Source organism: Microbacterium sp. TW_SC_2, assembly GCF_055361165.1.
The window spans coordinates 2152696-2208682 of the sequence record NZ_CM143952.1 but is presented as its reverse complement, the minus strand read 5'-3'; the positions used below and the strand labels follow the sequence as shown (position 1 = coordinate 2208682).

The window sequence follows — 55987 nt, the reverse complement described above, 5'->3', positions numbered from 1 at the left end:
CGATTCCACCTTCCTGAGAACAGTCTGGGAAGAATCGGCACGGTTCACCACCAGGTTCCTTTCCGCCCCCGCGGAACATCGCCTTCCGCGCACGGCCCTCCGCTTCCTGACATCATGGGGAGACGCCGAGACAGTGCAGTCAGCACGGAGTGGGAGGGATCATGTCGCGCCAGCGCCAGGACCAGCTCCTCTCGCATCTGCTGCGGCAGCGCGGCTGGGCGACCGCGGGTGCGCTGGCCGACATCGTCGGGGTGACGCCCCGCAGCATCCGCAGCTATGTCGCGGCGCTCAACGCCCGCACGAACGGTGGCGACGCCGTCGAATCCGGTCCCGCCGGCTATCGTGCCGGTCCCGGCGCGCGAGAGGCGCTGCGCTCCCGCCAGGCCGGGGAGTCCGCTCCGCGGGACCGGTTGCACGGACTCGTCCGCACCCTGCTCGATCTGCCGGACGGCATCGACGTGTTCGACACCGCCGCCCAGCTGCACGTCAGCGAGGCCACGCTCGAAGCGGACCTGGCACGCGTGCGCGGGCTGCTCGACGGCACCGATCTGACGCTCGACCGCGACCGCGAGATCGTGCGCCTCCGCGGCACCGAGGCCGCGCAGCGCCGACTGCTCAGCCGACTCGCCCACGACGAGATGGATGCCGCCTCCTTCCACCCCGAGACGTTCCGGCGTGCGCTCTCCGGGAGCGCCGTCGCCCCGCACGCGGTCGCGCCCTTCAAGTCGGCTCTGGTGCGCGAGCTCGGCGCGCTCGGCTACTTCGTGAACGAGCTCGCGATCTCCGACGTGCTGCTGCACATCGCGATCGCGGCCGACCGGGTCGCCTCCGGTCACACGCTCGAATCGGCACCGGTGGGCGCGCGTCCTGAGATCCCCCGGGTCGGTGCCGTGATCGCGCGGCTCGCCGGCGAGCACTTCGACGTCAGCCTGGGCGAGGGCGACAGCGGGCACCTGGCGTCCCTCGTGCTCACCCGCATCGTCGCACCGGGCGAAGACGCGAGCGGAGACGTCGCGCGCAGCAGCGTCGATCCCCTGGTCGATGCGGCTGTACGCGGAGAGGTGCAGCGCGCCGCCGAGGAGTATCAGGTGGATCTCGTCGACGAGGCCTTCATCCTGCGTCTGGCCCTGCACGTGCAGAACCTGCTGCGACGGGCCGAGGAGAGTGCGCTCACCCGCAACCCCCTGACCCGCTCGCTCAAGACCTCGTATCCGATGATCTTCGAGGTCGCGGTGTCGATCGCCAGCGGTCTGCACGACCGACTGGGCGCCCCCATCCACGACGATGAGATCGCGTACATCGCGATGCACGTGGGCGGCCGGTTGGAACGGAGCCGCAAGGCGGAGTCGATCCTGACCGCCACGATCGTGTGCCCCGGCTACTACGAGCTGCACGAGCTGCTGCGCTCCAGCGTCGATCGGTCCCTGGGGTCGGCCATCGAGGTCACGAGCGTCGTGACCAACGTCGACCCCGACTGGTCCTCGTTCGACACCGATCTCGTCCTGAGCACGATCGAGCCGGGCGTGGCGGGGGATCGGTTCGTGCGCATCCAGCCGTTCCTCACCGACGCCGACGTCGACCGCGTCCAGTCGGCGGCCGGTCGCCTGCGTCGTGCGCGGCGGCTCACCCGGCTGCGCGGCGAGCTCGCCCGCTACTTCCACGCCGATGCCTTCATCTTCCCGCTGCCCGACGCCGGCGAGGAGGCGATCATCCGCCTGCTCGGCGAGCGACTGGTGCGGGTGGGGCTCATCGGGCAGGACTACATCGAGAACACGATCGCCCGCGAAGAGATGTCGTCGACCGCCTTCACCGACGCACTCGCGGTACCGCATGCGCTGCAGATGACGGCGACTCGGACGGCGATCGCGATCGGCGTCGCGGACGGCTCGGCGGCGTGGGGTGACGGCCGGGTGCAGGTGGTGGCGCTCGCCGCATTCAGCGAGGGCGACCGAGCCGCGTTCCAGACGGTCTTCGAGCAGCTCGTGGAGGTCTTCAGCGAGCGCGACAGCGTGCAGCGGATCGTGCGGAGGGCATCGAGCTTCGAGGCATTCCTCGACGAGCTCGTGGCGGTCATCGACGGCTGACGCCCTGCGACGGCCGCGCCCGGCCGGTCACCGCGGGGGGTCGAGGACCTCCGCGATCGCGTCGAGCACAGCGGCGGCCCCGGCGGCGTCCGCGGTCTCCAGCACCACCGCGTCCCCGCGTTCCAGGCCGAGGTCCATCACCGCGAGCACGCTGCTGAGATCGACCGCGACACCGGTGGCCGTCCGCAGGGTGACGGCGTGCGGATGGGCCTGCACGACCCGCACCAGTTCGGCGACCGGGCGGGCATGGGCACCGTCGTGCACGCTGATGATCACGTCTCTGCGGGGCATGCTCCGATGCTAGCCGCGCGACGACGGCGAGGGCCAGCGGCCACCGAGATCGCGGTTCAGGAGCGTTCGGCCAGCAGCGCGCGCACCCCCGCCTCGAGCTCCGCGACGGCGGTGCGTGCACCCTGCGCGTCCTCGCCCGTCGCGTCGATGTAGACCTTGAGCTTCGGCTCCGTGCCGCTGGGGCGCACGATCACTCGCGATCCGTCGGCCAGGCGGTACCGCAGCACGTCACCCGAGGGCACCTCCGGAGCCGCGTGCAGCAGATCCTCGACGGTCGAGATCGCGACGTCGCCGATGTGCGTCGGCGCCGTGGCCCGCAACGACGCCATCACGGTGCCGATGATGCTCAGGTCTTCGACGCGCACCGACACCTGGCCGCTCGCGAAGTGGCCGTAGGTGTCGCCGAGCTCGGTGAGCAGGGTCGCCAGGCTCTCGCCGCGCTCCCGTGCCTCGGCGGCGAGACCGAGGATCGCGATCGCGGCGGAGATGCCGTCCTTGTCGCGGACGGTCTCGGGGTTGACGAGGTAGCCGAGCGCCTCTTCGAAGCCGAAGACGATGCCGGGGGCGCGGGAGATCCACTTGAACCCGGTGAGAGTCTCGTGGAAGTCGAGCCCGTGGTGCGCGGCGACCGCGGCGAGGCCGGGGGAGGAGACCAGCGAGCAGGCCAGCGAGGCGCCGGGCGTGCCGGCGGCGGCCCGTGCGGCACGCGCACCCAGGAGCAGGCCCACCTCGTTGCCGGTCAGCCGACGCCAGCCGTCGGGAGCGGTGTCGTCGGGGATCGCGACGGCCAGCCGATCGGCATCCGGGTCGTTCGCCAGGATGAAGTCGGCGCGCGCGCGACGGGCCCGGGCGATCGACAGGTCCATCGCCCCCGGCTCCTCGGGATTCGGGAACGACACGGTGCGGAAGGTCGGGTCCGGCGTGAGCTGCTGATCGACCACGGCCGGCTGCGGGTAGCCCGCGACACGGAGGATGCGCGAGAGGGTCTCCCAGCCCACACCGTGCATCGCCGTGTACACCCAGCGCAGACCGGAGGCGCCGGCAGGAGCGGGCGCCACGGCGGCGGTCCGCTCGATGTAGGCATCGACCACGTCCTCGCCCGCGATCTCATAGGCGGTCGAGCGGGGGAGCGCATCGACGCCGCCCTGCGCGATCCGTGCGATGTGCGCCGCGATCTCGGCATCCGCGGGCGCGACGATCTGGGAGCCCTGATCGGCGCCGCCGAGGTAGACCTTGTAGCCGTTGTCGTTCGGCGGGTTGTGGCTGGCCGTCACCATCACGCCCGCGTCGGCGCCGAGGTGACGCACCGCGAACGCGAGCACGGGGGTCGGCAGCAGGCGGGGGAGCAGGATCGCGCGCAGTCCGGCCCCGGCGAACAGCTCGGCCGAGTCGGTCGCGAACACCCGGGAGTTCCGGCGTCCGTCGTAGCCGATGACCACGGTGGGGGTCGCGTCGCCCGCGCGCTCGCGCAGGTACGCGGCGAAGCCCGCGGCCGCCTGTGCGACGAGGACGCGGTTCATCCGGTTGCTGCCGGCGCCCAGCTCGCCGCGAAGTCCGGCGGTACCGAAGGCCAGGCGGGTGCGGAAGCGGTCGTGCAGGTCGGCTGCGGCCTCGGCGTCGCCGCCGCCCGCACGGGTGATCAGGCCCGCGAGTTCGTCGCGGGTCTGGTGGTCGGGGTCCTGACGAAGCCAGGCGCGCGCCTGCGCGAGCAGTTCGGCGTTCACAGCGCCTCGATCACGCGGGCGAGCAGGGCCGAGATCACGGGCTCGGCCTCGCGGCCGGCCTCGATCACCTCGGCATGACTGAGCGGGGTCTTCTGGATGCCCGCCGCCAGGTTCGTGATCAGGGAGAAGCCGAGGATCTCCATCCCGGCCTCCCGCGCAGCGATCGCCTCGAGCGCGGTCGACATGCCGACGATGTGGCCACCGATGTGCTTGGCCATCTGCACCTCGGCGGGGGTCTCGTAGTGGGGTCCGCGGAACTGGGTGTAGACGCCCTCGTCCAGACCCGGATCGATCGAGCGGGCGATGTCACGCAGGCGCTGCGAGTACAGGTCGGTGAGGTCGATGAAGGTCGCGCCCTCGAGGGGCGAGTCGGCGGTGAGGTTGATGTGGTCGCTGATCAGCACCGGCTGCCCGGGGGTCCAGGTCTCGCGGATCCCTCCGGCGCCGTTCGTGAGCACCATGATCGAGGCGCCGGTCGCGGCGGCGGTGCGCACGCTGTGCACGACCCGGCGCACGCCGTGGGACTCGTAGTAGTGCGTGCGTGCACCGATCACGAGCACGTTCTTGCCGTCGGGGGTGCGGATGCTGCGCAGGGTGCCGACGTGACCCTCCAGAGCGGGCCGCGAGAATCCGGTGACCTCGGTCGCGGGAACGGTCGCCACCGTCTCGCCGATGATGTCGGCGGCCTTGCCCCAGCCGCTGCCGAGCGTGAGGGCGATGTCGTGATGCTCGACCCCGGTCAGTCGCGCGATGTCGGCGGCGGCCTGCGCGGCCACCTCGAAGGGATTCGCGGCCGGGTCGTCGAGGGGGTTGCTGAGTGTTTCGGGCATGGATCCACTCTAGGAAGGTGGAGGGGCGGGTGCCAGGATTGCGCGAGAATGGATTCCATGTCTTCCACCACTTTCGAGCGCACTCAGCGCGTCGCCGTCCTCGGCGGCGGTCCCGGCGGTTACGAGGCGGCACTGGCCGCCGCACAGCTCGGGGCCGAGGTGACGCTCATCGAACGCGTCGGCGTCGGCGGATCGGCCGTGCTGACCGATGTCGTGCCGTCGAAGAGCCTGATCGCGACGGCGGATGCCGCGGTCGCGATCTCCGAGGCGAGCGACCTCGGCGTGAACTTCTACGCGAAGGGCGAGAACGGCAAGCCCCTCAAGCCCGAGGTCGCGATCAACCTCGCCGCCGTCAACAAGCGACTCGTCGCGCTGGCCGGCCAGCAGTCCGAGGACATGCGCGCCACCCTCATGCAGGCGGGCGTGCGGATCCTCTCCGGCCACGGACGACTCGAGGGCCCCACGGCGATCGTCGTGTCCACGGGACAGGGCGGCACGGACTTCGACCGGATCGAGGCCGACACGATCATCGTGGCCGTCGGCGCCTCGCCGCGCGAGCTGGATTCGGCCAAGCCCGACGGGAAGCGCATCCTGACGTGGACGCAGCTGTACGACATGAAGGCCCTTCCGGAGCACCTCATCGTGGTGGGATCGGGTGTGACGGGCGCGGAGTTCGCCTCCGCGTACATGAACCTCGGTGCGAAGGTCACGCTCGTCTCGAGCCGCGACCAGGTGCTCCCGGGGGAGGACAAGGATGCGGCGAGCGTCGTCGAGAAGGTCTTCAAGCGCGGCGGGATGACCGTGCTCTCCAAGTCGCGCGCCGACAAGGTCGAGGCCACGAAGGACGGCGTGACGGTCACCCTGTCCGACGGCCGCACGGTCGAGGGAAGCCATTGCCTCATGGCGGTCGGCTCCATCCCCAACACCGCGGGCATCGGGCTCGAGGAGGCGGGCGTCGAGCTTGACGATTCCGGGCACGTCCGGGTGAACAAGGTCGCGCGCACCTCGGTCCCCAACGTCTACGCGGTCGGAGACTGCACGAACTTCTTCCCGCTGGCATCCGTCGCCTCCATGCAGGGACGCACGGCGGTGTTCCACGCCCTGGGTGACATCGTGATCCCGCTCGAGCTGATCAAGATCACCTCGAACATCTTCACCGCCCCGGAGATCGCCACCGTCGGCTACTCCGAGAAGGACGTGGAGGACGGCGTCGCCGACGGGCTCGTCTACAAGCTGCCCCTGGCCGCGAACCCGCGCGCCAAGATGATGGGCATCAAGGACGGCTTCGTGAAGATCATCGCGCGCAAGGGATCGGGCACCGTGATCGGCGGCGTGATCGTGGCACCGAAGGCCTCCGAGCTCATCTACCCCATCGCGGTCGCCGTCGAGCGGCGTCTCACGGTCGACCAGGTCTCGCGTGTCTTCGCGGCCTACCCGTCGCTGTCCAGCAGCATCACCGACGCCAGCCGCGCGATGCACCTCGGCTACATCTCCTGACCCGGGCGACACACGAGATACGCGAAAGGCGCCCCACCGCGGTGGGGCGCCTTTCGCGCGTATCGGTGCGGTGTCAGCTGATGGTCAGCAGCTGGTGACCGGCCGACACCGTGCTTCCGGCATCGGCGTTGATGCTGCCCACGACGCCGTCCTTGTGCGCCTGCAGGGGCTGCTCCATCTTCATGGCCTCGAGCACGACCACCAGATCGCCCTTGACGACCTGCTGGCCCTCGGCGACGGCGACCTTGACGATCGTCGCCTGCATGGGCGACTTGACCGCGTCGCCCGCCGCACCGGCGTTGGCGGTGGTGGCGTGGCTGCGGCGAGACGGCGGCACGGCGGCCGGGCGGCCCGCCGTGCCGGCGGCGACCGCGACCCGGTCGGGGAGGCTGACCTCGAGCCGCTTGCCGGCGACCTCGACGACGACCGTGTGGCGTCCTCCGGTGGCGGTGGGAGCCTCGAGCTCGCCGTCCCAGGCGGGGATGTCGTTGTCGAACTCGGTCTCGATCCAGCGGGTGAAGATGCCGAAGCGGCCGTCCTCCGCCGTGAAGGCGGGGTCGCGCACCACCTTGCGGTGGAACGGGAGCACGGTGGGCAGGCCCGCGACCTCGAACTCGTCCAGGGCGCGGCGGGAGCGCTCGAGCGCCTCCTCGCGGTTCTTGCCGGTGACGATGATCTTCGCCAGCAGCGAGTCGAACGCGCCGGAGACCGTGTCGCCCGCGGTCACACCGGAGTCGAGACGGATGCCGGGGCCGCCGAAGGTCTTGAACACGTGCACGGGGCCGGGCTGGGGGAGGAAGCCGCGACCCGGGTCCTCGCCGTTGATGCGGAACTCGAACGAGTGCCCCTGGGGCGTCGGGTCGTCGTAGTCGATCGTCCCACCGGCGGCGATGCGGAACTGCTCGCGCACCAGGTCGATGCCGGTGACCTCTTCCGAGACCGGGTGCTCTACCTGCAGGCGCGTGTTGACCTCGAGGAACGACACGGTGCCGTCGGCGCCGATCAGGAACTCGCAGGTGCCCGCGCCGACGTAGCCGACCTCCTTGAGGATGGCCTTCGACGCGGAATACAGCTGGGCGTTCTGCTCCTCGGTGAGGAACGGCGCCGGTGCCTCCTCCACGAGCTTCTGGTGGCGGCGCTGCAGCGAGCAGTCGCGCGTCGAGATCACGACGACGTTGCCGGCGGCATCCGCCAGGCACTGCGTCTCGACGTGACGCGGCTTGTCGAGGTACTTCTCCACGAAGCACTCGCCACGTCCGAAGGCGGCGACCGCTTCGCGCGTGGCGGACTCGAACATCTCGGCGACCTCGTCGAGTTCGCGCGCGACCTTGAGGCCGCGGCCGCCGCCGCCGTAGGCCGCCTTGATGGCGATGGGGAGACCGAACTCCTGCGCGAAGGCGATGACTTCATCGGCGGTCTCGACGGGACCGGGCGTGCCGGGCGCGAGGGGCGCGCCGACCTTCTCGGCGACGTGCCGTGCGGTGACCTTGTCGCCGAGGGCTTCGATCGCCTCGGGCGACGGGCCGATCCACGTCATGCCGGCGCCGATGATCGCCCGGGCGAACTCGGCGTTCTCGGCGAGGAATCCGTAGCCGGGGTGCACGGCGTCTGCGCCGGCGCGGCGGGCGACGGAGAGGATCTTCTCGATCTGGAGGTAGGTCTCGGCGCTGGTCGAGCCGCTGAGGGCATAGGCCTCGTCGGCGAGACGCGTGTGCAGAGCATCGCGATCCTGGTCGGCGTAGACCGCGACGGAGGCGATTCCCGAGTCCCGAGCGGCGCGGATGATGCGTACGGCGATCTCGCCGCGGTTGGCGATGAGCACCTTGGCGATAGCAGGCATGGTTGCCAGCCTAGCGAGATCGGCCCCGATCCCTTTGACGACTCTCCACAAGAAAGGCGTCGAAACGTGGAGCAGGTCCTACGACTCAGCGCGGCTGCGACGGGGTCCAGAGTGCCGTCCAGGTGACACCGAGATCGGCCGCGAGGCGCCGGACGGTGGACAGCGACATGCCGACCACGGTGGAGGGATCGCCGTCCACGCGGGTGATGAATGCTCCACCGAGGCTGTCGACCGTGAAGGCTCCGGCGACGTGCAGCGGCTCACCGGAGGCGACGTAGGCCGCGATCTCTGCGTCGCCGATGTCGTCGGCGAAGGTGACGGACGCCTCGGCCGTGGCGGTGGCCTCCACCGGTGCGACACCGGGGGAGACGCGGAACACCGAGTGCCCGGAGTGCAGGATGCCGGTGGCCCCACGCATCTCGTGCCAGCGCCGCGTGGCCTCCTCCGCCGTGTACGGCTTTCCGTAGACGCGGCCGTGCAGCGCGAACATCGAGTCCCCGCCGATCACGATGCCGTCGAAGGTCGGGTCCTCGGCGGCGAGGCGTCGTGCGACATCCGCGGCCTTGGCCCGCGCCAGCAGCAGGACGAGCTCGGCAGGCGGGAGCTCCGCGCCGGCGTCCTGCGCCGCAGCCGCGGCGACGGCGTCCTCATCCACGTCCGGAGCGAGTGTGAGCGGCTCGATGCCCGCCTGTCGCAGCAGCATCAGACGGGCGGGAGACGTGGAGGCGAGGCAGACGCGCATGTGCACCACCGTATCCTCGAAGAATGACTTCTTCCCCTGCCGACGTGCTCGAACTCGACATCACCGGAATCGCCCATGGCGGCACGTTCGTCGCGCGGCACGAAGGGCGCGTCGTCTTCGTGTCCGACGCGATCCCCGGCGAGCGCGTGCGCGCCCGCCTGATCGATCCGCAGGACGAGGCGGCGGAGTCCCGCAGCTTCTGGCGCGCCGAGACCGTCGAGGTGCTCGACGCCTCCCCGCACCGCCGCCCGCACATCTGGGCGGAAGCCGATGTCTCGCGAGACCCTGCGCAGCGCCCGGGCGGCGCGGATCTCGGACACATCGATCTCGCCCACCAGCGCACGCTGAAGAAGCAGGTGCTCACCGAGGCGTTCGAGCGTTTCGCCGGCGGAGGGCTCGAGGTTCCGGACATCGAGCCGGTCGATTCCAGCGACGGCACGGGCTGGCGCACCCGCATGACCCTGCATGTCGACGATGCCGGCAACGTCGGGCCGTACGCGGCACGCAGCCACCGGGTGATCCCCGTGACCTCTCATCCGCTCGCCCGCCCGGCGGTCGCCGCCGCGGCGCTGCGTCTGCGCGGTGGTGAGGCCGGTCGCATCGACCTGGTGGAGCCGGCGGACGGCGAGGTGCGCATCATCCGTCATGAGGACGGCGCGAAGCCCGAGCGGGGTCGCGGCGGACGGCGCCCCGAGCCCGAGGTCGTCCATGAGATGGTGGGCGATCGGCGTTTCGAGGTCGACGTCCGCGGTTTCTGGCAGGTGCACCCGCGTGCGGCCTCCGTGCTCGACGGCGCCGTCTACGGCATCCTCGACGGCCACGTGGAATCCGATGCCGTGCACTACGACCTCTACGGCGGTGTCGGGCTCTTCGCCGCGACGCTCGCCGATCTCGGCGGGGAGAAGATCGTCAGCGTCGAATCGAGCAAGCGTGCCACGCAGCACGCGCAGGCGAACCTCGCCCCACTCGAGATCTCGGCCGTGACCGCCCGTGTCGACCGCTTCCTGCACGGCGTGACCGACAAGCACAGCACCGGGGCGATCGTGCTCGACCCGCCCCGGGCCGGTGCCGGACGAACGGTCGTGGAGGGCGTGCACGCGCTCTCGCCCGAGGCGATCGCCTACGTCGCCTGCGATCCGGTCGCGCTCGCGCGTGACCTCGGGACGTTCCGCACGCTCGGCTGGCAGGTGAAGACGCTCCGCGCCTTCGACCTGTTCCCGCATTCGCACCACTTCGAAGTGATCGCGCTGCTCACGCGTTGACGTGCGGAGACATCGAGGCGGCGTGCCGTGCGGCGGACTCACTAGGCTGGGCGGATGAGCACGGTCGCCCTCATCGATGATCACGAATCCGTTCGCCTCGGTCTCGAGGCGGCGTTCGCGCGCGACTCTCAGACCGTGGTCTTCTCCGGGAGCTCGGTGAGCGCATACCTCGACTGGCGTGCCGCGTCGGGTACCGCCTCCGCCGAGGTGGTCGTGCTCGACCTCACGCTGGGCGACGGATCGACCGTGACCGAGAACGTCCGCCGGCTCGTCGACGACGGGGCGAACGTCGTGATCCACAGCGTCGCCGATCGACCGGCCGCGGTGCGCGAAGCCCTCTCCGCCGGTGCCGCCGGCGTCGTCAGCAAGTCGTCCGCGCTCGACGACGTCCTCGACGCGATCCGCACGGTCGCCGGGGGAGAAGCGCTCAACAACGTCGAATGGGCGAGCGCCGTCGACGGCGACCGCGACTTCGCGGACGCCCAGCTCTCGACCCGCGAGCGCGAGGTGCTGCGTCTGTACGCCACCGGTCTTCCCTTGAAGGCCGTCGCCGAGCGGCTCGGCGTCGCCTACTCCACCGCCAAGGAGAACATCACCCGCATCCGCGTGAAGTACGTCGAGGTGGGACGCCCCGCTCCGACCAAGGTCGATCTCCTGCGCCGCGCCATGGAGGACGGCATCGTCGAGACCGACGGTGATCAGAGTGGCCACTGAAGCCCTCAGCATCCGCGAAGCCTGGAGCAAGATCCCGTCTCCCGGCACGGCGGAGACGGAGTTCGAGCGCTTCACGGGAAAGCGCATGGAGCGCATCCTGGCGACGGTCGTCGCGATCGGCTCTGCGGTGCTCGGGACCCAGGCGTTCCTCGCCGCTCTCGGCGCGATGTCTCACGGCGACATCCCGCACATCATCGTGGTGGTCTTCGTCAACGTCCCCCTCGTCGCGATGCTCATCGCCTGCATCGTGGGGCGCGGCGTGCGCATCGCCGCGGGTGCCTTCGCGATCGCGTACCTGCTGGCCCTCGCCGCCTGGCCGACCGTGGTGTCCCCGGGGGTGGCGGGCGATCAACCGTGGATCTTCTTCCTCGTCAACGTCGGCGTCGTCGCCGCGATGCTGGCGTTCCCCGTGCGGATCCAGTTCGCCTGGGCGCTCGCGATGCCCTTCGTCTACGGGTACGTGCGCCTGGTGCAGGGCGGATTCGCCACCGACTTCTGGCTGACGACCGCCTTCGACGTCTCGTTCACGCTGATCCTCGGCATCGTCATCATCTCCCTCGGGTGGATGTTCCGTTCCGTGGCTTCCGGCGTCGATGACGCGAGGGGGCGCGCGGTGGCCTCCTATGCCTCCGCGGCGGCGACAGCCGCGGCGGAGGAGGAGCGCATCGCGATGTCGGCACTCATGCACGACAGCGTTCTCGCGGCGCTCATCGCCGCCGAGCGCGCCGAGAGCGAGCGCGCCAGGGAACTGGCCGTCGCGATGGCCCGAGAGGCGCTGACCCGACTGGCGAACACCGAGGCCGCCGTCGCCCAGGAAGGCAGCGACGAGCCCGTCGGGGTCACGCAGATCGTCTCAGAACTGCGCCGCGCATTGTCGGAGCTGGGCGCGGATGCGCTCGTCGAGGAGTGCGGTGGGGTCGGGCTCATCCCCGGTCGCGCTGCGCGGGCGCTCGTGCTCGCCGCCCGGCAGGCCATCGGCAACGCCGTCTCGCATGCGCAGGGGCGCGGCCTCCACATCATCGCCACGGCGCACGGGGACGAGGGCATCGCCGTGACGATCTCCGACACCGGACCGGGGTTCGACATCGACACGATCGGGGAGGACCGTCTCGGCATCCGGGCATCGATCATCGCGCGGATGGCGGGCGTCGCCGGCACGGCCGACATCGACTCGGGTCCCGAGGGCACGACCGTGACGTTGGGATGGGAGCGCTCGTGAACCGCACCGTGCGCAGTGTCGCGACCTCCCTCGCCGTCGGATTCACGCTGTACTTCGCCGCGCGGTCGATGTGGTGGGTGCCTCAACCGACCTCGCCGCTGCTCATGGTCTCGGCGATCCTGATCTTCGTGCTGGTCGTCAACACCGCGATCCTCTGGAAATCCGCCGCCTCCGTGCGGATGCCGATGTGGGTGGGGTGGCTCGCGCTTGCCGCGAGCGCCGTGATCCCCGCGCTCGTCACCCTGGCGATGGACGAGTCCGCCCGCACCGCGCCGTTCGCCACGTCCTACATCGGCGGCCTGGGGGTGCTGGGCGTCGTCTGCATCGTCCGCCGACGGTTCTGGATCGGCTGGGGCACGCTGATCCTGCTCGTGGCCTCGTCGGCGGCCTATCTCGGCATCGGGGTGGCTCTGAACCTCGGACTCGTCGGATCGATCATGTGGCTGGTCATCGCCCGCCTCCTGGTGTTCTTCTGGGACCGTGCGATCCGCGACACCGAGCGGCTGGCGGAGATCCAGCAGGCGGTGTCCGCCTGGCACGCGACGCAGCTGGTGCGTCAGCGCGAGCGGCGCGTGCGCACCCAGTTCGCCCTCGCGGTCGCCGGGCCCGTGCTCGGGCGTGTGGTGGCGTCGCGAGGAGGGCTCAGCGAGGAGGAGCGCCTTCAGGCTCGGCTCGCCGAGGGACGGCTGCGCGACGAGCTGCGCGGAGCCGATCTGCTCAACGACGACGTGCGCGATGCGATCGAGGATGCGCGTCGGCGCGGCGTCGCCGTGACCGTGTTCGACGAGAGCGGGCTCGACGGGGTCGACGAGGACCGTCGCTCGGCGATCAGGGACGAGCTGGCCATCGTGGTGGCGAGTGCGCGCTCCGGCCGCCTGATCATCCGCTCCTCCAGCGACCCGCGAGTGGCGGTGACGGTGGTCGGACGGGCTCGGTCGGGATCGTCCTCGGACGATGACGACGTGGATCTCTTCCACGAGATCGCGCGCGAGGCGCCGGCGGAGTGATCGCCGTTCCCTGTCGGACGTGGCCGGGGGCAGGCGTGAGCCGGGGATGAGAAAGGCGAGGGGCGGCGAATCCGCCCACCCCTCGCCGGTGCGGTGCAGTTACCCGAAAACTGACCGCAGTTGACCATTCATCGTCTATCTACCCTGTGACAGAGAGAACAGTCGAACGCGAAGCGTCCCCTTTAGTCTGCTCGATCGACCAAAGGCTGTCTGTAGGTATTTTGGGGGACATATTCTTCCCGTCGGTGAGCAGCAGCATTCCGATATGAGGGATGATGAGTCATGGGAATCCGCCGCGGTACCAATCTCCCCCGCATGGGAGATTTCAACCAGTCCGTCATCCTCGAGGCCATCCGGCGATCAGGGTCCGGGCTGAGCAGGACGGAGCTCGTCGAGCTGACCGGTCTCTCCGCGCAGACGGTGACGAACATCACACGACGACTGCTCGCCGCCGATGTCATCGAGGAGGCAGGCCGCACGATCAACGGCCCGGGCAAGCCGCGCGTCACGCTGCGACTGATCGCCGAGAGCCGCTACTCGGTGGGCGTGCATCTGGATCCCTCCGTCCTGACCTTCGTGCTGCTCGACCTCGCCGGGGCGGTGGTACAGCATCGCGTGATCCGGACCCCCTCGCAGGACCCCCGCCGAATCGCGGATGCGATGGCCGCCACGATCGATGCGCTGATCGACGGCGCCCGGATCGACCGCAGCCGTATCGCCGGCGTCGGCGTCGCGGCTCCCGGCCCCCTGGACGCCGAGGGCGGCACCGTGATCGATCCGCCGAAGCTGCTCGGCTGGCGGCGCGTTCCGCTGCGCGCGGTGTTGGCGGAGGCCACGGGATTGGACGTCACGCTCGAGAAGGACACCACCGCGGCCGCCGTGGGTGAGCTGTGGATGCAGCACGGCACGCCGGACGATTCCTTCGTCTTCATCTATCTCGGCACCGGCATCGGTTCCGCCGTCGCGCGTGACGGGGACGTCGTGCGCGGGAGCACGCACAACTCCGGAGAGATCGGACACATCACCGTCGACCTCGACGGCCCTGCCTGCTTCTGCGGCTCCCGCGGCTGCGTCGAAGTGGTCTGCACGCCGCAGGCGATCGTGGAACAGGCCGAGCGCGCCGGAGTCTTCACCGACGAGCGGCAGTCGGACGATGCGGAGACCATCGACGCGCGCTTCACGGAATTGTGCGCGCGGGCGGACGCCGGGGATGCCGTCGCCGTCGCCGTCGTGCGTCAGGCCGCCGCCTCCCTCTCGGTGTTGATCGCCGCTCTGACGAACATGCTCGACGTTGATCGCGTGGTGCTGGGAGGCCCGTTCTGGTCGAGGATCTCGGCGATCTACCTGGAGGAGCTGCCCGGGCTGCTCGACGGCAAGAGCGCGACCCGGGCCCTGCGATCGATTCCCGTCGACGGGACCGTCGTGGGGGACGAGGTCGGCGCGATCGGCGCGGCCTGCGTCGTGCTGGATTCGGTGCTCACGCCCCGCACCTCGGCGCTTCTCCTCGAATCCTGAGCGTCTCGCCGGTCCCACCGGCGCCACGCGCCGCGCGCGAAGGGGAGGTCAGCCCGAGAAGCGTCCCCAGGGGATGTCGCGCCGGAGCGGTGCGCGCAGCGGACGCGCCGTGCGCATCCACGCCGAAACACGCGGCACCTCCGCGACGGCCTCCGCCGACTCGCTCGCGTAGGCATCGCTGACGACGGCGATCAGCGCGGCGAGTTCCTCTTCGGATGCCGTGCCCCGCGTGATCTCGAGCGTCAGCGGCTGCTCGTCGGGCTGCGCGCTCACAGCGGGATGTTCCCGTGCTTCTTCGGGGGGAGCGAGGCCCGCTTGCCGCGCAGGGCGCGCAACGACTTCGCGATCGAGACGCGGGTGTTCGCCGGCTCGATGATGCCGTCGAGTTCACCGCGCTCGGCAGCGAGGAACGGCGACGCCACGTCGTACGTGTACTCGTTGGCGAGACGCGTGCGGACGGCGGCGACGTCTTCTCCGGCCTCCTCGGCCTTCTTGATCTCGCCGCGGTACAGGATGTTGACCGCGCCCTGCCCGCCCATGACCGCGATCTCCGCAGTGGGCCAGGCGAGGTTCACGTCGGCGCCGAGCTGCTTGGAGCCCATCACGATGTACGCGCCGCCGTAGGCCTTGCGCAGGATGACGGTGACCAGGGGAACGGTGGCCTCGGCGTAGGCGTACAGGAGCTTCGCGCCGCGGCGGATCACGCCTTCCCACTCCTGGTCGGTTCCGGGCAGGTAGCCGGGCACGTCGACGAGAGTCACGATCGGGATGGAGAACGCGTCGCAGAAGCGCACGAAGCGGCTGGCCTTCTCGCCCGCTTGGATGTTCAGCGTTCCGGCCATCTGGGACGGCTGGTTGGCGATGATGCCGACGGAGCGGCCCTCGATGCGCCCGAACCCGATCACGATGTTGGGGGCGAACAGCGGCTGCACCTCGAGGAAGTCGCCCTCGTCGACGACGTGCTCGATGACCGTCTTGATGTCGTACGGCTGGTTCGCGGAGTCCGGGATGATCGTGTTCAGCGTGCGATCCGCGTCGGTGGTCTCGAACTCGAAGACACCCTCGTACGACGGCAGCTCGGCCATGTTGTTGTCGGGGAGGAAGCCGAGCAGGGTGCGTGCGTAGTCCAGCGCGTCATCCTCGTCCTCGGCGAGGTAGTGCGCCACACCGGATCGCGTGTTGTGCGTGTAGGCGCCGCCGAGCTCCTCCATCCCGACGTCTTCGCCCGTGACCGTCTTGATGACGTCGGGGCCCGTGACGAACATCTGGCTGGTCTTGTCCACCATGATCACGAAGTCGGTGAGAGCGGGCGAGTACACCGCGCCGCCGGCCGCCGGGCCCATGATGATCGAGATCTGCGGGATCACGCCGGACGCGCGCGTGTTCAGGCGGAAGATCTCGCCGTACTTGCCGAGGGCGACGACGCCCTCCTGGATGCGGGCGCCGCCGGAGTCCAGGATGCCGATGCACGGCATGCCGCCCGCGATGGCGAACTCCATGATCTTGATGATCTTCTCGCCGGCGACCTCGCCGAGCGATCCGCCGAACGTCGAGAAGTCCTGCGAGTACACCGCGACCGTGCGTCCGTGGATCGTGCCGACGCCCGTGACGACCGAGTCGCCGTAGGGACGCGAGCGGTCCATCCCGAAGGCCGTCGTGCGGTGCCGCACGTATTCGTCGAACTCGACGAAGCTGCCGGGATCGACGAGCAGTTCGATGCGCTCGCGCGCGGTCATCTTGCCCTTGGCGTGCTGCTTCTCCTGCGCTTTCGCCTCGGCGTCGACGACGGCTTCGGTGTAGCGAGCGCGCAGATCCGCGATCTTGCCGGCAGTGGTAAAGAGGTCGGGCTTGTCCGTCACGGATTCCACCCTAGCGTCGCTTCGACGCCGTCCGTTGGATGCTCGCCACAACGGGTCACGTGATCCTTTGGCGAGTCCGGGGGAGAGTCAGCGGGGTGCGTCCGCGCGAGTGACGTCGTCGCCGATCCCCGGCGGCAGCGCGTGGTCGCCGAGCGGACGGTCGGCGATCTCCGACGGCGTCTCCTCTTCGTCGCGCCCGCGCCGAGTCGTCAGCGCGCCCACTTTGCGACCCGCCCACCCCACGCCGCGCACGGCGCTCCCGGCGGCCCCGGCGACGGCTGCCCCGGCGAAGCGCGCGCCGCGCAGCATTCGAAGCTCCGCCTTCTCCGCGCCGGGGACCGGCTCCAGCTCGAGCGGGAAGTCGACGGGTGCAGCCCCGAAGGCGCGATGGGAGGTGGTGAGCACGCGACGGCCCAGGATGTGGTTGCCCGCGCCGCCGACCGCCGCGCCGACCCCGAACGGGAGCGCCTTCCCCAGGAACGAGGCTCCGCCCCGTGCCGCGAACTGCTTCACGAACATCTTCTTGAGCTGGTCGACGAGGGGACCGACGGCGGCACGCGGCATCGACTTCGTCACCAGCTCACCCCAGTACGAGGAGCGGCTGGCGCCGCGTCCCGCGACCTGTCCGGCGAGCTGGCCGACCAGGTCGACTCCCTCCTTGCCGAGCATGAGGGTCATCACGAGGGCGCGAGCGCGGTCCGGATTCGCGATCGCGATGCCGTGCACCTCGGCCACCGACTGTGCGAAGAGCGCGGTCGATTCGACGAAGCCCACGGTCTCGACGCCGGAGAGCGCCAGCGTGATGCCGGTCCCGATCCCCGGCACGACGGCGGTCGCTCCGACCGCGGCGCCGCCGGTGGTGACGGCGGCGAGGTAGCGGCGTTCGAGGATGCGCACGATCTCGGCGGGCGTCGCGTGCGGATTCCGCAGACGGATGCTGCGGATGTGGGCCAGCACCAGAGGCCGCTGGATCGACAGCACGCGGTCGAGTCCGCGCACCATCATCGGATGCTCGGGTGAACCGGTCGGCGGCAGGCCACCATCCCACGGCGCATCGTCCGGGAGGGAGTGGATCTTGTGTACCTTGGCTGCCATGCCTTCGATCCTATGGATCGGACCCGCGAATACGCCGGGAGCCGCACCCCGAGATGAGGGGTGCGGCTCCCGGCGTTCAGCGTACGGAGACGGATTCAGACGAAGAGGTTCGCGCGCTCCAGGTCTTCCGCGAAGTCCACCTCGACGGCGTAGAGATCGGAGACGTCCATCGGCTCGAGGAGCAGCCCGTCCTCGGCGATCGCGAGCTCCAGGCCGCGCTCGAAGTAGTCCTGATCCTCGACGCGCTGCAGCTGACGCATGAAGGCGCGCTTGTTCGACGAGGAGATGTAGTTGATGCCGACGGCCTCGCCGAGGCCGCCCTTGACGGTCTTGGAGAGCTCGTTGATGAAGCCCTCGGCGGTGACCGTGTACTTCACCTCTTCGTCGCTCACCTTGGAGGTGTTGACGGTGACGAAGGACTGGTCGCGCTCGATGAACGCGGCGGCACGGCCGAGGATCATCGGGTCGAAGACGACGTCGCCGTTCATCCAGAGCACGCCGCTCTTGCCGGTCGCCGCGAGCGCCCGCAGGAGGCTCTTCGAGGTGTTCGTCTCGTCGTAGCGCTCGTTGTGCACGTAGTTCGCGGCCGGGAAGGCCTCGATGATGGTCTCGGCGCGGTAGCCGACGACAGCGGTGATGCGAGCATCGGAGCCGAAGGCGGCGCGGATGTTGTCGTGCTGCTGACGCATGATCGTGCGTCCGTCGCTGAGTTCGGTGAGCGGCTTCGGCAGGGCGCGGCCGAGGCGCGAGCCCATGCCTGCGGCGAGAATGACGGTCTGAAGAGTCACGAGTGCTCCTAAAAAGAAAGTGCGTTAAGGGCCGGTTCATCGGCCGGACACTTCTTCGTGCCGAGTTCATGGTAGCGATGTCGGCTGGGAACCCCCGGGTGAGGGGGGTCCCGTTGCCGTTTCGTGACCGAGTACACACCGGACACCCAGGGTCGGAGCAACGCTCAGAACACGCAGATCCGGTGTGACTTGATCCAATTGTCGCGCGAAACCTCGGGTTGTCGCCACCGGTTGATACCGTAGAACGGTGACTTCCTCCCCTGACGACCGCACCGACCAGGTGGACCATTCCGAGAACCCGACGACAGGTGCCGAGGCGCAGGATGCCGTGAGCAGGGCGACGCCCGCGAACGAGGCCGCGCCGGCGTCCGCGGGCGCCCGCCCGTCGGCTCCGAAGACTCCGGCGAAGAAGACTCCGGCGAAGACACCGGCGCGCAAGGCACCGGCGAAGATGACCGGGGTGACGGCGGCTGGGGCGCGCAAGGCCCCGGCGAAGAAGGCTCCGGTGAAGACGGCCGCGGCACGTCCCGCCGCCGGGCGTCCGAGCGTGAAGGCCGCGGCAGACAAGGCTGCTCCCTCGGCCGACGTGGTGATCGCGCCCATCGAGATGCCCGCCGCGCGTGCGTCCTCGACCGCGACTGCCGCCCGCACCGCTGCGGTGCGGAACAGGCCGGCCAAGGCCGGCTCCACGAAGCCCGCGGCATCCGAAGGCTCGGGGCCCACGTCTTCCGCCGCGGCCAAGACGACGGCCGCGAAGACCACCGCGGCCAGGACCCCGGCAGCGAAGACGGCGGCCGCCAAGACAGCGGCGGCCAAGACGACTGCGGCGAAGACGGCGGCGGCGAAGACGACCGCTGCGAAGACGACCGCGGCCAAGGCTGCGGCGGCGAAGGCCTCCGCGGCCAAGTCGGCTCAGCGCACCACGGCGGCACGGTCCGCCTCGGCGAAGGCGGCTGCAGCGAAAGCGGCCGCAGCGAAGGCGGCTGCCGCGAAGGCGGCCGCGGCGAAGGCGGCGGAAGAGGCGCAGACTGCAGAGTCCTCCGCAGATCTGATCGATGCGGCGGGCGATGTCCGCAGCGAGACGGGGGCGAGCACGCCCGCGGAGACGGCGGCACCCATGCGCGATGAGATCGACGGTCAGGACGACGCCACCACGGTCGTCGAGGCTTCGGACGCGAGTCCCGAAGCGGTGGTCCCCGGCGACGTCGAGAAGCCCGCGGAGGCGGCTTTGACCACCCCTGAACCGGTCATCGAGACCGCCGAGGCTCGTGACGAGGTTGTATCTCCCGAGGTCATCGAAGCTCCCGAGGAGGCCGTGTCTCCCGGAGAGTCGGTGTCTCCCGGAGAGACCGTGTCTCCCGAGGAGGACGGGGGATCTCCGGCCGACGAGACCGAGGTCCTCGATCCGCTCTCCGGTGCCCTTGCGGACCCGGCGGAGCCGGTGGACGCGGTCGCGACCGATGCGGCGGCGATCAGCATCCGCGGATTGGTGAAGCACTTCGGAGACAACCATGCCGTCGACGGCATCGACCTCACGGTGCCCGCCGGTTCGTTCTACGGCATCGTCGGCCCCAACGGCGCCGGCAAGACGACCACTCTCTCGATCGTCGCCGGACTTCTCCGCGCCGACTCGGGTTCCGTGTCGATCTGCGGCATCGACCAGGCGACGCAGCCCCTCGCAGCGAAGCGGGTGATGGGCGTGCTGCCGGACCGGCTGCGGACCTTCGATCGCCTCACCGGGCGGCAACTGCTCTACTACTACGGCCTCCTGCGCGGTCTCGCATCGAGCGTGATCGAGAAGCGCACGGCCGATCTCGCCAGAGCCTTCGACCTCGGCGAGGCCCTCAGCCGCGTCGTCTCGGACTATTCGGCCGGCATGACGAAGAAGATCATGCTCGCCGGCGCCATGATCCACTCGCCGCGCGTGCTCGTGCTCGATGAGCCCTTCGAGTCCGTCGACCCCGTGTCGTCCGCGGTGATCCTCGAGATCCTGCGCGCCTACGTCTCGCACGGCGGCACGGTCATCCTGTCGAGCCATGGCATGGATCTGGTCGAGCGGGTGTGCTCGCGGGTCGCCATCATCGTCGGCGGTGAGGTGCTCGCCGAGGGCACGATCGACGAAGTGCGGGCGGGACAGACACTCGAGGCTCGCTTCGTCGAGCTCTCCGGCGGTATCGGAGAGGTGGAGGGGCTCGAATGGCTGCACATGTTCTCCGACTGAGATTCGCCCTGCTCGTCGGCTCACTGCGCGGCGAACGACGCGTTCGCACACTGATCACGTTCGCGGCCGTGCTCGCGGTCACCGTCGCCGTGTGCATCGCCGTGCTCTCGCTCGCTGACGCCCCGCTCGCCGCGGGTCGCACCGTGGCCGTGCTGGGTGGTTCCGCCGTCCTGCTCGGCTTCCTCGTCGGGCCGGTGCTGATCGGCTCGATCGATCAGCTCGATCCCCGACGTTTCGCCGTCTTCGGGGTAGACGAGCGGCGGATGCCCTGGGTGCTGGTCCTGGCCGCCTTCGTGAGCGTCCCGAGCCTCGCCCTGCTCGCGGTCTACATCACGGTGTGCATCGTCGCCGTCCGATCGGGCACACCGTGGGCGCTCGCCGTGCTCATGACGCTCGTCGGCGCCGTCACCACGGTCCTGATCGCCCGCGTCGGGATGGCCCTCAACGCCCTCTTCCTGCCGGAGCGCCGCTCTCGCGAGCTCACGGCGCTGTTCGCCCTCGCGCTGATCGTGGTCGCGTTCCCCGTCGCGGTGTTCTTCGCCTCGATGCGGTGGGACGGCGAGGTCCCGGCTTCGCTCGACTCGCTCACGGATGCCTTCGCCGTCAGCCCGCTCGGAGCGACTCCCGGATTCCTCTTCGAGGTCGCGGCCGGCGACTCGGCCGGAGCGTGGACGAGTGGGATCGTGGCCGTGCTGACGGTCGCGGGTCTCTGGGCGTTGTGGACCTGGCTGGTGCGGCGACTGCTCACGACCACCGAGCGACCCGTCGCCGCGCGCGAACGCACAGGGCTCGGCTGGTTCGGGCTGCTCCCGTCCAACGCGTTCGGTGCGATCGCCGCGCGCAGCCTCGTGTACTGGCTGCGCGATCGTCGCTACATCATGAACATCATCGTGGTGCCGGTCGCGGGCGTCCTGACCGTGTTCCCACTGCTCGTCGCCGGGGTGCCGCTGGAGATCGCGGCGCTGATCCCGGTGCCGGTGATGGCGCTGTTCTTCGGGTGGCTGCCGCACAACGACGTCGCCTACGACTCGACCGCGCTGTGGACGCACGTGGCCAGCGGCGTGCGGGGTGTTCCCGATCGTCTGGGCCGCCTGGTCCCCGTCTTCCTCGTCGCCCTCCCGGTGCTGGCGATCGTGATCCCCCTGTCGCTGCTCACGATCGGCGACTGGCGTCTCCTGCTGCCGCTCACCGGACTCGCCGCGAGTCTGCTGTTCTCGGCGCTGGGCATCTCGAGCATCGTGTCCGTCGTCGCCCCCTATGCGGTCTCGCGCCCCGGCGACAGCCCCTTCCAGCAGCCGCAGCGGCCGACCTCGCGCGGCGCGTTCGGGCCGGCATCGGCCTTCCTCGGCGCGATCGTGTGCAGCATCCCGACGATCTGGCTCTTCGCGGCCGCGATCGTCGAGGGATCGCAGTTCGTGGTGCTCACCCTGTGGGTCGGGATCGCCGTCGGACTGGTCGTCCTGACCATCGGAGTCCTCATCGGCGGTCGCATCTTCGAGCGCAGCGGAGAGCGCCTCATGGAGTTCGTCGAGACCGCGTGAACACCGCCCACACCGCCGCGGGCGCGGCTAGACTCTCGGGATGAGTACTCCGCTGGACAGCCCCGATCAGGGTGGCGTGACAACGCTTGATCGCGAACTGGAAGAGCTTCTCCGCGAGGAGAACCTGGAGCCCGGGGACCACGAGCGCTTCTCGCATTACGTGAAGAAGGACAAGATCCTCGAGTCGGCCATCACCGGGAAGCCGGTGCGTGCTCTCTGCGGCAAGAAGTGGACTCCGGGGCGCGACCCGGAGAAGTTCCCGATCTGCCCCACCTGCAAGGAGATCTACGAGTCGATGATGAAGTGACGGACTCCGTCCGCCTCACTCATCCGGCGTCGACGTAGACCGTCGGGATCGCCGGGTCCGACTTGCTCAGAGCCAGCGCGCGCACGGGAAGCTCTTCGCGCACACGCAGGTGATGCTCGCGGGCGGCGCTCGTACCCGCCGGGCCCTCGAACGACGCGTCGATCTCTCCACCCTCCGCGAAGGTGACCTGGAGCGGACGCCCGTCGACATGCTCGGCGGGGGAGTCGAGCGTCTCGAAGCCGTCGGCGACCAGGATCGTCTCCGCGGTGGCCACTCCGTCGCTGAGCGTGCGGAAGGCGGCCTTGCGCCCGCCGTGGGAGGCCTTGTCGGTCGAGGCCTTCGCCACGCCGACCCAGGAGCCGTCGGCATCCTGACGTGCGACCAGCTTGTAGACCATGCTCGCGGTCGGGTATCCCGAGCCGGTCACGACCGAGGTGCCGACGCCGTAGGAGTCCACCGGGGAGGCGGCGAGAGCCGCGATCGCGTACTCGTCGAGGTCGCTCGTCACGGTGATCCGCGTGCCCGTCGCGCCGAGCTCATCCAGCTGTGCGCGCACCTCCGCGGCGACGGTCGGCAGGTCGCCCGAGTCGATGCGCACTCCGCCGAGTCCGACACCGGCGACCCGGATCGCCGTCTCGACGCCGGCGCGGATGTCGTAGGTGTCCACGAGGAGCGTGGTGTCGGTGCCGAGGCTGTCGATCTGCGCGCGGAAGGCCTGCTCCTCGGTGTCGTGCAGCAGCGTCCAGGAGTGCGCGGCGGTGCCCATGGTGGGGATGCCCCATTCGCGCCCGGCCTCGAGGTTGCTCGTCGCGCGGAAGCCGGCGATGTAGGCGGCACGGGCAGCCGCGACGGCCGACCGCTCGGCTGCGCGGCGCGAACCCATCTCGGCCAGCGGGCGCTCACCCGCGGCGATGCTCATGCGAGAGGCGGCGGTCGCGACGGCGGAGTCGTGGTTCAGCACGCTCAGCGCGAGGGTCTCGAGCACCACCGCATCGGCGAACGAGCCCTCGACGGTCAGGATGGGGGAGCCGGGGAAGTAGAGCTCGCCCTCGCGGTAGCCACGGATCGAGCCGGTGAACCGGTATCCCTCGAGATAGGTGAGAGCGGCGGCATCCACGATGTCGTTGTCGCGCAGGAAGCGCAGCTCGTCCTCGCCGAAGCGGAAGTCGCGCACCAGGCTCAGCAGGCGTCCGGTGCCGGCGACGACCCCGAATCTGCGGCCTCCGGACAGGCGCCGGGAGAAGAGTTCGAAGACGCTCGGACGTGATGCCGTGCCGTCGCGGAGCGACGCGGCGAGCATCGTGAGTTCGTAGCGATCGGTGAGCAGCGCCGTCGACGGGGTCATCCGCTCAGCTTAGTGAGCGTCGCGAAGCTCGGCGTGCGCCCCGCGCGCGGCCCCTGAGCGAGCGCAGCGAGACGAAGGGTAGGCTGGTGAGTCATGAATGACGCACCGATCGGGATCTTCGACTCCGGCGTCGGCGGGCTGACGGTCGCACGGGCCATCCGTGCCCAGCTGCCCCGCGAATCGTTCGTGTACATCGGCGACACCGCCCACTCGCCCTACGGGCCGAAGCCGATCGCCGATGTGCGTCGGTACTCTCTCGAAGTGCTCGACACCCTGGTCGACCAGGGCGTGAAGATGCTCGTGATCGCCTGCAACACGGCCTCGGCGGCGATGCTGCGCGACGCACGCGAGCGTTACGACATCCCGGTCGTCGAGGTCATCGGCCCGGCTGTCCGGCGCGCGGTGTCCACCACGCGCAACGGACGCGTCGGCGTGATCGGCACGGTCGGCACCATCGGGTCCCGCGCGTACCAGGACATGCTCGAGGTCAACGAGCGGCTGCGCGTGTTCACGGCGGCGTGCCCGCGGTTCGTGGAGTTCGTCGAGGGCGGGATCACCGGGACGCCGGAGGTGCTCGCGGTCGCCGAGCAGTATCTCGCGCCGCTGCGCGAGGCCGACGTCGACACCCTCGTGCTCGGCTGCACCCACTACCCGTTCCTGCGCGGTGCGATCAGCTACGTGATGGGCGAGGGCGTGACCCTCGTGTCGAGCGACGACGAGACCGCGGGCGACGTGTACCGCCAGCTCGTGCGCGGTGACCTCCTCGCGTCGCCGGATGCCACGGCCACCTACGTCTACGAGGCGACCGGAGACTCCACCGCGGAGTTCACCGCCCTGGCGAACCGTCTCATGGGCCGCGAGGTGCGCGACGTCCAGCTGGTGCAGACGGGCGTCATCACTCTTCCCGGCGCGCGCCCCGAGCCGCTCTGACCGCGCCGCGGCCGTCACTTTCCACCCGAAGCCCCACCCGAACGAAGGACACCCATGACCGACATCGTCCGCGCCGACGGCCGCTCCATCGACCAGCTCCGCGAGGTCACGATCGAACGGGGGTGGAGCGCTCACGCCGAGGGCTCTGCGCTGATCAGCTTCGGTGGCACCAAGGTGCTGTGCACCGCCTCGTTCACGAACGGCGTGCCGCGCTGGTTGACCGGCAAGGGCAAGGGCTGGGTCACCGCCGAGTACTCGATGCTGCCGCGGGCGACGAACAGCCGCAATGACCGCGAGAGCGTGAAGGGGCGCATCGGCGGGCGCACGCATGAGATCTCGCGTCTGATCGGCCGGGCGCTCCGTGCCGTCGTCGACACGAAGGCGCTGGGCGAGAACACGATCGTGATCGACTGCGACGTGCTGCAGGCGGACGGCGGAACCCGCACCGCGGCGATCACGGGGGCGTACGTCGCGCTCGCCGACGCGATCGAGTGGGGTCGCGAGAAGAAGTTCATCGGCAAGAACGCGACGCCGCTGCGCGATTCGGTCGCCGCGATCTCCGTCGGCATCATCGACGGAGAGCCCATGCTCGATCTGGCATACGTCGAGGACGTGCGCGCGGAGACCGACATGAACATCGTCGTCACGGGCCGCGGCCTGTTCGTCGAGGTGCAGGGCACGGCCGAGGGTGCACCGTTCGACAAGCGCGAACTCGATGCCCTGCTCGAGCTGGGTGTCGCCGGATGCGCGACGCTCAAGGAGCAGCAGCAGGCCGCTCTGGCGGCCGAGTGATGAAGGTCGTCCTCGCGACGCACAACGCGCACAAGGTCGCGGAGTTCCAGCAGATCGTCGCGCAGTCGCGCCCCGACCTCGAGATCGTCGGCTACGACGGCCCCGAGCCTGTGGAAGACGGCCTCAGCTTCGCGGACAACGCTCTGATCAAGGCGCGGGCGGCCGCCGCGCACACGGGTCTGACCGCACTGGCCGACGACTCGGGCATCTGCGTCGACGTGCTCGGCGGAGCTCCCGGCATCTTCTCCGCGTACTGGGCGGGTCAGAAGAAGGATGCCGCGGCCAACCTGGAGCTGCTGCTGGATCAGCTGCACGACATCGCCGACCCGCATCGCACCGCGCACTTCACCTCGACCATCGCCGTCGTGACCGCCGACGGCGCGGAGCACGTCGTGGTCGGCACATGGCCGGGACGACTCGCGCACACCCCATCGGGTGGGGGCGGCTTCGGCTACGACCCGATCTTCATCCCCGACGGTCAGCCGGCGGGCGAGGAGCGGACCGTGGGGGACTTCACCGCCGACGAGAAGCAGTCGCAGTCGCACCGGGCCCGGGCCTTCGACGAACTGGTACCGCTCCTCGCCACGCTCTGAGGCGTCTCGAGTTCTTCAAGGCTGCGGCCGATGAGGCGAGACGGCCTTGCGCTGACCCGCGGACGATGCCGGGGTCCGTCAGGACGCGCTCGGAGGACGCCACCGACGCGCGACCCCTCAGACCCACTCCCCGGAAGAGGGCTGCGGCACCCCCTCCCACCGCCCGAAGGGATGGGACCTAGGACCCGCATATGAGGTTCTTGCGGATCGTAGTGTCGCCGCAACACGTCGGATCATCCCGAGACGACGGACACACACGCGGGAGTAAGTCATGAGCTTTTGGGCGAATTTCTGGGACATCATCGGATGGTTCTTCTCCGCTTTCATCTTCATCGCGTACTTGATGGTCCTCTTCTCGATCGTCGGCGACCTGTTCCGCGATCGGGCCTTGAACGGATGGCTCAAGGCGCTGTGGGTCGTCTTCCTGGTCGCCGTTCCCTTCCTGACCGCGCTCGTGTACCTCATCGCGCGTGGACGCGGCATGGCCGAACGCCAGTCGCAGGAGATCAAGGCGGCTCGCGAGGCCAGCGACGCCTACATCCGTGACGTCGCCGGTTATCGGCCGGCCGAGGAGATCAGCAGGGCCAAGGCGCTGAAGGATGCCGGTGACATCAGCGACACCGAGTATCAGGCACTCAAGGGCAGGATCCTCGCCCACGCCTGATCGAGTACAGAAGAGGGCGGGCCCTCCTTTCTCGGAGGGCCCGCCCTTTTCTGCACCCGGATCGATTCCTCAGGGGGTGACGATGGCGAAGTCGGGGTCGACGGGCGCGAGCAGCGAGAGCAGTTGTCCGAGGTGCGCGACGTCGCCCTCGATCCTGATGGCGCCGGACTCCACGGCGGAGGACAGCTCGATGTTCTGGGTGATGAGCCCGATGAGGATGGGGCGAGTCACATGGAACGTGGTCGTTCCCGGAACCGCTGCCGGCACGCGGTGATGGTTGAGCGCGCCGTTGCGGAGTTCGCACACGTAGGCCGTGTTCTCGTCGGTGATCACCCACGAGAGGACGACCCGGTGGTCCCAGGCGCGGGGGCCGTCGACGCGCACGGCGATGCTGTCGAAGATCTGGGACACGGACAGCGCTCCGAGCAGGTCGCTCGACGCGGCCGCGACCGGTGTTCCGAAGGACCCGTGGCGCAATTCGTGGGCACCGGCGAGATAGGCGCTGCGCCACGTGCCGTTCTCGCACCCGAAGGCGAGTTGTTCGAACGCATCCGCCTGCAGTTCTCGCGCCTGCGGGTGGTCGGGATCGGCGAACAGCACGTGGTCGAGCAGCTGGGCGACCCACCGGTAATCCCCGTCGGCGGAGGCGGTCGCGGCGCGCGCGACGGCGGCATCGACACCACCCATCGCCTCGACGTAGCGTCGCGCCGACTCAGCGGGTGGGTGAGGCCACAGCCGTGCGGGGTCGCCTTCGTACCAGCCCAGGTAGCGCTGGTAGACCGCCTTCACGTTGTGGCTGAAGGACCCGTAGTACCCGTGCGTGTGCCACGCCGCCGCGAGGGCCGGGGGAAGTTCCAGCGTCTCGGCGATCTCTGAGCCGACGTATCCCTGGTTGATCATGCGCAGGGTCTGGTCGTGGAGATAGAGGTACATGTCCCGCTGCAGTGCCAGGTACTCGACGGCGCGCGTCCGGCCCCAGGTCGGCCAGTGATGCGAGGCGAACACCACGTCGAGGTCGTCTCCCCAGAGGGTGATGGCCTCGGTGATGTACTGCGCCCACGCACGGGCGTCGCGCACGAGGGCGCCGCGGATCGTGAGCACGTTGTGGAGCGTGTGGGTCGTGTTCTCGGCCATGCAGACCGCGTGCGCATGGGGGAGGAAGAAGTTCATCTCGGCAGGGGCCTCGGTGCCAGGGGTGACCTGGAAGACGATCCGCACGCCGTCGAGCACGAGTTCCTGACCGGTGTGGGTGATGTCGACGGTGGGGGCGATCAGGGTGGCCTCCCCGGTGGAGGTCGTCTGCCCGAGGCCCGCGCCGATCTGCCCGGCGGGTCCCTTGGCGACGGCCGCGCCGTACATGTAGCCCGCTCGCCGTGCCATCGCGGTTCCGGCGTAGACGTTCTCGCTGATCGCGTGTTCCATGAACCCCTCGGGGGCGATCACCGGGATGCGGCCGCTCGCCGCGTCCTCCGCGGTGATGATGCCTTTGACCCCGCCGAAGTGGTCGATGTGGGAGTGGGTGTAGATCATCGCGACGACGCGGTGATGCCCGCGATGCTCGGAGTAGAGGGCGAAGGCGGCAGCGGCGGTCTCCCGCGTGAGGAGGGGATCGACCACGATCACACCGGTGTCGCTCTCGATCAGGGTCATGATCGAGAGGTCGTAGCCGCGGACCTGGTAGATGCCGGGGGCGACCAGGAACAGGCCGTCCTTGCTCAAGAGCTGGCCCTGGCGCCACAGGCTGGGGTTCGCGGTGTCGGGCGCCGGCCCGTCCAGGAAGGCATAGGCGTCGAGGTCCCACACCACCCGTCCGTCGGCGGCACGGATCTGCCGGGCGGTGCTGCGCGCGATGAGTCCGCGTTCGGCATCGATGAAATCCTGTCGGTCGTGGAAGGGGAACGACGCGGTGGACTGTGCGATCGCGCGCCGAGTCGCCTCGGTGGCAGAAGAGGACGAGGTCATGCCCGGATGCTGCCACGCTCGGCGGCCTCGATCCGGGCCTTTGGTCCTCAGGCGCGCGACGTCCGCGTCGAGCATCCGTCCGACGGCGATCCGCGCGGGCGGTCGCTGCCCTGCTCCTGCTGGTGATGATGGTTCTCGTTACCCTTCCCGACTAGCCGAAACCGGCCATCACCGGGGGAAAGCCGGTCTAGCCTTGAGGCATGCACGATCACGCTCCCGCCGCCGGCGGCATCCGCTCGGCGGGGCACCGTCGTCTGCTGACGATCTCGCTGTGCCTCACGGCGACGATCATGCTCGTGCAGGTCGTGGGGGCGGTGCTGACCGGATCGCTCGCGCTGCTGGCCGACGCCGCGCACATGTTCACCGACGCCTCCGCGCTGCTGATCGCGCTGATCGCGGCGGCCGTGGCCGCGCGCCCCGCTGATGACCGCCGCACGTTCGGCTATCAGCGCGCCGAGGTCTTCGGTGCGCTGATCAACGCCGTCATCCTCATCCTCCTCGCGGGCTGGGTCGGTGTCGAAGCCGTGGGGCGTCTGATCGATCCGGGCGAGGTCGAGGTCGCCGGCTCCCTCATGCTCATCGTGGCGACCATCGGTCTGGTCGCCAACGCCGTCTCGATGTGGCTGCTCAGCCGGGCGCAGCGCACGAGCATCAACGTGCGGGGTGCCTATCTCGAGGTCATGGGCGACCTGATCGGCTCGGCCGCGGTGATCGTCGCCGCGATCGTGATCGTGACGACGGGGTGGATGCCGGCGGATGCCATCGCGTCGCTGTTCATCGCCGTGATGATCATCCCGCGGGCGATCACGCTGCTGCGCGAAGTGTTCTCGGTGCTGTCGGAGTCGGCGCCCCAGGGCACGGCCGTGAAGGACATCCGTCAGCACCTCCTCGGCTACGACGGGGTGGTCGGGGTGCACGACGTGCACGTGTGGCAGCTCACCCGGGGCGCTCCGGTCTTCAGCGCACACGTCATCGTCGACCCCGCCCTGTTCGCGGAGGGACGCACGTCCCTGCTGCTCTCGGACATGCAGGGCTGTCTGGCCGAGCACTTCGACGTGGCGCACTCCACGTTCCAGATCGAACCCGCCGAGCAGTCCGACTGCGAGCCGCACCACGCCTGACGCCGTCGTGCGCGGTCAGGGTTCGCGGACGACCTCGTCCACGGTCTTGTCCGGCCGCAGACCTCGCCAGCGCGCGTGACGGAGAGACCCGTCCGGTGTCCAGTTCGCGAACTCGACCTCACCGACCAGCTCCGGCCGCACCCAGAGCGCGTCCGAGGCGTCGGCGGCCGGCACCCCGTCCAGCCCGGGGCCCTGCGTCCGGAGGGGATCGAGCCGGGTCTGCAGATCGCGCAGGCTGCGTTCCGTGAAGCCGGTGCCGACGCGGCCGACGTAGCGGAGCGCTCCGCCCGCCCTGTCGCGCACCGCGAGCAGCAGCGACCCGATCGACCCCTCCCGGTCGCCCTTGCCCGGGCGGATACCGACGATCACCGCCTCCTGCGTGCGGGTGTGCTTGATCTTGAGCCAGCGGGGGGAGCGGACGCCCGGTCGATAGCGGGACGCCGGATCCTTCACGACCACGCCCTCCAGCCCGAATTCGTCGCTGGCGGCGAGGGCCGCGTCGAGGTCGTCGAACACGGGCGGGATGCGGACCGGGGCATCGAGGTCGCTCGCGAGATCCTGCAGGAGGGTGCGGCGCTGGTGCAGGGGCATATCGGTGAGGTCGTGCCCGTCGAGGCGCAGCAGGTCGAACAGCAGGTACACGACGGGGGTGCGCACGACCTCGCGCTCGATCTCGCGCGGCCGGGTGAGGTGCATCCGGTTCTGCAGCAGCGAGAAGCTCGGACGCCCCTGATCGTCGAACGCCACCACCTCGCCGTCGACGATCGCGTCGTCGACCGGGAGGAACGGCGCTCCGTCGGCGGTGAGCTCGGGGTAGCGCGCGGTGATGTCGGTCCCGCTGCGGGCGTGCAGTCGCATCCGCCCCTCGCTCCACGTGCCCATGGCCCGGATGCCGTCCCACTTGACCTCCACCCACGAGGGAGTGGACAGCGACCGCGCACGACCGGCGGTCCCGTGCTCCGCCAGCATCGGCGCGAGCGTGGGCAGCGTGACGTCGGCCGCCGGTGCGGTGGAGCCACGAGGGCGATGCGACGTCTTAGGACGGGGCGGCGGTGACGAAGAATCAGGCGGCGCTGCCGACGGGCGGGGTGGCGATGCCGACTCGGGAGGCGCCACGTCCGCCGCACCCGGATGCAGGCTCACCAGCGGATCGATGCCGGCGGCGGCGCGCTCGAGCACCTCGTCGAGAGTCAACTGCGCGAGGTCGGGGTCGTCGAGCTCGTCCCACGTGCGGGGCGCCGCGACCCAGGGCTGGGCACGTCCCCGCAGCGAGTAGGGCGAGATCGTGGTCTTCTTGCCGTTGTTCTGGCTCCAGTCGAGGAAGACCTTGCCGCCGCGCACCGCCTTCGACATGACGCTCGTCGCGAGGTCCGGATGTTCGTTCTCGATGAGACGGGCGACCTCTTTCACGACCGCCGAGATCTCGGCGCTCGTCTGCTCGCCGGGAAGCGCGGCGTAGAGGTGGATGCCCTTCGACCCGCTGGTGACCGGGAGCGGGTCGAGCCCCATGTCGGTGAGCAGGCCGCGTGCGATGCGGGCCACCGCTGCGCACTGCGCCAGACCGACGCCGGGGCCGGGATCGAGGTCGAGCACCAGGCGATCCGGACGCCCCGGGAGCCCCTCGGAGGTGAAGCGCCACTGCGGCACGTGCAGCTCGATCGCCGCCACCTGGGCGAGCCAGACGAGCGTGGGGACGTCATCGACGAGCGGGTACTCCTTGGGCCCGTCGGAGTGCTGGATCGCCTGCCGGGGGATCCAGTCGGGCGCCCCGGGCTCGAGCTGCTTCGTGAAGAACGAATCGGCGGGCGCGGCGGCGGTGCCCACCCCCTCGACCCAGCGTTTGCGTGTGACGGGACGCCCGGCGAGGAGCGGCAGCAGCTGGGGCGCGATCGTGGAGTAATACGCGAAGATCTTGCCCTTGGTGGTGCCGGTGTCGGGGTACACGACCTTGTCGAGGTTCGTGACGCGCAGTCGACGGCCCTCGATCTGCACGATCTGACCGTCTGCCGCCATGTCGCCAGGCTACTGTCCGCGAGGCAGGACGGCGGGGAGGCGCCGCGTCAAGGGACTGGCCGCAGTGGGCGCCGCTGGTGTTCACTGGGGGCATGAGGACGATCTGGAAGGGCGCGCTGACCTTCGGGCTGGTGAACGTGCCGGTGAAGGTGTATTCGGCGACCGAGGATCATGACGTGTCGCTGCATCAGGTGCACGAGAAGGACGGCGGCCGCATCCGCTATCAGCGCACCTGCGAGGTGTGCGGCGAGACCGTCGCCTACGCCGACATCGATCGGGCCTACGTCGACGAAGGCACGACCGTGGTGCTCACGAAAGACGATCTGGCGGCGCTGCCCTCCGAGAAGAGCCGCGAGATCGACGTGGTCGAGTTCGTGCCCTCCGAGCAGGTCGACCTGCTCACGCTCGACAAGCCCTACTACCTCGAGCCCGATTCCGCCTCGCCCAAGGCGTACGTGCTGCTGCGCAAGACGCTCGAGCAGACCGACCGCACCGCGATCGTGCGGTTCACGCTGCGGCAGAAGACGCGACTCGCGGCGCTGCGTGTGCGCGGCGACGTCCTCGTGCTGCAGACGCTGCTCTGGGCCGACGAGGTGCGGGAGGCCGACTTCCCGGCGCTCAAGGAGGACGTGACGATCTCGAAGAAGGAGCTGGAGCTCTCCGCCTCCCTCGTGGAGAGCTACTCGGCCGACTTCGATGCCGAGGCGTTCGTCGACGAGTACCAGAAGGAGCTCCGCACCCTCATCGACGCCAAGATCGAGGCCGGCGAGAGCTTCGACGTCTCGGAGACGTTCGGCGACGAGGATGCCGCGGCGAAGGGCGGCGAGGTCATCGACCTGATGGAAGCGTTGCGGGCCAGCGTCGCCCGCTCGAAGGAGAAGAAGGCGGGCGAGAGCGGGAAGAAGCCCGCGAAGGCGAAGAAGCCGGCGAAGAAGACCGGCTGAGGCATCCGACGGCGAGCGTCAGTGCTTGCCGTCGCCGTCGAGGTCGGGAGCCCGGTCGAACACCTCGGCATCGAGCACGAGTTCTTCGGCCTCTTCGGGGTCGGTGACGACGTCTTCTCCCGCTGCCGCGGCCTTCTTGGCCTTGTGGCGCTCGGAGAGGTAGTGCCAGAGGGTCACGATCGCCGTGCCGCCCACCGCGATGAGGAGGATGACGTCGATGTAGTCGACCACGAGGTCGCGCACCCACGGGATGAACGCGATGAGGTAGCCGACCATCGTGAGCCCGAAGCCCCACAGCAGCGCACCGATGAGGTTGTAGAGCGAGTACCGGCGCCACGGCATGTGTCCGACACCGGCGGCGACCGGGGCGAAGGTGCGCACGATCGGGACGAAGCGGGCGAGGATGACCGTGATGCCTCCGAAGCGCTCGAAGAACGCGTTGGTGCGTTCGACGTTCTTCTTGCTGAAGAGGCCGGACTCCTTGCGCTCGAAGATCGCGGGGCCGCCCTTGTGCCCGATCAGGTACCCGACCTCGCCGCCCACGAAGGCGGACAGCGCGATGAGCAGGGACACCACCCAGATGTTGACGCCGAACACGTTGCTGGTGTGGGTGAGGAGGCCGGCGATCACGAGCAGCGTGTCGCCCGGGAGCAGGAAGCCGACCAGCAGACCGGTCTCGGCGAACACGATGAAGCACACGACCAGGAGAGCCCACGGGCCCGCCGCGCCGATGATCATCGCGGGGTCGAGCCACGGGATGAGGGCGGTGGGTGCGTGCAGCATCGATTCGAGCACTGAGATTCCCGTCGGTCGTTATTGGTCGGCGGTGCGAAGAGCGGATGCGGCTGCACCCCTCGTGCGGAAGGTGGGACTTGAACCCACACGCCCTGGGGCACAGGAACCTAAATCCTGCGTGTCTGCCAATTCCACCACTCCCGCGCGGTGCTCTCATTCTACTGACCGCCGAGGCGCGCGATTCTGGGGATCGGCCCGCAGTTCGGGCGCCCTCCCGAGGAACGTGCGGGGTGCCGGGAGCACGCGTGACGCGCAGACGCAGAGATCGCCTCCCGCAGGGTGCGGAAGGCGATCTCAGAGGTGTGGGTCAGGACGCGAATCCGGGGCGCAGCGGCTCTTGGGGGTTCGGAGCCGAGGGCTCTGCGGGGTTCGGAGCCAGGGGCTCCGGGGGATTCGGCGCCAGCGGCTCGGCCGGATGCGGAGCGAGCGGCTCGTCGGGCTGGTGCGGCGTCGGCTCGTCCGGGAACGCCGGAGAGGGCTCGGACGGGGACGGCACCGCGGGGCCGGGAGGCGTCTGACCGGGGTCGGCCGGCTCGGGGCCGGTCGGCTGCTCGCCGGGAACCGAGGGGACGGTGGAGGGATCGGACATGTCTGCTCCTTCGCTCGTGGGACGCGTTCGAGCCAATGAACCAGCCCCTCCCCACCGGAGTCAGCACCCTTGCACTTCCCGGAGCGATGTGCTGACGCGACGTCACGCCCGGGTGCGCTCCAGGCGGATGAAGGCGACCGCGACGCCGGCCACGAGGGCTCCGAGCCCGCCGACCGCCATGTCGCCGATCGTGTCCTCGTAGGTGACGAAGATCTCCGTGGTGACGAAGGTGCGCCCGGCCCACTCGATCATCTCCCACACCGCGCTGACGGCGAGCCCGAGCATCGTGCAGATGACGATCGCCGTGCGCCGGGTGAACGCAGCCGTTCCCTGCGCGGGCACGACGCGGCAGCGGGCCAGCACGAGGTATCCCGCCGCCGCGATCACGCCCGTGCACACGAAATGCACCACGAGGTCCCACCCGGCGACGGTGCGGTAGAGATCGAGCACGTTGCTCCCCGCGGCGACCAGCACCGTCACGGAGACGGTGATGTCGAACCAGGGAGCCATGCCGAAGACCCGGGGCAGCATGAGGGCGGGCAATGCGAGGGCGAGGATGCCGGCATCCGTCGGCGTCGACCAGATCGCCGCAGCGATCACGAGCAGCACCCCGACGACGCGGAGGGCGTCGGCGACGTACTCGGCGGCACCATGCGGACGCCGCAGGAAGTCCTCCTTCATGCTGGCTTCCGCACTCATGCCTGCTCCCGCTCTCATCTCTGCTCCTGCTGTCCTGCTCATGCTCCTCCTCGCGCTGTGGGGCGCGGCTTCCTGCGTCTCACCCATGGTCGCGCGCTCCTGCGTCGGCATCCGCGACCGGCACGCGGAGGACGGCCTGCACGGAGAGGTGATCCGACGGCCATCCGCCCGCGAAAGAGCGGGAGTTGATCACGATGCGCGGCACGGACAGCGCGGGCGAGACCAGGATCGCATCGATGCGCCGACCCGGGCGGGGGTCGCGGTAGCCGCCGTAGGTCGCCCATTCCGGGGAGAGGCGCGCGGCGGCGGTGGTCCAGGCATCGACGAGCGTCGTCTCGGCGGTCAATGCGTCCCACGGCGGGGTGTGCGGTGCGGCGTTGAGGTCGCCCAGCACCACGGCCGGACGTGCCTGCGCGGCGATCTCCCGGCGGATGGTCTCGGCGGCGCGGACGCGGGCCCGTGCAGAGAACACGTCGAGGTGGGTGTTCACGACCAGCAGCTCGGCCCCGGTCACGCGGTCGCGGAAGGTGGCGTAGACGGCGACACGGGGGATGACGGCACCCCACGAGGTCGACCCCGGTGCGTCGGGGCGGTCGGAGAGTGCGACCTGCCGTGCGCCGAGCAGTGTCAGGCGCTCGGTGTCGTAGAAGAGCGGGCAGCCTTCGCCGCGTGCGCCCGCCTGGCGTCCGTGCCCGACGAAGCGATACGTCGGGCCGAGCGCGTCGCGGATCGCGGACGCCTGGTCGGGCAGGGCCTCCTGCGTCCCGAGGACCGTCGGGCGCTCCTGCTGCAGCAGCGCGGCGAGGCGCGGGCGACGGATGCTCCAGCGGTCGGCTTTCCGCACGAGTCGACCCTCCATGCGTCGACGCACGTTCAGTGTCATGATGTGCAGCTCGGGTGCAGGAGTGGGGCCGATCAGCGGCACGGTCGTCGGCGGCACGGTCTTCAGTGGCGCGGTCATCGGCGGGCCTGGGCCGGGGTGAGCACGCCGAGGCGGTGGAGCACGCGGCGCAGGGCGAGTCGCACCCAGCGGACGGGCGGGAAGTCCTGCGGCCAGTGCACCACGACCGTGCGGAAGCCGCGTCGGATGCGCCGGGCGAACGCACGCCTGCTCGCGAACGGACGCATCGAGATGCCCATCTCCTGGTGCGGCAGGCTGCGGATGCGGTGGCGCTCGCCGAAGTGGAACGCGAGGTCGAGGTCGTCGTGCAGCTCGGGGTCGTCGAGATGCGCGTGCTCGCGGATCTCGAGCCAGGCCGTGCGCCGGAAGGAGAGGTTCGATCCGAACAGAGGCAGATGGCCGAGCGCGGGGCCGCAGAACAGTCCGTACGTGATCAGGTACAGCCCGGCGAGCGGGGTGCGCAGCAGGCGGGGGCCGTCGATGAAGCGGGCGCCGCCCGAGAAGACCGACACCTGCGGATGCTCGGCGAACGCGGTCGCCGTGGCCTCGACCCAGGTGTCGGCGGGCACGCAGTCGGCATCCAGGCGCAGGATCAGATCGCTCGACGCCCGGTCGTAGCCCGCCGCGCTCGCCGCGGGAACCCCGAGCCGAGCGCAGTGCACCACCGTGGCTCCGCTCTCGGCGGCGACGGCGGCCGAGGTGTCGGTGGAGTTGTTGTCGACCACGATGATCTCGTCAGGGCGGCGGGTCTGACGGGCCAGAGCGGTCAGGCATTGCCGGAGATGCTCGGCATCGTCCTTCACCGGGATCACCACCGAGACGGTGGGGGATGCTCCGGCGGGTGTGGGGCGCGTCACGACGTGTACTTCTCCTCGGCGGGTCGTCTTCTCAGGCTAGAGGACCGCGGTGTCCAGCCCGGAATCGGTTGACGAGGCGGGAAGCGTCGGGTAGTGCGGCGGGGTGTGGCTGCGGGGGTGTGGATAACTTCCGCGGGGGTGGTCGGGATCTTGCGAGGATGCTCGGGTGATTCCTCCCTCCACCGCCGTCGCCGAGCGCGTCCGCCTGCGCTTGCGGGCGGAGAACACCGATCCCTCGGTCGTGCCGGACGCCGCGCGTCGGGTCGCTCAGGCCGAGGTCCGTCGGCACAACGACCTGGCCCTCGCCCGGGGCGAGGCGCTGATCGATGATGAGGTCGCGTGCGTGCGCGACGTGCTGGCCGCCGTGAGTGGGTTCGGGGTGCTGCAGTCGCTGCTCGACGACCCCGAGATCGAGGAGATCTGGCTGAACGGCCCGGCCCGCGTGTTCGTCGCGCGCGGCGGGGTCGCGGAGCGGCTCGACCTGCAGATGAGCGAGAGCACCCTGCGCGATCTCGTCGAGAGGATGCTGCAGTCCTCCGGGCGCCGGGTGGACATCAGTCAACCGTTCGTCGACGCCTCGCTGCCCGACGTTATCTAGAGTCCAGCGAAGCCTGTCAGTTATTGTCAAGCACGGCGCGCTAAGCCTTAGTTGACACATCGGATTGTTGGATGTCATCTATGTGTGTCGCGAGCAATCCAGCGGGCGTCCGATTGGTAGTCTGCGAGAACGTTTGTTCGGGGGACCAGGAATGACCTATGCGGGGGATGGTGATGGCGCCGGCAACGTCGGCGGCGGAGCGGAGCTTAGCGAGCTGGCGGAGCCGAGTGCTGTCCGTTTAGATCCCGGGTCTACATCGCCCACGCAACCACAGCACCGTGTCTACTTTTACGATCCGGTCGACTGGGAGCAGTTCATCCTTGAGTGGGCAACCTCGCTGTTCCCGCAGTATGAGCAAGTAAAACGACTCGGCGGATCGAATGACCACGGTGTTGACGTGGCTGGGTTCCTCACCAGCGACGGCTTCGAGGGTGTGTGGGATTGTTTCCAGGCGAAGCACTACGCATCGGCCCTAACGTTGTCTGACGTCCTTCCCGAGGTAGTGAAGTTGCTGACACATGCGATGGAAGGATCGTATGTGCTGCCGCGCAGGTATGTGTTCATGGCTCCGCAAGGATGCGGACCAACTCTCAATCGCCTCCTCAGTCGACCGAGCAAGTTCAAGGAGGAAGTCCTCCAGGCGCTCGAAGAAGCCTCCGTTCACGTCCGCGGCATGTCGGACGACTCTCGAATCGCCCTTCGAGAGTTTGCCCAGAATGTCAACTACTCAATCTTTGTCGCGATGCAGTTACATGAACTGCTGGAGGGGCACGCTAGGACCCGATATCACGCGGCACGTTTCGATGTCGCGTTGCCCCAACGGCCCGCAGTTGAACAGCCGCCGGCGGCTCTCGGCATCGAAGAGCAGCGTTACGCCGAGCAGCTACTCGACGTCTATCGCGAAGCATCTTCGGAAGACGACCTCGCCGCTGACACGATCTCCGCGCACCCAGAGCACGGCGAGCACTTCCGCAGGCAGAGATACTCCTTCTATAGCGCCGAGGCGCTGAGGGTTTACGCGAGAGATTCCGTTCCGCCGGGAACGTTTGAATCCCTACTGGACGACATGTACGACGGCGTTGTCGAGGTGGCGGACACGACCCACAGTTCCGGACGTGACCGTCTGAGCGCGGTGCTTACCCATTCGACTCAAGTGGCGCTTGACGGTCACCGTCTCGTTTCGATGGCCGGCCCCAACGACCGCAAAGGACTATGTCATCATCTCGCCAACGGAGACCGACTGACATGGGTGCGTTCGCATGAGTGACTATCTGAACGGTCGTCTCGAGGTGGGCCTACGGGTCAGCATGCTACTGGCTGAGGCATTTCCGCAGGGCTATGACCTTGCAAGACTGGTGCTTTTGGATCACGCCGTCCTGCACAGTGGTGACCTCGGAGGCCCTTCGAGCATTCACCCCGCGCTACCGCTCCGCAGCGGTGAGCTCGGCATGAAGCGAACAATTATCTCCGCGGGGGTGGAGCTTGCGTGCCGAGTGGGCTTGGTTGAGATGGACGCGCGAATAACGGGGATTGAGTTCCGTGCGACCGAGCGAGCACCCGGCTTTCTGAATCTCTTGACGGTTGGCTACAGCCAGTTGCTCCGTGAACGAATTAGGTGGGTTGTAGATAGCTATGACGACGTCGATGACCAAAGTCTGCGCGAGCTCATGAGCGCGGTGTTTGGTCATCGTTCCGAAGAATTTGAGACGGCTGTCGATATGGAACTGGAAGGAACCCGATGATCCGGCTTGTCCGACTCACGATGACCGGTCAAAACGTGCCATCCGCGCAGGTCGACTTCGGCCGGAAGCTGACAGTAGTTCGAGGTCCTTCAGACACCGGCAAGTCGTTCATCGTCGACGCGATTGATTTTGCGCTCGGGGGGTCGAGCCTCAAGGAGGTGCCCGAGAGGGACGGCTACGACAATGTGATGCTTGGCATCGCTACGGCGGATGGCGACCAATACACTCTCGTGCGTAGTGTTCGTGGCGGTCGGATCGGCGTCTACGAGGAGATTCTGAGTCGTCGCCCTGAAGTGCCCCCCAGCTTTACTTTGGCGGCGAAGCACAACGCCGCTACGGAGGACAACCTCTCTCGATTCTTGTTGAGGGAGATTGGGCTCGACGAGCGTCGTGTTCGGCGCAACGCTCGCAACGAGACCGACTCCCTTAGCTTCCGGAATCTGTCCCACCTTTGTGTCGTTGACGAGACTGCGATGCAGGCAGAGACATCACCAGCTCTGACCGGCAGCTACATCTCTCGGACCAAGGAGATTGCGGTCCTGAGGCTACTGCTGCAGGGCGAAGATGACTCAAATTTGGAGCCAGTTCCGTCCCGCGACGACCGGGTTCGAACTCGGGCCGCCAAAGCCGAGGTTCTCGAGAGCCTCATCGCTTCGTTGGAGCAACGCTTAGATGAGACACCCGAGCGAGAGGCGCTTCGAGATCAGCTCGCGCGACTCGTCACGACTATCGAGGCCGAAGCAGAAACATTCAACGGTTTCATTGCGTCGCGTGCTGCGGCCGCGCAGACGCTTTCAAACACGCAAAGCTCCTTACTTGCTCTGCGCGGCCGCTTCTCACAAACCAACTCTCTCAAGGCGCGGCTCTCTCTGCTCGCGGAGCAGTATGCATCCGACCTCGCGCGCATGGAGATGATCTCGGAAGCCGGAGATCTGCTGGGCTACTTCGGCACCGAAGTCTGCCCCGCGTGTGGGAGCGTTCTGGGATCGAACCCTGATGCTGGGGGCGAGCACGACAGGCACGACGTTGTCGCTTCCATCGCCTCCGAGATTGCCAAGACGACAGATCTTCGTGACGATCTGCTCGCTACCCTCGGCGACCTCGACGACGAGATCTCGCAGATCCGGTCCTCGTTCGCCGACTGCACAGATGAACTCGAGGCGCACCGCGCTGCGGTGGAGGATGCAGAAACCCAGCTTGCTCCAAGTCGAAGCGCAGTGAGACAGCTGGCCGAGACTCGCCGTGATATCGAGAAGTCACTCGATGTCTACGACCAACTTGACGATCTCCGCCATCGACTCACGGTATTGATGGCGGAACGAGCCGCGGAGACAGCTACAGCTGCTGATTTGCTCTCTCTGTCTGCCCTCGACGAGTTCTCGCGCGAAATGGCGGCGCTGCTCGCAGAGTGGGGCTTCCCCGATAGTTCAAGCGTTCGATACGACCGTAATGAGCAAGATGTGATTGCCGGGGGCCAGCTTCGTGCCGCACATGGAAAGGGTGTGCGCGCTATCCTGCACGCAGCCTTCAGCATCGGGTTGGCGCAGTACTGCGCTTCCCGAGGGCTGCCACATCCCGGCTTCGTGGTAGTTGACTCCCCGCTGGTCACGTATCGTCCGCCGGACACGAATGATGTCGCATCGGTCGATGGCGCCGAGTCGCTGTCTCCCGACTTGGTGGCCAACTTTTACAGGTCGGTGCATCTCTCCGTCGATGTTCAAGTCGTCGTGATGGAGAATACTGATCCGCCGGCGGACGGGTTGGACGGACACGTCGATGTCGTGTTCACCAAATCCGACTTTGGGCGATACGGTTACTTTCCGGTAGACGTTCAGCCCGCGTTTTGATCCTCGGATCGCGCTAGGTGCGCTGAAAAGCGCTGTTAGGCGGTGCTGGGCGCTGACTTCAGGTAGTCGAGCACTGTTTCCATGGCCTGAAGTGCCTGCGCGGCGACGGGCTGTTCAATTCGAGTGTCGCCTTCGTGGACAGCAACATGTCGAATCCCGTGGAGGGTGTTGCCTGCATCCATCACCGATTGAGGAGAATTCGCGAGCGCAGCTCTCACATCGCTGGACCGTCCACCGCACGCGGTTTCGACAGCCAGGCGTGCGGCGAGAATCGCTTCCCGATAGTGGCCCGCTGCAAGGTGCGAGCGAGCGGTACGCGCTTGCGCGTCCGTGGCCGACTCCGTCTCCAGGGCACGGAAAGCGTCTCTGTAGGCGGTGTCCGGTGAAGGGCCGAGAAGGTACGTCAGCGCTGCGTCCTCGTCGAACAGCAGCACATCGTATGAGTTCACGGCGGTTCCGCCGGATACCAGAACGTAGTCGCGGAAGCCGTTCTTCTCGGTGAGGTTCGGCATCATTGCCCCCACGCCAGTGAACGTCGGGCTGGCGAGAAATTTCGTTAGATGTTCCTTGCTCTTCCCGAAGATCTCGACTTTGCGGCCGGTCTCCTTCTCGCGGAGTCGGAGGCCGAGAACATCGCTGGACGTGCCTGCATACTCCTCGATGTAACACCACACTGAGACGGGCGGGGAGGCGACGTCCGCCGTAGTGATGCTCACCTTCACCGAGAAATCTGCATCGAGCCACACCGCGATCTCGTCGGAATCCTGTGTAAAAACCGGAGCAGAGATAGCGATGTGCTCTGTGCGCTTCCACTGGTCAATGAGCCCACCGCCATGGGCGTAGCAATCCCGCAGGAGGTTTGACATTGGAGAAACTGCCCGATGGACGGGCCCATCCGCGAGTATCCGTAGCCTGCGGCGGGTTTTCTTCTCTAGCAGCGCGAAGTCGGGTCGACCGTCCGGTCGCTTGGTGGCTTCGACAAAACACTTGATGGTTCCTGACGCGGACGCGCTGCGCGCTGCGACTTTCGTCGCCTGCTGCGAACGGCGCGCCTTCGAACTCGTCGACATGTCTGATCCCCTTTCGCACGTCGTCCACGGTGACAGGCGCGGATTAGGTCGTCACTCGGCCAGGCGGACAGCGACGCCTCCGTAGTCTGTCTATCAGAGTCGAGCGAAAGGAGCTCCCATGCCAGGTACGCGTGACCGCGATGTTGCAGTGCTCGTCGGCAATGGCTTATCCATCGCTTTCAACGAAAAGCTCATGCTTTCAAACATCACTGAGCAGGTACGGAAGCGCATATTGAACTCCGGCGATGGAGGACGGAACGTGGTCGTCGCAATGCGAGAGCTCGCGGACGCCTGGCTTCCCCCTGGCGAGACGAGCAACCATGACTTTGAACGTCTCGTCGGTGCGTTCGGGGCGGAGAGCCGTAGTCTCAGTCACCTGCGGTCGTTAGCCGAGCTCTCGTATCCGGAGGATCGACGTCTCCGACGGTCTCTCAAGAAGGTAATTAGGTTTGCGCAGGAGTTGCGGGACGTGGGCACTGGCCATGTGCTCGAGGTCGTCTATGAGAACAGCAAGAGCAGCTACACAGACTCGGAGCCGCTCAACGACTTACTGCGCGCGATATACGAAGCATTCCCTGGTCGGATCAGCTTCGGGAACCTCAACTACGACACAATCCTCCTTGCCGCGCTGATGACAGTGGACACGCGCGGCTTTGCCGACCTCGGACACGGGTGGAAGACTTGGCAGATGGGAAGCGAGAGGATCCCGGCGATGCAGCTTCGTCAAACTGCTTCGGACTTTCCGACGCTGACGAGGTTCCCAGTCCACCTCCTTCACCTGCATGGTTCGATGACCTATTGGGCAACCCAGAACGGCTCGCAGCTGGGAAAGCTCGACCGCTCAACAGTGAGGGCCAAACGCCTGTTCAAGAAGCTCCGGCAGGGCAGGACGGATCTCCGGCCGCTGGTCGTCCTGAATCGAGAGCGTCAGAAGATCGACGATGTCCAGGCTCACCCGTTCAAGCTCGCGTACGAGATGTTCAACCGCGGTCTCGTTCGATCCAACCACTGGCTTATTGTCGGTTACAGCTTTCGGGACATCGCGGTGAACGATCTGCTCCGTCGGGAGTTCACCAAACGACAGGTGAAGCCCAGGGTGTTGGTCGTCACCCACGGCAAGTCGCCGTCCAGAGAAGAGATCGAGGATGCGCTCGGCTGGGGTGCGGAAGATGCGGATTCGAAGAGTTGGCTTCGGCGCAACGAGCGCGGAGCCTACGGGATGCACACCCAGGCCACCTGGCGCTGGTTCACTGCATAGCAGCGGCTGAGGGCTTCTGTTGATCCGTGGCACAAAACCTGCGGCATTTCATTGGAGGCGTCGGGATCAACCTCGCCGTCCAGGACGCCGTCGCCACCGCCCGACTCCTCGCCGGCCCCCTCCAGGCGGGCGCACTGGCCGGGCCGCGTTCCGGCCGCGTCCTCGCGAGGGTGCAGCGTCGTCGGGCTCTCCCCACCTTCCTCATCCAGGGCCTGCAACGCATCATGCACGCCAAGATTATCGGCCCCGCCCTGCGCGGCAAGACCATCCAGCCACCGCGGCGCCTCGTGGGCGTCCTCCGACGCCTGCCGTGGCTCACCGCCATTCCCGCAGCGATCATCGGCGTCGGGCCACGCCCAGAGCGGGCCCCGCGCTTCGCCAGATCGACGTCGCTGGCGGCGCGAAAGCAGCGAGACGGCTAGGTCGTGCTGCGGTCGGCATGGGCCGACGCCGAGCGCAGCAGGGGCGATCATCGCTCGCCCCTGCCTGGTGACCACGGCCACGCAGACGTCGGCCACCACTATCCGACAGACGACGCTTGGATCTAGCCGTCAACGACCCTGCCGCTGACTTTGCTGTCGTAGTCAATGTCCATCGAGACGAACCTGCCGTGGAAGAACAAGCCTGAGGTGCGCGGCGACGTGGTGCCATCAGGGGGAAGCGTCACCGCCGACCGATACCCAAGTGGGCGTCCCCCGATCACATGTTCCGGGAGCCTTCCAACAACGAGAGTTGGGTACGGTGCGATGCCGTCCGGGATGTCATCGCCGAAGTGCTGGCGAGCGCGGACGTTAAACATCGCGGCGTAGACATTGGCGATCATCCATGCTTCCGCGAGTACCACTGGGACGTCGACCCGCAGGGAGATTGCCTCGACTCCGTGTTTTGGCTTCACGTAGGGGCGGCTGAGATAGGTCAGCATTGGACGGTCGAAGATCGGCACCGACTTGCCGGTCCCGAACGCGCTGACGGGGATCCGACTCGGATCCTCCAAAGGTGTTGTCACTAGCTCGATGCGTATGTCTCCGCGAGCGCTCACCGCGAGGCCGTGTTTCACTTTGTTATTAGCCGCGTTTACGGACAGTTCATCGCCGGTGAGGAGCGCACTCGCGTGGTTCATCCACGCCACGGCGGTGTCCGCGGCCGCTGCGGCAGTGTCGTCAAAAGGTTCACCGGACGGGAAGAAGGCGCGGAGAAACAGTGAGTCGTCGGCCTCCAGCGCAGCAACTGTCTTCGTGACCACATCCACGAGCGCCCTCGGGCTATCCGCAACTTCCAGCCAGACGCAGCTCGCATCTCCACCGCTCGGCGAGGCTGCGGTCACGGCATACGCGAACCGCATCAATGCCTCAGCAGCCTGGTGTCGGAGGCTGAGCGCTTCAACGGCCACCTGCATTCGACGGTCCTGAGCATTGAATGCAAGCAGAGAATCAGCGTCGGTCAGGCTGAGGGCCTCGAAGAATTCCGGATGGTCGGCCGCTGTGGGTACGCCTACCTCCCGCTCCGCGGTTAGAAGCGATGAGATTCGCGACGCGAAGTAAGCGGACGGATTGGATAGGAAGAATTCGTTGTCGAGCATCTTGGCGTGTTCCTCGCCAAGATGGACGCTCTCCGCGCGTAATTGAAGGTGCATATGTTCCTCTCGACGGCCTAGGCACAGTCTGCCCGACCGATGCGAGAGTGTTGGCTTCCTGGGGCTTCACGATGGTCTACGGCGTGGCGCCTCGTCCTCGCCCTCAGCTGTTCCAAGACCACGCGTCGTGCCGGGCGCCTCGTAGCACCTCTTCGAAGCGGCCCTCGTAGAGCAGCGTGATGTTGCGGGGTGGATCCTTGTCGGGCAACGCGACGTTCAACCACTGCGCCCACGTCCATCTGCCCGCGGTCCCGGTCTCGAGAACTCGGAGAACGTATTGCAGCCCGTCGACGATCTTCCCGCCCTGAAGCTGGAACGCCGGGAACAGGTCCACGCCGTCGTCGGTGGTCAGCATGAGGAGGCGGAGATCGTTCCCCGCGACCATGACCTTGGCCTCCGTCCACCCAAGTGTGCGGGCCATGCTCGCCACTGAGTAACAGGGGCCGACGATCTTCGCCCAGGGGCTCACGTCGGTCATGGCTGATCCTCGGGACGGCGGGTGTGCCGGCGCACGACGTCGTCGATGAGCTCGTCGAGGGTGCGGCGACCTTCGATGTAGTCCCAGGCGTCCTGGATCGCATCACGTGTCGGAGCAAGGCCGTCGAGGCGGCAGGAGTGGAACGCTTCGAGGACTCCGTCCAGCCGCTCCTCCCGCGTTCGGACGTGGTCGTCGTTACCCATCGGGGAACGCCGCCTCTCTCATCTGCTGTACCGTCGGGACCTCCAGGCGCAGTGTCCTCAGACCGAGGAACGCGAGGCTGCCCTGCATCGTGTCCCGGCCGAAGCTCGCTACACGGCGCCCGTCCTTGGTCGCCCCGCCGCCGGCTACATGCATGTGGCCATGCATCAGCAGCTCTGGTCGGACTGCGTCCCAGACCTGGGCGACCCGCTCACGCGACTGCGCGGACTCCGCGAGCGTCTCGTCAGGGAAACCCATCGGGTTCGTCCGCAGGACCTCTCGCACGGCGCGGACGGGCGTACGAGCAGGAGACTCGTGCGTCAACATCAGGTCAGCAGGACCGCCGGCGATGGCCGCGGCAACGCTTTCATCGCTGACCCTCTCGTCCGGCCACCAGCCAGCGCCTGCGGTTCGCCAGAGCCGGTCGACAGAGGCGGCACCGCCGAGTGACACAACCGACCGTCTACCAATGCTCAGTCTGGCGGGCCGCGGAAGCAGCCAGGTGATCTCCGAGACTCGGACCGCTGAACCAGGCCGCTCGTCGAGGAGCGGCGTGACGTCGGACCACGGCTCGTGGTTGCCGAGCGTGACGTAGATGCGGTCGATGTTCGTGTCGGCGAGGGCCTCGTCGACGAGATCGGGATCCATCCACCAGTCACCGAGCTGGAGGATCGTCGTCACGTCGGGAGCCAACGCCGGCAGCACGCGGGAGAGCGTTCTCACCCAGCCGATGTTGCCGTGCCAGTCACCACACACTGCGACGCGCTGATCGGGCAGGTCGATGGTCGCGGCGTGTTCGAGCGCCCTCATCGGGACCTCTCGGCCTGGCGTGCGCGGGACTGTTTACGGAAGGTAGGCCCCACGCGCAGACTTTTCTCGACGCCCGGAACCCAGCTGATCCAGCCACGCCGCCTCCACTGAATCGCCACATGGAGACGAAACGCATGGTGGATCGAGGCCCGCGTGGGGTAGGTGAGTCCGGCAGGCCACTCCGGGTGAAGCGGCTCATGAGTAAAGAGTTCGGCGAACAGTTCGGAGAACGTGGGTCCTCGCCCCGTCCGGCGACGAGTTCGCGCGATGAAGATGGCTGCGGACAAGCCCATTTCGTCGGCTCGCTCCTCATCGGTGAGCGCCCTGAACGCCGCGATCCAAGCGTCGGGAGCCTCGACCTCTGCGGCACTCCACCAGATCGGTCGGGAATCAGTCACTGCTACTCAACAATCGGGGTCGACCTGAACGGGACCTACGCATCGAGGCGACCCGGAGCCGATGCGCAGCGGCACACGTGCAGGTCGAGACGCGAGGTTGCGCCGGTCGATGGAGTGAATGTTTCGTGAGGCTGTGGAAATTATGCCACATAGAAAAGGCCATTGCGCAGTGCCTTTCTCGGGAGGCTTTGACGGTGGCGAGAACGAAGTCGGGTGCTATCGACGGATGGCGTGACTTTGCGACTCAGCTTGGTCTACAGATCTACCGCCTTCGAACGGAACGGGGTCTGTCGCAGGAAACGGTTGCGTACCGGGCGGGACTCACGCGCTTCACCTACCAGCGGTACGAGAGGGGCGAAGTGCAGAGCGGCGCCCCCGCCAACCCGAGTCTTCGGACCCTGGTCGCGCTCTCGCAGGTGTTCGAAGTTCCACTTCTCGAGTTGATCCCCGCCGACATCCCGGATGTTACCGCGCGCTAGAAACGCCCGCACGCACGCGGAGGCTCCAGCGGACGCCGGCGTGTCGATGACGAGTCGTCTGTGGCTCAGTGGGCCTGCGGTCCCGAGGTGTTCTGACCGCCAGTGAATACGAAGAGCAATCAGCGGGGTGGAGCATCCGCCGGTGTCGCTCTCGACCGGAGTCAGTGGATGGATGGGGCTCCAGATTGACTCGATTCTGCGGGAAGTGGTCCGCCCGGTTTTCGTCGTGGTGCCTCAACTAGGCGAGTCGGACGGACGAAGGGCGCTGATTGACGGGAGGCGGGATTTTACCAGCCGCGCGGTCATTGGACATGTGCAACGGAGAGTTGGACATGTCCAACTTGTCCCAGATCAGGAGGTAAAAATTTCCTGTTAGGGTGGCACCTCGTGGACACTTCCCGAACTGACGAGGTTCCCACCGGGACCTTCCAAGCGCGACTTGCGGTACTTCCGAATGGAGCTGAGCGGTGGGTCATTGCGTCCGCGGACAATCGACTTCACCCAGACGGTTCGTTGTGGCTGCGCTCATTGGTTGACGCAGGAAAATCTCCGCTCACGGCGAAGCACTACGGGATGCGAGTCGCGAAGTACCTGAACTGGGCGGGGTTGACGGTCGACTGGCACTCGGTGACCCTGCCCGAGCTGCGGATGTGGATGCGCACAGTTGCAGCGTCCCCGAAACGGTCACCCAAGACGGTGGCCTTGTACATGGGCGCTGTCTATTCGTTCTATAGGTGGGCGGATGCTGGAGGACTCCTGAAAACGGACATCGTCTCGAAGATGACTGAGACGCGCTACTTCTCCCCCGGTAGCGCTGGAGGCGGCGAGTACGGCAGGACCAAGGAGGTTCTCGTTTCCGAACTGCGGCCGCTCGGCCCGAACGCGGACGAAGATTTTGAGTGGATCGAGGACGCCGCCGCGAGACAGCGGCTTGTTGCAGCGGAACTCAACCCCAGGGACAGGTTCATGGTCGACTTGCTGTACTTCCTCGGAATCCGAGCGGGCGAAGCCTTGTCCCTGTTCAAGGAAGACCTGCACTTCGGTGGCGGTAGCACCAAGCTCCGATGCAAACTGATCGACCCCCACCTTCATGTTCGGATGGGGAACCCCACCGAGAATGGCGCGCGTGCTAAAGGGGCGGAACGCACTCTGTTTGTGCCACCTCGACTCATCGACCGGTACGTGGACTACGTCATCGAGAAGGACGCTCTGCTCGGTGAACGGGACGCGAGCCGACACGTCCTAGTCAATTTATATACGAGCGACCGTTATCAAGGGCGCGCGATGTCCGCCTCGGGCATGCGAGGTGTGATAGCAAGACTGAGTACGCAGATCGACTACCCCCTCAGCGGTCCTCATGTCTTAAGGCATACCTTCGCTACTCGGCTCGCGCGCGGATACGAATGCGACGTGCAACCCGCCGACGTGATTCAGGAGCTACTCGGCCACCGCGACGAGAGGTCTACTCAGCTCTATACTCACGGTCTAGAAGCGGCGAAGAAGGCGGCGCTGGAATCGCTTCAGCCGCGAGCGTTCGAGTTGTTGGGGTTCGACGAGTGATGTCTCTCTCAGGGGAACACGCTGCTCTCGCTGAAGCCGACGACGACGGTCAGCGCTGGATCACATTCCTTGACGACAGCATCCGTTTGGACTGGCGACCGGGCGAATTCGATGCTGAGAACCTGATATACACGCCGGACCCCAGTCACCCGTTCACCGTCATAAACTTCTGTCGGAAGGCGGCATGCGGGGTGCGCGTGGACAGGGGAACACTCTGTCCGAGCTGTAGGAAGGCATGGACGGCCACCGCTTCGAAGAGCGGTCTCACCATGGATGAGTGGCTCCGCGTGGATCGAAGGCGTCCCGAGAAAGGCACAGGGTGCGCCGTTCCGGGGTGTCAGCGAGACTTTTCACGCAACGGCCTCTGCGCCTCTCACGACTCTGCCGCAAGCGCCTGGCGGAGGAAGTCTGGAGGAACGCCAGATCCTGAGGTTTGGATCGCCGCGGCGTCGCCACGTGCGTTCCCGGCGCGGCCGGCGTGCATCGCGAGGCAATGTCGTCAGCAAGTGGCCAACGGGCAAGGGCTCTGCAACACCCACAAAGTTCGGTACAGCAGCTGGCGTAAGAGACAACGCTCGGATGCAGACATCTCGGTCGAAAGATGGGCGCGGGTTGAGCTCGAGATACCTGTTGGGAACATACCGTTGCGTTCGTATGCGGAATCGGGCGCAACCCCTTTCATTCTTCTCCGCGAACCCATCCGGTCGGAGTTCCTCTTCGCTGTTCAGCAACGAGACTTGGAAGAGCGTGCGGCGCTCGATTCCACGCCACTACGCCAGATCTACCTACACCTCCGGAAGAGTGAGATAGAAACCGCAGTGGGGCTTGAGGCGCTGAACATCGCTTCTACCAATAGCAACATGAGAGGTATCGCTCGCGACCTTCAAGCTCGGATTGATAAGGCCCATCGCTCCTGGTCTGGTCATGACCCTAGAGATCCGAACGTGGTCTATCTCGACGACATGAACCTCCTACCCAGCTCTCGCATCTACGGACGCAGGGCAAAGATCGATTTCAGTGGCATCCAGTCAACGTGGATTTCCGAGGCCTTCGCGTTGTGGTTGCGGGATGCCCCGCGCTCCCCAACAGACGCCAGAAAGTTCGCACAGGCGTGGACGATAGCGGACGAAGTGTTACGCGCCAGAGGAACTCGCCCGGAGTTTCTGAGCATGGCAGACATGGACGCGGTCGTCCGCGCGTTCTGGGCGAAGTGGAGCGTCGCGAAACCCCAGCGCACCGCCTTGTCCGGTTTGCGACAAGTCATGGAGTTCGCTCGAGCGAACGCGGACAAGTTGCCGACATGGGGAACCGTGCCAGGGGCATTCGCCCTGAACGCGACCCGTCACCGCGTCAATGCGAAGACACCGGAGCCTTCATCGGACGAACCGTTCCGATTCGTACCTCACCCGGTGGTCGACTGGGTGATGGATCACCTTGATCTACTGGTTCTCGGAAGCCAGTATCGCACGGCCGAGGCGAGGGTGATGGTTTACCTTCAAGAGCGGTGCGGAAGAAGGACCAATGAAACCACGCGCCTGGAGGACGACTGCATCAGTTACGACAATGCTGGTTCGCCTTATCTGGAATGGACAAGCGTCAAGAAGCCATGGAAGCGCGGCAAGCGGCTGCCGATCCACCAAGCAACCCATGATGCGATTCGGGCGTGGCAGGACTTCAAGCGCAGACATGGAGTCGAATCTAAGTGGCTATTCCCGGCGAGTGGTCGAAATGGGGCGCTTCGGCATCACTCGGATACCTTCCTTGCGGATCGCTTCCGAGAGCTCATGTCGGCGGTTCAGGCGCAAGCGCCGTTCACCTCCGCGGTTGAAGGCGCTGAAGGGAACCTGATTCACTACGACATCAGCACCATCGACCCGTATGCGTTTCGTCACGCCTTCGCGCAGCGACTCGCTGACGCTACAGATGAAAACGGTCGCTCAACCACGGCGCCAGACGTCCTCCGTGACCTGATGGGGCACGCCGACTTCACCACCACGATGCGTTACTACACGGTATCGGTGAAGCGGCGGAAGCAGGCGATGGAATCCATTGCTCCGAGGCGTCTTGACTTCCGCGGCGACGTTGTCGTCGTCGACCGCGAGCGAGACGGCTTCAGAAAGCTGGCGGTGTCCCTCGGAAGTTGCAGCGAACCAATGAATGTTCTCTCAGGTGGCGAGGAGTGTCCAGTGAACCATGCGTGCGAGTCATGCCCGTTCTTCCTGGTAGACCCGCTCGAACGAGACGGGATGTCGAGCAAGCGTAGGCGCCTGAAGGTCTCATTAGAACGATTCCAGATCATCGCCCCCGAGAGTCACATGACGCAGCACCTCCGCGAACGAATCAACGATTGTTCCCGGATCATCGACGGCATCGACCAGTACGTTGAATCCCTCCCGCCTGGGGAGCAAGACGCCATCACGACCGCATTGAACAGGATGAAGGAGGCCCGGGAGCGCGCAGCAACGCCCCGAGTAATCGATATCCGCAAACTGCTCGCAGAATGATGGGCGGCACTCAGGACCCTTTCGCGGACTTTCGTGACGCCCGGTCTATAGCCAAGCGGCGGGCAGTGATGAATGCGCTGGAGATCGTGCGGAATGGTCGCGAATCAGCGACCATCAGCGGGGTTGCACGAGCCGCCGATGTGTCGCGCCAGTTCTTCTACGACGAAGACAACCGAGATGTTTACGACGTTGTCGTCACGGAATTGGCGAAGATCAAAGCGGCCGCGAGCCGTCCGCGAGACGATTCAGTCTCCCATCGTGACCGAGATTCGGAACGTGGGGCGCTCATCAATAGCGTGGCTCGGTACAAGTCAGAGAACGCTCGGCTTCGGGCAGCCATCAGAGACCTAGAAACCAAGCGCGATAAGCGACATGATCTCGGACACCAGCTTCTGGCTCTGGACGTTCCCAGCGATCTGGAGCGTGCCGCCGCCTACTCGACCATAGACAGGTTGCAAGCGGAGAACATCGCTCACGCGAGAGAGCTTCAGGATGCGAAGTTGCTCGTTGCGCAGCTCAGCGAGGATCTCTCGATAGTCCGTCAAGCGCTGGAGGAACAGTTGACGGGCCGTGGTGTCGGATCCCGGGGGATACGCGCAATAACTGACAACACCTGACATTCTTCTGCGAGCTTTTCGCGGTAGTTCCCGGGGCGGGGTGCAGATAATCCTCGGATCGCGCCTGCATGTGGCGATCGCCGACGTCGTCCGCGGGTCGTGGGCCGTCAACATCCGCAAGTTCCTTCCGCGCTATCGGACGCTTGAGGCGTTGACGGCGCAGGGCGCGATGCCGGCCGCGGTCGCCGAGCTGCTGCGCGCGGCGATGCGGGACGGGCGCAGCGTGATCGTCTCGGGTGCCACGCATGCCGGCAAGACCACTCTGCTCGGCGCGATGCTGTCGGCGTGCGCCGACCGGCAGCGCATCATCACGGTGGAGGAGACGTTCGAGCTCGCACTCGAGGGGAACGACGTCGTCGCGCTGCAGGGGCGTCAGGCGAGCCTCGAGGGCACGGGGGAGATCAGCCTGCGTCGCCTGGTGAAGGAGGCTCTGCGCATGCGTCCGGACCGGCTCATCGTCGGGGAGGTCCGCGATGCGGAGGCGCTCGATCTGGTGCTCGCGCTCAACACCGGCGTGCCCGGCGCAGGCACGGTGCACGCGAACTCCGCTCGCGAAGCGCTCGAGAAGCTGACGCTCCTGCCCCTGCTCGCCGGGCGGAACATCGATCGGTCGTTCATCGTGAGCGCGCTCGCCGCATCGGTGGGACTCGTCGTCCACTGCGCGCGTGACGGGCAGGGGGCGCGACGCGTGCAGGAGGTGATCGCCCCGACCGGTGAGATCGCCGAGGGGCGGATCGTGACGCGGGTCGTGTATTCGGCGGCGCCATCGGCCCGGGTGGGCTCTCCGGCGGAGCCTTCCGGCGTGCTGCATCACGGGGTGTCCTCGTGAGAGTGCTCCTCGGCGCGCTGCTCGCCGCGGGCATGCTGCTGTGTTTGTCGCCGTGGATGTGGCCGCTCGGGGAGGGGACGGCGACGGTCGAGCGCCGCGGTCCCTTGACGCGGCTCCGTGAGGAGGCCGGATGGTCGTCTCTCAGTTCTCGGGCGCTCTCGAGCGCGATCGTCGCCGCCGCGATCGTGGCGGCCTCCGTCGTCTGGCTACTGACCGGCATCCTGGTCCTCGCTGCGCTCGCCGCTGTGGCCGGGGGAGCGGCGCCGATCGTGATGCTGCGTGCGCGGCGCACCCGTCTTCGCCGGATGCGCCGCCAGCTCTGGCCGGATGTCTGTGATCTGCTGGTCGCCTCCATCCGGGTCGGGCTGTCGCTTCCCGACGCAGTGGCCGGTCTCGGTGATTCCGCGCCCGTCGTCCTGCGTCCCGCATTCGCCGTCTTCGCGCGGGATCTGCGGGCGACGGGGCGCTTCGAGGCCAGCCTCGACCGGCTCAAATCGAGCCTCGCGGATCCGATCGGAGACCGGATCCTGGAGACGCTCCGCATGGCGCGCCAGGTCGGAGGCACCGAGCTCACCACGGTCCTGCGCGCCCTGTCGGCGTCGGTGCGGACCGACGCCGCGCTGCGCGGCGAGGTCGAAGCCCGCCAGTCCTGGATCCGAGGGGCCGCGGTGCTGGGGGCCGTCGCTCCGTGGGTGATCCTCGGGCTCCTGGTGATGCGGCCGGAGGGGGCGGCGGCTTACGGAACGCCGGAGGGAGTGGTCGTCATCTGCGTCGGTGCCGCGGTCTCGGTCGTGGCGTTCCGCATCATGATCCGGATCGGACGGCTGACGGAGCCGCGGCGGTGGTTCGCATGAACGTGCTCTCCGTCGCCGCGAACGCCGTCCTGATCGGTGGCCTCTTCGCGGGCGGCATGCTGGCCATGCTGGCCGCTCTCCCGTCCTGGCGGGCGGCGTCCCTGCCGACGCGGATCGCGCCCTACGTGCGCGATGTCGTCTCGGATGACCGCCTTCCGCAGGAGGTTCTGCCGACCGTCGGTGTGCTGCCGGCAGGTGGCGGCACTCCGTGGCGGTGGGCGATCGCCGCGTTCGAGCGCGCGGTCGGCGGCGGGGATGTGCTGGGCCGGCGGCTGGCCCAGGCGGGCACATCGATGGTGCCGACCACTTTTCGTGCGCGCCAGCTCGGGTGGATGCTGGTGGGCATCGCTGCGGGTGCCATCACGGTGATCGCGCTCGTGCTGTCGGGCCAGATGACGCCTCCGGTCGTTCTGCTGCCCGTTCTCGCCGGCGCTACGGGCGGCATCGTGTACGACCTGCAGCTCACGGCGCGAGTCGCCGCCCGGCGCGCGCGCCTCACGGAGGAACTGCCGACGATGCTCGAGTTCCTGGCGCTGTGCTTGTCGGCAGGCGAAGGACTCCTCGACTCGCTGCGGAGGGTCACCACGGTGGGGTCGGGCGAACTGGTCGGGGAGCTGCGGCAGGTCGTGCTCGCGGCCGGGACAGGGTCGCCTCTGGCCGATGCTCTGGGGGAGATGTCGACACGTCTGCAGCTCGCCGGTCTGACTCGAGCGGTCGATCAGGTGGTGGCAGCGCTGGAGCGGGGAGCTCCCCTCGCGAGCGTGCTGCAAGCACAGGCGGGAGACGCTCGCGAAGACGCGAAGCGCACGTTGATCGAGCAGGCCGGTCGCAAGGAGATCCTCATGCTCCTGCCGCTCGTCTTCCTGATCCTGCCGCTGTCGGTCCTGTTCGCGATCTATCCGGGACTCTTCATCCTGCGACTCGGCATCGCCTGAGCGCACCACGAAAGGAACACCATGACAACTCTTCGCGCAGGAAAGACGGAAGTCGCGGCGCACGTGCGCGCCTTCGCCGAGGACGACACCGGCGACGTTCCCGGCTGGGTGCTCGTGACCCTGATGACGGCGGGCCTCGTGGTGCTCATCTGGGCGGTCGCGGGTCCGGCGCTGTCGGCGCTGTTCGAGCAGGCGATCCAGCGCGTCTCCGGGCTCTGATGCCCGCGGAGCACGGCACCGCGCGGCGACGCAGGTTCGCGGACGACGGCGGCTCGAGCCCGGTCGAATTCCTGCTCGTCGGGACACTGCTGACGATCCTCACTCTCGCCGTGCTGCAGCTCGCCTTCGCGGTGTACGTCCGCAATGTCGTCCACGATGCCGCGGTGGAGGGGGCATACCACGCGGCACTCGGCGACACGACCCTGCAGGAGGGGGCGGAGCGGACACGAGACGTGATCACGCGAGCGATCGGCGCGGGCTACGCCGAGGAGATCACGGTCGCGGAATCAGAGCGCCTCGGTCACCCGACGATCGGGGTCCGGGTGCGCACGACCTTCCCCGTGATCGGCCTCCTCGGGGTGCCGTCTGCCTGGGAGGTGGAAGCGCATGCACCGGAGGAGAGCCTGGGTGAGGGATGACGTCGGCTCGGCCGCCCTCGAATTCATCACGGTCGGGGTGATCCTGCTGGTGCCGCTGGTGTACCTCGTCATCGTGCTGGGGGCGATCCAGGAGCAGGCGTTCGGTGTGGAGGCCGCGGCCCGCCACACCGCACGGGCGATCGCGACGGCGCCTGATACCGAGGCGGCAGGCGGGCGCAGCGATGCCGTGCTGGGGAGCATCATCGACGAGTACCGCTTGGAGTCGGCCGACGTGCGGGTCTCGATCGAGTGCACCCCCGTCGGCACGGGCTGCCCGGCTGCCGGCGCCACGGTGATCGTGACGGTGGCGACACGCGTACGGCTGCCGTTCGTCCCCGCGATCTTCGGGCTCGACGACGCGCTGGCAGTACCGGTCGAGGCGTCGGCCGCGCAGAAGGTGTCACGGATGTGGGGCGGATGATCATGCCCGCGCCCCGATCTCATGATGACGAGGGGAGCGTCCTGCTGCTCACCCTCGGCTATGCGCTCCTCGCCGTCGCCGTGCTGTTCGTCTGCGTGTGCGCCACCGATCTCCTCCTGGCGCAGAAGCGTCTCGACGCGCTCGCCGACGCGGCGGCGCTCGCCGGAGCGGACGGCTTCACCCTGATCGTCGTGGGGGAGGAGGTGCGCGCCGAGCTCACCGACGAGGGGGTGCAAGAGCAGGCCCAGGCGCTCGTGGCGGCGCTGCCGAACGATGCACAGCTCGTCTCCGCCGACACTCCCGACGGCGTCTCCGCACGCGCGACGGTGATCAGTACGTGGACGCCTCCGCTGCTATCGCCCTTCGTCGCCGAG

Annotated in this window: 55 protein-coding genes and 1 tRNA gene (1 of these 56 cut by a window edge); 33 read left to right on the top strand and 23 right to left on the bottom strand. The window is 67.7% G+C overall.

Annotated elements, in window-relative coordinates; translation table 11 throughout:
* The first annotated feature begins 161 nt into the window (after window positions 1-161).
* Window positions 162-2084: a BglG family transcription antiterminator gene (locus ACWA14_RS10480; RefSeq protein ID WP_463793132.1), complete on the top strand. Its 1923-nt coding sequence runs from the start codon at window positions 162-164 to the stop codon at window positions 2082-2084.
* A gap of 27 nt (window positions 2085-2111) precedes the next feature.
* Here ACWA14_RS10480 and ACWA14_RS10475 read toward each other — a convergent pair whose 3' ends face one another.
* From ACWA14_RS10475 to ACWA14_RS10465, 3 genes are read right to left on the bottom strand one after another with little or no spacing between them, the layout of a single operon-like run.
* Window positions 2112-2375 (bottom strand): HPr family phosphocarrier protein, encoded by a 264-nt coding sequence (locus ACWA14_RS10475; RefSeq protein WP_463793128.1) that lies wholly within the window; start codon window positions 2373-2375, stop codon window positions 2112-2114.
* A 56-nt stretch (window positions 2376-2431) separates the two neighbouring features.
* Window positions 2432-4099, bottom strand: a complete 1668-nt coding sequence (locus ACWA14_RS10470; RefSeq protein ID WP_463793125.1) for a phospho-sugar mutase — start codon at window positions 4097-4099, stop codon at window positions 2432-2434.
* Window positions 4096-4929 (bottom strand): purine-nucleoside phosphorylase, encoded by an 834-nt coding sequence (locus ACWA14_RS10465; protein ID WP_463793122.1) that lies wholly within the window; start codon window positions 4927-4929, stop codon window positions 4096-4098. Before ACWA14_RS10465 ends, ACWA14_RS10470 begins: the two co-directional genes overlap by 4 nt.
* A 48-nt stretch (window positions 4930-4977) precedes the next feature.
* On the opposite strand from ACWA14_RS10465, the gene ACWA14_RS10460 reads away from it, so the two are divergent.
* Window positions 4978-6426 (top strand): NAD(P)H-quinone dehydrogenase, encoded by a 1449-nt coding sequence (locus tag ACWA14_RS10460; protein ID WP_463793120.1) that lies wholly within the window; start codon window positions 4978-4980, stop codon window positions 6424-6426.
* A gap of 73 nt (window positions 6427-6499) precedes the next feature.
* Here ACWA14_RS10460 and ACWA14_RS10455 read toward each other — a convergent pair whose 3' ends face one another.
* Window positions 6500-8266: an acetyl/propionyl/methylcrotonyl-CoA carboxylase subunit alpha gene (locus tag ACWA14_RS10455; protein WP_463793118.1), complete on the bottom strand. Its 1767-nt coding sequence runs from the start codon at window positions 8264-8266 to the stop codon at window positions 6500-6502.
* Window positions 8267-8351: 85 nt separating this feature from the next.
* A complete protein-coding gene (locus ACWA14_RS10450) occupies window positions 8352-9008 on the bottom strand; it encodes a Maf family protein (RefSeq protein ID WP_463797427.1) in 657 nt (218 codons plus the stop codon).
* Between the two features lie 23 nt (window positions 9009-9031).
* On the opposite strand from ACWA14_RS10450, the gene ACWA14_RS10445 reads away from it, so the two are divergent.
* The 5 genes from ACWA14_RS10445 (at window position 9032) to ACWA14_RS10425 (ending at window position 14725) form a co-directional block, all read left to right on the top strand.
* Window positions 9032-10270 (top strand): class I SAM-dependent RNA methyltransferase, encoded by a 1239-nt coding sequence (locus tag ACWA14_RS10445; RefSeq protein ID WP_463793116.1) that lies wholly within the window; start codon window positions 9032-9034, stop codon window positions 10268-10270.
* A 54-nt stretch (window positions 10271-10324) separates the two neighbouring features.
* The gene (locus tag ACWA14_RS10440) at window positions 10325-10984 is read left to right on the top strand and encodes a response regulator (RefSeq protein WP_463793114.1); all 660 of its coding nucleotides are present in this window, start codon (window positions 10325-10327) and stop codon (window positions 10982-10984) included.
* Complete coding sequence (locus tag ACWA14_RS10435; protein ID WP_463793112.1) at window positions 10974-12203, top strand: sensor histidine kinase; 1230 nt, start codon at window positions 10974-10976, stop codon at window positions 12201-12203. Before ACWA14_RS10440 ends, ACWA14_RS10435 begins: the two co-directional genes overlap by 11 nt.
* Complete coding sequence (locus ACWA14_RS10430; protein ID WP_463793110.1) at window positions 12200-13210, top strand: hypothetical protein; 1011 nt, start codon at window positions 12200-12202, stop codon at window positions 13208-13210. The genes ACWA14_RS10435 and ACWA14_RS10430 overlap by 4 nt, the downstream gene beginning before the upstream one ends.
* 315 nt (window positions 13211-13525) lie before the next feature.
* Complete coding sequence (locus ACWA14_RS10425) at window positions 13526-14725, top strand: ROK family transcriptional regulator (protein WP_463793108.1); 1200 nt, start codon at window positions 13526-13528, stop codon at window positions 14723-14725.
* Window positions 14726-14773: 48 nt separating this feature from the next.
* Here ACWA14_RS10425 and ACWA14_RS10420 read toward each other — a convergent pair whose 3' ends face one another.
* From ACWA14_RS10420 to ACWA14_RS10405, 4 genes are all read right to left on the bottom strand, one after another.
* Window positions 14774-14998: an acyl-CoA carboxylase subunit epsilon gene (locus tag ACWA14_RS10420; protein WP_463793106.1), complete on the bottom strand. Its 225-nt coding sequence runs from the start codon at window positions 14996-14998 to the stop codon at window positions 14774-14776.
* Entirely contained in the window at window positions 14995-16584 is a 1590-nt protein-coding gene (locus tag ACWA14_RS10415) for an acyl-CoA carboxylase subunit beta (RefSeq protein WP_463793104.1), read from the bottom strand. Before ACWA14_RS10415 ends, ACWA14_RS10420 begins: the two co-directional genes overlap by 4 nt.
* An 87-nt stretch (window positions 16585-16671) precedes the next feature.
* On the bottom strand, window positions 16672-17679 hold the full coding sequence (locus ACWA14_RS10410) for a hypothetical protein (RefSeq protein WP_463793101.1): 1008 nt from the start codon (window positions 17677-17679) through the stop codon (window positions 16672-16674).
* Window positions 17680-17774: 95 nt separating this feature from the next.
* Window positions 17775-18467: a phosphocholine cytidylyltransferase family protein gene (locus ACWA14_RS10405; RefSeq protein ID WP_463793100.1), complete on the bottom strand. Its 693-nt coding sequence runs from the start codon at window positions 18465-18467 to the stop codon at window positions 17775-17777.
* A gap of 1294 nt (window positions 18468-19761) precedes the next feature.
* Here ACWA14_RS10405 and ACWA14_RS10400 point away from each other — a divergent pair.
* The 3 genes from ACWA14_RS10400 to ACWA14_RS10390 are packed head-to-tail and all read left to right on the top strand — an operon-like array spanning window position 19762 to window position 22536.
* Window positions 19762-20688, top strand: a complete 927-nt coding sequence (locus ACWA14_RS10400) for an ABC transporter ATP-binding protein (RefSeq protein WP_463797425.1) — start codon at window positions 19762-19764, stop codon at window positions 20686-20688.
* Window positions 20664-22229, top strand: a complete 1566-nt coding sequence (locus ACWA14_RS10395) for a hypothetical protein (RefSeq protein WP_463793098.1) — start codon at window positions 20664-20666, stop codon at window positions 22227-22229. Before ACWA14_RS10400 ends, ACWA14_RS10395 begins: the two co-directional genes overlap by 25 nt.
* Before the next feature lie 40 nt (window positions 22230-22269).
* Window positions 22270-22536, top strand: coding sequence for a DUF3039 domain-containing protein (locus ACWA14_RS10390; RefSeq protein WP_463793096.1), 267 nt, complete (start codon window positions 22270-22272; stop codon window positions 22534-22536).
* Window positions 22537-22555: 19 nt separating this feature from the next.
* Here the strand turns inward: ACWA14_RS10390 and ACWA14_RS10385 are convergent, their stop codons facing one another.
* Window positions 22556-23881, bottom strand: a complete 1326-nt coding sequence (locus ACWA14_RS10385) for a nicotinate phosphoribosyltransferase (RefSeq protein WP_463793094.1) — start codon at window positions 23879-23881, stop codon at window positions 22556-22558.
* A 93-nt stretch (window positions 23882-23974) separates the two neighbouring features.
* Between ACWA14_RS10385 and murI the strand changes: the two genes are divergently transcribed.
* The 4 genes from murI to ACWA14_RS10365 all read left to right on the top strand — a co-directional run bounded on the left by murI (window position 23975) and on the right by ACWA14_RS10365 (window position 26860).
* On the top strand, window positions 23975-24811 hold the full coding sequence (murI, locus tag ACWA14_RS10380) for a glutamate racemase (RefSeq protein ID WP_463793092.1): 837 nt from the start codon (window positions 23975-23977) through the stop codon (window positions 24809-24811).
* A gap of 54 nt (window positions 24812-24865) precedes the next feature.
* The gene (gene rph / locus ACWA14_RS10375) at window positions 24866-25603 is read left to right on the top strand and encodes a ribonuclease PH (protein ID WP_463793091.1); all 738 of its coding nucleotides are present in this window, start codon (window positions 24866-24868) and stop codon (window positions 25601-25603) included.
* Window positions 25603-26196, top strand: a complete 594-nt coding sequence (gene rdgB / locus ACWA14_RS10370) for an RdgB/HAM1 family non-canonical purine NTP pyrophosphatase (protein ID WP_463793089.1) — start codon at window positions 25603-25605, stop codon at window positions 26194-26196. Before rph ends, rdgB begins: the two co-directional genes overlap by 1 nt.
* A 271-nt stretch (window positions 26197-26467) precedes the next feature.
* Window positions 26468-26860 (top strand): SHOCT domain-containing protein, encoded by a 393-nt coding sequence (locus ACWA14_RS10365; RefSeq protein ID WP_463793088.1) that lies wholly within the window; start codon window positions 26468-26470, stop codon window positions 26858-26860.
* Between the two features lie 69 nt (window positions 26861-26929).
* Here the strand turns inward: ACWA14_RS10365 and ACWA14_RS10360 are convergent, their stop codons facing one another.
* On the bottom strand, window positions 26930-28822 hold the full coding sequence (locus tag ACWA14_RS10360) for an alkyl/aryl-sulfatase (protein WP_463793087.1): 1893 nt from the start codon (window positions 28820-28822) through the stop codon (window positions 26930-26932).
* A gap of 200 nt (window positions 28823-29022) precedes the next feature.
* On the opposite strand from ACWA14_RS10360, the gene ACWA14_RS10355 reads away from it, so the two are divergent.
* Window positions 29023-29943: a cation diffusion facilitator family transporter gene (locus ACWA14_RS10355; protein ID WP_463793085.1), complete on the top strand. Its 921-nt coding sequence runs from the start codon at window positions 29023-29025 to the stop codon at window positions 29941-29943.
* A 15-nt stretch (window positions 29944-29958) separates the two neighbouring features.
* On the opposite strand, the gene ligD is transcribed toward ACWA14_RS10355, so the two are convergent.
* On the bottom strand, window positions 29959-31956 hold the full coding sequence (gene ligD, locus ACWA14_RS10350; protein ID WP_463793082.1) for a non-homologous end-joining DNA ligase: 1998 nt from the start codon (window positions 31954-31956) through the stop codon (window positions 29959-29961).
* 92 nt (window positions 31957-32048) lie between these two features.
* Here ligD and ku point away from each other — a divergent pair, with 92 nt between their 5' ends.
* Window positions 32049-32900: a non-homologous end joining protein Ku gene (gene ku, locus ACWA14_RS10345; protein ID WP_463793080.1), complete on the top strand. Its 852-nt coding sequence runs from the start codon at window positions 32049-32051 to the stop codon at window positions 32898-32900.
* Between the two features lie 18 nt (window positions 32901-32918).
* Here ku and ACWA14_RS10340 read toward each other — a convergent pair whose 3' ends face one another.
* The 6 genes from ACWA14_RS10340 to ACWA14_RS10315 form a co-directional block, all read right to left on the bottom strand.
* Window positions 32919-33683, bottom strand: a complete 765-nt coding sequence (locus tag ACWA14_RS10340) for a DedA family protein (RefSeq protein WP_463793078.1) — start codon at window positions 33681-33683, stop codon at window positions 32919-32921.
* 74 nt (window positions 33684-33757) lie between these two features.
* Window positions 33758-33839: transfer RNA gene (locus ACWA14_RS10335), tRNA-Leu, on the bottom strand.
* 163 nt (window positions 33840-34002) lie between these two features.
* On the bottom strand, window positions 34003-34284 hold the full coding sequence (locus ACWA14_RS10330; RefSeq protein WP_463793076.1) for a hypothetical protein: 282 nt from the start codon (window positions 34282-34284) through the stop codon (window positions 34003-34005).
* A gap of 102 nt (window positions 34285-34386) precedes the next feature.
* Complete coding sequence (locus tag ACWA14_RS10325; RefSeq protein ID WP_463793073.1) at window positions 34387-34983, bottom strand: DUF2238 domain-containing protein; 597 nt, start codon at window positions 34981-34983, stop codon at window positions 34387-34389.
* A 79-nt stretch (window positions 34984-35062) separates the two neighbouring features.
* On the bottom strand, window positions 35063-35944 hold the full coding sequence (locus tag ACWA14_RS10320; RefSeq protein ID WP_463793070.1) for an endonuclease/exonuclease/phosphatase family protein: 882 nt from the start codon (window positions 35942-35944) through the stop codon (window positions 35063-35065).
* The gene (locus ACWA14_RS10315; protein WP_463793068.1) at window positions 35941-36741 is read right to left on the bottom strand and encodes a glycosyltransferase family 2 protein; all 801 of its coding nucleotides are present in this window, start codon (window positions 36739-36741) and stop codon (window positions 35941-35943) included. The genes ACWA14_RS10320 and ACWA14_RS10315 overlap by 4 nt, the downstream gene beginning before the upstream one ends.
* Window positions 36742-36907: 166 nt before the next feature.
* Between ACWA14_RS10315 and ACWA14_RS10310 the strand changes: the two genes are divergently transcribed.
* The 4 genes from ACWA14_RS10310 to ACWA14_RS10295 all read left to right on the top strand — a co-directional run bounded on the left by ACWA14_RS10310 (window position 36908) and on the right by ACWA14_RS10295 (window position 40928).
* Window positions 36908-37339, top strand: coding sequence for a hypothetical protein (locus ACWA14_RS10310; RefSeq protein ID WP_463793066.1), 432 nt, complete (start codon window positions 36908-36910; stop codon window positions 37337-37339).
* A gap of 151 nt (window positions 37340-37490) precedes the next feature.
* On the top strand, window positions 37491-38606 hold the full coding sequence (locus ACWA14_RS10305) for an ABC-three component system protein (protein ID WP_463793063.1): 1116 nt from the start codon (window positions 37491-37493) through the stop codon (window positions 38604-38606).
* Window positions 38599-39081, top strand: a complete 483-nt coding sequence (locus ACWA14_RS10300) for an ABC-three component system middle component 2 (RefSeq protein WP_463793062.1) — start codon at window positions 38599-38601, stop codon at window positions 39079-39081. Before ACWA14_RS10305 ends, ACWA14_RS10300 begins: the two co-directional genes overlap by 8 nt.
* On the top strand, window positions 39078-40928 hold the full coding sequence (locus ACWA14_RS10295; protein WP_463793061.1) for an AAA family ATPase: 1851 nt from the start codon (window positions 39078-39080) through the stop codon (window positions 40926-40928). Before ACWA14_RS10300 ends, ACWA14_RS10295 begins: the two co-directional genes overlap by 4 nt.
* A gap of 35 nt (window positions 40929-40963) precedes the next feature.
* Here ACWA14_RS10295 and ACWA14_RS10290 read toward each other — a convergent pair whose 3' ends face one another.
* Entirely contained in the window at window positions 40964-41998 is a 1035-nt protein-coding gene (locus ACWA14_RS10290) for a hypothetical protein (protein WP_463793059.1), read from the bottom strand.
* A 118-nt stretch (window positions 41999-42116) separates the two neighbouring features.
* On the opposite strand from ACWA14_RS10290, the gene ACWA14_RS10285 reads away from it, so the two are divergent.
* Together ACWA14_RS10285 and ACWA14_RS10280 are read left to right on the top strand one after the other, a co-directional pair.
* Complete coding sequence (locus tag ACWA14_RS10285) at window positions 42117-43256, top strand: SIR2 family protein (protein ID WP_463793056.1); 1140 nt, start codon at window positions 42117-42119, stop codon at window positions 43254-43256.
* A gap of 26 nt (window positions 43257-43282) precedes the next feature.
* Window positions 43283-43678 carry a hypothetical protein gene (locus ACWA14_RS10280; RefSeq protein WP_463793054.1) on the top strand — a complete coding sequence of 132 codons (396 nt, stop codon included), beginning with the start codon at window positions 43283-43285 and terminating at the stop codon, window positions 43676-43678.
* 122 nt (window positions 43679-43800) lie between these two features.
* Here ACWA14_RS10280 and ACWA14_RS10275 read toward each other — a convergent pair whose 3' ends face one another.
* From ACWA14_RS10275 to ACWA14_RS10260, 4 genes are all read right to left on the bottom strand, one after another.
* Complete coding sequence (locus ACWA14_RS10275) at window positions 43801-44835, bottom strand: hypothetical protein (protein ID WP_463793052.1); 1035 nt, start codon at window positions 44833-44835, stop codon at window positions 43801-43803.
* Between the two features lie 157 nt (window positions 44836-44992).
* Entirely contained in the window at window positions 44993-45367 is a 375-nt protein-coding gene (locus tag ACWA14_RS10270; protein WP_463793051.1) for a hypothetical protein, read from the bottom strand.
* Window positions 45364-45570 (bottom strand): antitoxin VbhA family protein, encoded by a 207-nt coding sequence (locus tag ACWA14_RS10265; protein WP_463793050.1) that lies wholly within the window; start codon window positions 45568-45570, stop codon window positions 45364-45366. Before ACWA14_RS10265 ends, ACWA14_RS10270 begins: the two co-directional genes overlap by 4 nt.
* Window positions 45563-46378, bottom strand: coding sequence for a metallophosphoesterase family protein (locus ACWA14_RS10260; RefSeq protein ID WP_463793049.1), 816 nt, complete (start codon window positions 46376-46378; stop codon window positions 45563-45565). Before ACWA14_RS10260 ends, ACWA14_RS10265 begins: the two co-directional genes overlap by 8 nt.
* 475 nt (window positions 46379-46853) lie before the next feature.
* Between ACWA14_RS10260 and ACWA14_RS10255 the strand changes: the two genes are divergently transcribed.
* From ACWA14_RS10255 to ACWA14_RS10205, 11 genes are all read left to right on the top strand, one after another.
* Window positions 46854-47255 (top strand): helix-turn-helix domain-containing protein, encoded by a 402-nt coding sequence (locus ACWA14_RS10255; protein WP_463793048.1) that lies wholly within the window; start codon window positions 46854-46856, stop codon window positions 47253-47255.
* 387 nt (window positions 47256-47642) lie between these two features.
* A complete protein-coding gene (locus tag ACWA14_RS10250) occupies window positions 47643-48815 on the top strand; it encodes a tyrosine-type recombinase/integrase (protein ID WP_463793046.1) in 1173 nt (390 codons plus the stop codon).
* A gap of 944 nt (window positions 48816-49759) precedes the next feature.
* A complete protein-coding gene (locus ACWA14_RS10245; RefSeq protein ID WP_463793044.1) occupies window positions 49760-51319 on the top strand; it encodes a tyrosine-type recombinase/integrase in 1560 nt (519 codons plus the stop codon).
* A 65-nt stretch (window positions 51320-51384) separates the two neighbouring features.
* Window positions 51385-51936 carry a hypothetical protein gene (locus ACWA14_RS10240; protein ID WP_463793043.1) on the top strand — a complete coding sequence of 184 codons (552 nt, stop codon included), beginning with the start codon at window positions 51385-51387 and terminating at the stop codon, window positions 51934-51936.
* Between the two features lie 70 nt (window positions 51937-52006).
* Window positions 52007-52765, top strand: a complete 759-nt coding sequence (locus tag ACWA14_RS10235; protein ID WP_463793041.1) for a CpaF family protein — start codon at window positions 52007-52009, stop codon at window positions 52763-52765.
* Complete coding sequence (locus tag ACWA14_RS10230; protein WP_463793040.1) at window positions 52762-53619, top strand: type II secretion system F family protein; 858 nt, start codon at window positions 52762-52764, stop codon at window positions 53617-53619. The genes ACWA14_RS10235 and ACWA14_RS10230 overlap by 4 nt, the downstream gene beginning before the upstream one ends.
* Window positions 53616-54554, top strand: a complete 939-nt coding sequence (locus ACWA14_RS10225; protein WP_463793038.1) for a type II secretion system F family protein — start codon at window positions 53616-53618, stop codon at window positions 54552-54554. Before ACWA14_RS10230 ends, ACWA14_RS10225 begins: the two co-directional genes overlap by 4 nt.
* 21 nt (window positions 54555-54575) lie before the next feature.
* On the top strand, window positions 54576-54773 hold the full coding sequence (locus ACWA14_RS10220) for a hypothetical protein (protein ID WP_463793037.1): 198 nt from the start codon (window positions 54576-54578) through the stop codon (window positions 54771-54773).
* Window positions 54773-55192, top strand: a complete 420-nt coding sequence (locus ACWA14_RS10215) for a TadE/TadG family type IV pilus assembly protein (RefSeq protein ID WP_463793036.1) — start codon at window positions 54773-54775, stop codon at window positions 55190-55192. Before ACWA14_RS10220 ends, ACWA14_RS10215 begins: the two co-directional genes overlap by 1 nt.
* Window positions 55182-55613, top strand: a complete 432-nt coding sequence (locus tag ACWA14_RS10210; RefSeq protein ID WP_463793035.1) for a TadE family protein — start codon at window positions 55182-55184, stop codon at window positions 55611-55613. Before ACWA14_RS10215 ends, ACWA14_RS10210 begins: the two co-directional genes overlap by 11 nt.
* A gap of 2 nt (window positions 55614-55615) precedes the next feature.
* Window positions 55616-55987, top strand: the 5' portion of a protein-coding gene (locus tag ACWA14_RS10205; protein WP_463793033.1) for a hypothetical protein. It continues 48 nt past the right edge of the window; 372 of the gene's 420 nt are visible here — the first part of the coding sequence; it begins with the start codon at window positions 55616-55618; the stop codon falls past the right edge of the window.

Bases quoted from the DNA above. Each gene is read 5' to 3' on its own strand.
- ACWA14_RS10480 (WP_463793132.1), top strand. From the start codon at position 162: ATGTCGCGCCAGCGCCAGGACCAGCTCCTCTCGCATCTGCTGCGGCAG.
- ACWA14_RS10475 (WP_463793128.1), bottom strand. From the start codon at position 2,375: ATGCCCCGCAGAGACGTGATCATCAGCGTGCACGACGGTGCCCATGCC.
- ACWA14_RS10465 (WP_463793122.1), bottom strand. From the start codon at position 4,929: ATGCCCGAAACACTCAGCAACCCCCTCGACGACCCGGCCGCGAATCCC.
- ACWA14_RS10460 (WP_463793120.1), top strand. From the start codon at position 4,978: ATGGATTCCATGTCTTCCACCACTTTCGAGCGCACTCAGCGCGTCGCC.
- ACWA14_RS10455 (WP_463793118.1), bottom strand. From the start codon at position 8,266: ATGCCTGCTATCGCCAAGGTGCTCATCGCCAACCGCGGCGAGATCGCC.
- ACWA14_RS10450 (WP_463797427.1), bottom strand. From the start codon at position 9,008: ATGCGCGTCTGCCTCGCCTCCACGTCTCCCGCCCGTCTGATGCTGCTG.
- ACWA14_RS10445 (WP_463793116.1), top strand. From the start codon at position 9,032: ATGACTTCTTCCCCTGCCGACGTGCTCGAACTCGACATCACCGGAATC.
- ACWA14_RS10440 (WP_463793114.1), top strand. From the start codon at position 10,325: ATGAGCACGGTCGCCCTCATCGATGATCACGAATCCGTTCGCCTCGGT.
- ACWA14_RS10425 (WP_463793108.1), top strand. From the start codon at position 13,526: ATGGGAGATTTCAACCAGTCCGTCATCCTCGAGGCCATCCGGCGATCA.
- ACWA14_RS10410 (WP_463793101.1), bottom strand. From the start codon at position 17,679: ATGGCAGCCAAGGTACACAAGATCCACTCCCTCCCGGACGATGCGCCG.
- ACWA14_RS10395 (WP_463793098.1), top strand. From the start codon at position 20,664: ATGGCTGCACATGTTCTCCGACTGAGATTCGCCCTGCTCGTCGGCTCA.
- ACWA14_RS10390 (WP_463793096.1), top strand. From the start codon at position 22,270: ATGAGTACTCCGCTGGACAGCCCCGATCAGGGTGGCGTGACAACGCTT.
- ACWA14_RS10385 (WP_463793094.1), bottom strand. From the start codon at position 23,881: ATGACCCCGTCGACGGCGCTGCTCACCGATCGCTACGAACTCACGATG.
- murI (WP_463793092.1), top strand. From the start codon at position 23,975: ATGAATGACGCACCGATCGGGATCTTCGACTCCGGCGTCGGCGGGCTG.
- rph (WP_463793091.1), top strand. From the start codon at position 24,866: ATGACCGACATCGTCCGCGCCGACGGCCGCTCCATCGACCAGCTCCGC.
- rdgB (WP_463793089.1), top strand. From the start codon at position 25,603: ATGAAGGTCGTCCTCGCGACGCACAACGCGCACAAGGTCGCGGAGTTC.
- ACWA14_RS10365 (WP_463793088.1), top strand. From the start codon at position 26,468: ATGAGCTTTTGGGCGAATTTCTGGGACATCATCGGATGGTTCTTCTCC.
- ACWA14_RS10360 (WP_463793087.1), bottom strand. From the start codon at position 28,822: ATGACCTCGTCCTCTTCTGCCACCGAGGCGACTCGGCGCGCGATCGCA.
- ACWA14_RS10355 (WP_463793085.1), top strand. From the start codon at position 29,023: ATGCACGATCACGCTCCCGCCGCCGGCGGCATCCGCTCGGCGGGGCAC.
- ligD (WP_463793082.1), bottom strand. From the start codon at position 31,956: ATGGCGGCAGACGGTCAGATCGTGCAGATCGAGGGCCGTCGACTGCGC.
- ku (WP_463793080.1), top strand. From the start codon at position 32,049: ATGAGGACGATCTGGAAGGGCGCGCTGACCTTCGGGCTGGTGAACGTG.
- ACWA14_RS10340 (WP_463793078.1), bottom strand. From the start codon at position 33,683: ATGCTGCACGCACCCACCGCCCTCATCCCGTGGCTCGACCCCGCGATG.
- ACWA14_RS10330 (WP_463793076.1), bottom strand. From the start codon at position 34,284: ATGTCCGATCCCTCCACCGTCCCCTCGGTTCCCGGCGAGCAGCCGACC.
- ACWA14_RS10325 (WP_463793073.1), bottom strand. From the start codon at position 34,983: ATGAGTGCGGAAGCCAGCATGAAGGAGGACTTCCTGCGGCGTCCGCAT.
- ACWA14_RS10320 (WP_463793070.1), bottom strand. From the start codon at position 35,944: ATGACCGCGCCACTGAAGACCGTGCCGCCGACGACCGTGCCGCTGATC.
- ACWA14_RS10305 (WP_463793063.1), top strand. From the start codon at position 37,491: ATGACCTATGCGGGGGATGGTGATGGCGCCGGCAACGTCGGCGGCGGA.
- ACWA14_RS10300 (WP_463793062.1), top strand. From the start codon at position 38,599: ATGAGTGACTATCTGAACGGTCGTCTCGAGGTGGGCCTACGGGTCAGC.
- ACWA14_RS10295 (WP_463793061.1), top strand. From the start codon at position 39,078: ATGATCCGGCTTGTCCGACTCACGATGACCGGTCAAAACGTGCCATCC.
- ACWA14_RS10290 (WP_463793059.1), bottom strand. From the start codon at position 41,998: ATGTCGACGAGTTCGAAGGCGCGCCGTTCGCAGCAGGCGACGAAAGTC.
- ACWA14_RS10285 (WP_463793056.1), top strand. From the start codon at position 42,117: ATGCCAGGTACGCGTGACCGCGATGTTGCAGTGCTCGTCGGCAATGGC.
- ACWA14_RS10275 (WP_463793052.1), bottom strand. From the start codon at position 44,835: ATGCTCGACAACGAATTCTTCCTATCCAATCCGTCCGCTTACTTCGCG.
- ACWA14_RS10270 (WP_463793051.1), bottom strand. From the start codon at position 45,367: ATGACCGACGTGAGCCCCTGGGCGAAGATCGTCGGCCCCTGTTACTCA.
- ACWA14_RS10265 (WP_463793050.1), bottom strand. From the start codon at position 45,570: ATGGGTAACGACGACCACGTCCGAACGCGGGAGGAGCGGCTGGACGGA.
- ACWA14_RS10260 (WP_463793049.1), bottom strand. From the start codon at position 46,378: ATGAGGGCGCTCGAACACGCCGCGACCATCGACCTGCCCGATCAGCGC.
- ACWA14_RS10225 (WP_463793038.1), top strand. From the start codon at position 53,616: ATGAACGTGCTCTCCGTCGCCGCGAACGCCGTCCTGATCGGTGGCCTC.
- ACWA14_RS10220 (WP_463793037.1), top strand. From the start codon at position 54,576: ATGACAACTCTTCGCGCAGGAAAGACGGAAGTCGCGGCGCACGTGCGC.
- ACWA14_RS10215 (WP_463793036.1), top strand. From the start codon at position 54,773: ATGCCCGCGGAGCACGGCACCGCGCGGCGACGCAGGTTCGCGGACGAC.